This window comes from Amycolatopsis sp. NPDC051061 (assembly GCF_040682935.1).
Taxonomy (GTDB): Bacteria; Actinomycetota; Actinomycetes; order Mycobacteriales; family Pseudonocardiaceae; genus Amycolatopsis.
Genome location: NZ_JBFBBZ010000066.1, coordinates 1 through 46,340, shown reverse-complemented (window position 1 = coordinate 46,340; position 46,340 = coordinate 1). Strand labels below are relative to the sequence as shown.

Genomic DNA, 46,340 nt, shown 5'->3' with positions numbered 1-46,340 from the left:
GCGCCCGGCCCCGGCCGGCCCCGCCCGCCCCGCCCCCCCGCCCGCGCGGGCCGCCCCCCCCCGCCCCCCCGCCCCGGCGCCCGCCCCCCCTGGCCCGGTGCCGCAAGCGACAGCGGCTCGTCGGCCGGCACCTCCCGCCGCCGGCCGCGGGGCTTCACCCCGCAGCCGTCGCGCGGACCGGCGTCGGAGGTCTCGGCATGAGCGACTTCCTCGGCCCACCTCCCCGCGCGGTCCGCGTCACCCTTCGACCCGCGCTGGTCCTCGGCACCGCGACCGTCCTCGGCCTCGCCATGTTCTGCTGGCCGCTCTTCGCGCACCCCGCGCCGAGCGAAGCCGCGCACACCGCCGATGCCCCCTTCGTCTTCATGGCGACCCTGCCCGTGCTGATCCTCGTCGTCCTCGCCGAACTCTCCCGCGGGGGCATCGACGCCAAAGCGCTCGCCCTGCTCGGCGTGCTCTCGGCGGTCAACGCCGGGCTGCGGCCGCTCGGGGCCGGGACCGGGGGCATCGAGCTCGTGTTCTTCCTGCTCGTGCTCGCCGGGCGGGTGTTCGGTCCGGGCTTCGGGTTCGTGCTCGGCTCGACTTCGCTGTTCACGAGCGCGTTGCTCACCGCCGGGGTCGGGCCGTGGCTGCCGTTCCAGATGCTCGCGTCCTCGCTCATCGGACTCGGCGCCGGCCTTCTTCCGCGGAAACCGCGCGGAAAAGCCGAAATCGCCCTGCTCGTGGCGTACGGCGTCTTCGCGGCCTACTTCTTCGGGCTTCTCATGAGCCTGTGGTCGTGGCCGTTCCTCGCCGGCACCAGCACTCAGCTCGGCTTCGTGCCCGGCGCGCCGCTGGTCGACAACCTCCACCGGTTCGCGGTGTTCACCGTCCTGACGTCGACCCTCGGCTGGGACACCGGCCGCGCGCTCACCAACGCCGTCGCGATCGTCCTGCTGGGGCCGGCGGTCCTCGCGGTACTACGGCGCGCCGCCAGGCGGGCGGCCTTCGACGCGCCCGTGCGCTTCGATCAGCCGTACGAGTAGAAGCCTCGGCCGGTCTTCTTGCCCAGGAGGCCCGCGTCCACCATGCGCAGCAGCAGCGGCGGCGACGAGTACAGCGGCTCCTTGAACTCCGCGTACATCGAGTCCGCGATGGCCTTGATCGTGTCCAGCCCGATCAGGTCGGACAGGCGCAGCGGACCCATCGGGTGGGCGGTGCCCAGCTCCATGCCGCGGTCGATGTCCTCCGCCGACGCGAAACCCGACTCGATCATGCGGATCGCCGAGAGCAGGTACGGCACCAGCAGCGAGTTCACGATGAACCCGGCGCGGTCCTGCGACCGGATGACGGTCTTGCCCAGCGCCGTCGTCGCGTGCTCCTCCGCACGGCGGGCCGTGTCCTCGCTGGTCAGCAGCGAGGGCACCAGCTCGACCAGCGGCAGCACCGGCACCGGGTTGAAGAAGTGGATGCCGACCACCTGCTGCGGCCGGCTCGTCGCCATGCCCAGCTTCATGATCGGGATCGACGACGTGTTGGACGCGAACAGCGCGTCCTCCGCCTCGACGATCTTGTCCAGCTGGCGGAAGACGTCGACCTTCGCCTGCTCCTGCTCGAGGATCGCCTCAATGATCAGTTCGCGGTCGGCGAACTCGGCGATGTCCGTCGTGAAGCGGAGACGGCTCCGCGCCGCGTCGGCGTCTTCGGGAGAGAGCTTGCCGTTCTTGACGCCGCGTTGCAGCGACTTCTCGATCCGGGCCTGGCCCGCGTCGAGCGCCGGCTGGTTCACCTCGGTGACCACGACGTCCAATCCGGACCGAGCGTGCACCTCGGCGATGCCGGAGCCCATGAGGCCCGCTCCGACGACTCCAACCCGACTTACCACCGGCACGCTCCTTCAAACAGTGGGCAGCACACAGCGCGCGAGGGCGGTCGCCCGGGGTTACCCGGCTACGCCCTCGCGCGGTTACGCGTGCTCAACGACGGTACTCGCCGTACCCGTCGTCGTACGGGTCGTCTTGATCATCGCTATCGGGCTCCTCGTAGTGACCACTCGAGGAACCAGTCGACAGCTCGCGCTGCAAAGCATCGAAGTCGGTCTCGTGCGAGCTGTACTTGAGCTCGCGCGCCACCTTCGTCTGCTTGGCCTTAGCCCGGCCGCGCCCCATGGCTCGACCCCCTCGCACAGGGGCGGGGCGGCCGGGGGAATCGGCGGCCCCGCATCGTCTCGACAATTATTTCCTGTTCACACCGTACCGTGTCCGGGGGGTTCGATGCGACGTGGCACGGTGTGCCGGTGGTGACAGTGTCCGCCGGACGCCGGTTACCGGCCGGTCGGTGGCGATCGGCGCTGGTAGGCGTGCCACGATCTACTCGTGCTCCGTCCCTTCGTGGCCTACTTGCGGGTGTACGAACCGCTGCTCGCCCTGGCTGATCCGCCGGACGAGCGGCTGCGTGCGGCCGTCGCGGCGGCCAAGCTGCAGCGGGCGGATGCGGGAGCGCGAGAGCAGGCCATGTGGCTCAAGTCACAGGTCGCCGCGCCTCGGCGGCTGCTGCCCGCCGAGCTCGCCGACGGGCGTCCCGCGCCGAGTCTGCTGACCGACCTCCTGGTGCTCGCGTCCGAGGACGTGCCGGAGGGCAAGGCCGAGCACGGGCCGTTCGTGTGCCCGCTGGAGCTGCGGGCCCGCTCGGCCGCCGCGCTGGTCACCTTCCTCGGCGACGCGCACCCGGCGCTGAAGAACGTCGTCCTCGACGAGGGCGGTTTCACCCAGGAGACGATCCGCGCGCGGACGAAGACGGCGATGGCGGACCTGAGCACGTCGGCCGCGCACACGCTGTCGACCACCTGGACCGTCCCGCTGCCGTGGTTCGTGCTGATCGACCCGGACGAGCGGCGGCTGGTGCTCGGCAACGGCCGCGACGACCCGAAGCGCGAGGTCTCCTGGCGGACGACCCTCGCCGACGCGCAGCACCGGGCGCGCGAGGCCGGCGAGCTGCTGGAGCAGACGTTCGGCGACTCCGGGCCGGGGCGCGTGCTGTACGAGACGCGGCGGTGGCTGGACAGCTTCCACGCGGACTCGGTGGTCGAGCTCGACTACGGCGGGCTGGTGCAGCTGTTCGCGGACCCGATCCTGGAGGCCGACAACACCGCGGACGAGGTGCACGACATCCTGGACGCGCTGCGCTCGGGCAACGTCGAGGAGCTGGCCGAGCTGTTCTCGGACCTGCGCGAGTTCTGGGGCGACCTGGCGTCCCGCGAACGCTCGAACTAGCCGCGCAGCTCGGGGACCCGCACTTCGCCCACCGGCTGCCCGCCGCCGAGGACCGAGCCGTGGGCCAGGGCCTCGAGCCCTGACACATCCGCACCCAGGTACCGCAACGCCTCGACCGCCAGCGGCGCGCACGCCCGCTTGTTGCCGTCGTCGATCTTCATCGCCACCGCGAAGCCGTCCGGGAGGGCGAACGCGTGGACGCCCTCCGCACCGCCCTTCGACACCAGACCGTCCACGGCGGACATCAGCTCCGTGTCCTCGCGGCCCGTCCCCGCGACCAGCCACGGGTGCGCCCGCATGGCCGCGCTGACCGCCTCCGACGGCCCGTCCGCCGCCGAAGCCACCCGGCCGAACGCGCGGGCCAGCGCCGTCAACGAAAACGCGAAGAGCGGCGCGCCGCAGCCGTCGACTCCCGTGTGGGCGATCGGCTCGCCCGTCAGCTCCTCGACAACAGATGCGATCGCCTGTTGCAGCGGGTGGTCCGGGGACTCGTAGCCGGACGTCGGCCAGCCGGCGCGGACGCACGTCGTCAGCATCGCCGTGTGCTTGCCCGAACAGTTCATCATCACGCGCCGCGGCTCGGCGGCGTCGCGCATGCTCGGCACGTGGAGCGGGAAGTCGGGCGGGCACGCGAGGTCGTCTTCGTGCAGGCCGGCCGCGTCAAGCAGCTCGAGGACCCGCTTGACGTGCCCCGGCTCGCCCGAGTGTGACGCGCACGCCAGCGCCAGTTCCTCGCCCGCGAAGTCGAGGCCGGAACGCAGCATCCCGGCGGCCTGCAGCGGCTTGTTCGACGAGCGCGGGAAGACCGGGGACACCACGTCACCGAGGGCCAGCCGGGCGTCGCCTTCGGGGCCGGTGATCACGAGCGCGCCGCGGTGGACGCTTTCGACGAAACCGGAACGGACGACTTCGGCGAGGACGGGGTTCGTCACTCGCCGCGCCCGCCTTCGTTCTCCAGCAGCTCGTCCACAGTGGCCGAACCCTGCTGGTAGCGCTTCGCGATCTCCGCGTTGAGCGTGTCCATCACGCCCTGGACCTCGCGCCGGAAGGACGACACCGACAGCTCCTCGCTGGCGTAGGTGTCCAAAGCGGAGGCAAGCTTTTCGTTCGTCAGGGACTCGACGTCGGTGAGATCCGTGTCGCCGATCAGGGCCTCGGCGTGCCGCCGGTGCTCGCCGGCCCGGGACGGCTCGAGCTGCTGGTGGCGCCCGGAACCCGCGGCCGGGCCCAGCGCGTTGTCCGCCAGGATCGTGGCCAGCTGGTCGACGATGCTCGCCTCGCCGCCGGAGCTGCGCCGCGCCTGCTCGGCGCGCACGATGTCGATCCGGGCGTGCAGGAGACGGCGCAGGTAGGACAGGTCCGTCTCTTCCTGCGCGGCTTCGTCGCGCCGCTCGCGCAGCACCTTCAGCGGCAGTTCACCCAGGCCGCTGAGGTACCCCGGGCCGAGCACGCGGTCGATTCGCCGCCTGCCGCCGGGCCGCACTTCGATCACAGCGCAGTTTATCCCGGTTGAGCGTGATCTCGCTGTCAGGGGCTTTCCTTCAGCCACGAAGTTGCGCCGCGGCCGCGCGGCCCGGCGCGGGCTGCTCCGACGGGACGGAGTCGGGGTCGATCGCCGCCTGGACGAGGTTGTCCTCCGAGCCGGTCAGCAGCTCCGCGTCTACCGGAGTAGACCGCTTGACCAGCGCCAACGCGATCGGGCCGAGCTCGTGGTGCTGGATCACGGTGCCGACGCGGCCGACCGTCCGGCCGTCGAGCAGCACGGGGTCGCCGGGCTCCGGCCGGATTTCGGGCGAGCCGTCGAGGTGCAGGAGGAGCAGGTTCCGCGGCGGACGGCCCACGTTGTGGACCTTCGACACCGTCTCTTGGCCGCGGTAGCAGCCCTTCGCGACGTGTGCGGCGGAGCCGACCCAGTTCACTTCGTGCGGGATCGTGCGCTCGTCGGTGTCGATGCCCAGCCGCGGCCGCAGCGACTCGACGCGCAGCGCGTCGAACACCCAGCTGCCGGCCGCGCGGGCCCCCGCGTCGGTGAGCCGCTTCCACCAGCCGAGGAGCGAGTCGCGTGGCACCGCCAGGTCGACGCTCGACCGGCCGGGCCACGGCATCCGCCGCGCGAAACCAGCATGTCCTTCCAGCGCCGCGACCGCGTACGGCTCCGGGCCGACCTCGACGCCGGCCGCGCTCAGCACGCGCTCGGCGTCCGGGCCGAGCACGGTGAGCAGCGCGAACTCCGTGGTCGCGTCCCGGATGTCCACCTTGGACCAGAACTTCATGGCTTCGAGGTACTCGCGCAGCGTCTGGGGCCCGCCCTTGGGCAGCGCGCTGGTCACGCTCGGGCCCGGGTCGGTGTCGAGGTACACGGTGCCGTCGAGGTGCGCGAGCACCATGTGCGTCTCGACGCGGCCCTGGCTGTCGAGCACCAGCGCCTCGGTGCCGGAGCCTTCGGCCAGCTCCGTCACGTGCTGCGAGATCACCAGGTGCAGCCACGAAAGCCGCTCTTCCCCGGTGACGGCGAGGAACTCGCGGTGCGAACGGTCGATCACGACCACGCCGCGCGAAGCCGTGCGCTGCTCCGCGAAGGGGTCTCCCCAGTGCCAGGGCACTCCGGCCTCGGGGTGATCGTCGGGCGGCGGAATGGATCCGGGCACGTCCAGCAGTGGCGAGCGGTACGGCATACCGCCCAGCCTAGGTGAGTACTGATCCGGCCAAAAGCAGGCCGACACCCCGCGGGGTACGTGACCTTTGCCGCAAAGCCGTTCGGCCGTGACTGTGGTCGGATCAGTACCGGGCGGCACAGTACCGTGGCGGCATGCGCGTGCTCGTCTTCCTCGACGGAACCCCGGCCGACCCGGACGCCGCCCAGATCAAGGTCGACGACCTCGGTCTGCTGCGCGGCGACGGCGTCTTCGAGACGATCCTGGTCGTCGGCGGCCGGCCCCGCGAACTGCGTCCGCACCTCGAGCGGCTGGCCCGCTCGGCCGCCATGCTCGACCTGCCCGAGCCCGATCTCGACGCGTGGGACCGCGTCGTTTCGCTGGTGCTCGAAAGGTGGACCGGCAGCCCCGAAATGGTGCTGAAACTGGTGTACACCAGGGGTTCCGAGCGTGACCCCGCCGCCGGGCCGACCGGGTTCGCGGTCGGTTCCGAGGTCTCGCCGTCGATCTTGCGGGCCCGCGCCGAAGGCGTCGCCGCGATCACCCTCGAACGCGGTTTACCGCCGGACCTCGCCGAGCGCGCGCCCTGGCTGCTGCTCGGCGCGAAGCCGTTGTCGTACGCGATGAACATGGCCGCGGTGCGCGAAGCCGGCCGCCGCGGCGCCGAAGATGTGATTTTCACCGCCGCCGACGGTTCGGTGTTCGAAGGGCCGACGTCGACCGTGGTGCTGGCGAAGGGCCGGACGCTCTACACACCGCCGTCGAGCATCGGCATCCTGCCGGGCACGACGCAGGCCGCGTTGTTCCGCGGCGCCGAGAAGGCGGGCTGGGCGGTCAAGGTCGAGCCGTTGACCGTGCGTGACCTGGTCGAGGGCGACGGCGTCTTCATGGCGTCGAGCGTGCGCAAGCTGACCCGGGTGCACACGCTGGACGGCGAGCGGCTGCCCGACGCGTCGGCGGTGTACGGCGAGCTCGTGACGGCCTACGAGGCCGAGTACGCCTGACCCAGGCTGATCCGGACGACGGCGGGCGCGACCTCTTCGGCGCGGTAGGCGGCGATCTTGTGGTGGCCGTCGATGATCAGCTCGCGGTCGTGGTCGGCCAGCACGACCGCGACCGGGCGGTGACCGGTGCGGATGGCGGTCCGGTAGTAACCGACGCGGGCTTCGTCGGACGGCGGCCAGACGTCGGTGGGGGTGAGCAGCTGGTCTTCGGGCAGCCGTTCCGGGCCGCTCACGCGGTAATCGCCGTCGACGAGCAGGTCGAGGACCGGACCGAGCGTGGTGGCGAGCGGGCGGCGCAGCTGACCGGTGGCCAGCGCGATCCGCAACGACTGGGGCAGCTCCGCTCGCACTCGCGTGTTCACGTCGAGGAAACCCGTGCCACCGCTGATCGTCACCTTCTCCACGCCTATGAGGACGGGCGGCGGCGCGACATGGTTCCAGCTCTCACGCGGACGGGTGCACGGCGTGACGCGGGTCTCACCCGCGTGGCGGTACAGGACTTTCAGGACATCCGGAACCGCGCCCGGGTGCCCGGCCGGGCCTGTGCGAGCGCGCTCAGCGCACCCGCCCGCACGACGGCCGCGACGGGGTAGCCGCCGGTGGTCGGGTGGTCGGCGAGGAACACCACCGGTAGCCCGCTCGGCGGCACCTGGATCGCGCCCGTGACGACGCCTTCGCTGGGCAATTCGCCTTCGACGGCCCGGCGCAACGGCGTCCCGTCGAGGCGCAGGCCGACGCGGTTCGACTCGGCCGTGACCGTCCACCACGCCGACAGCCCGACGGCCGGGTCGTGGAGCCAGTCGTCGCGAGGGCCGAGCGTCACCGGCACCACGAGTTCGCCCGGCGCCGGGACGGGGACGACGACGTCCGCGCCCGCCGGGATCCCGGGCTCACCGAGTGGAAGCACATCTCCGCTCTTCAGCGGTGCGGGCCCGATGCCGGAGAGGACGTCGTGCGAGCGGCTGCCCAGCACCGGTTCGACGGTGATCCCGCCGGACACCGCCAGGTAGCAGCGCAGTCCGGTCGAGGGCGTGCCGACCGACAACGTCTGCCCGGCGCGGACCGGCACCGGCGTGTGAGAGCCGAACGAGCGGCCGTCGACCCGGACGTCGACCACCGGGCCGGTCACCGCCGCCGTCACCGTGGTCGTGAACCGCGCCGAGAGACCGCCGAGCAGCGCTTCGATGCCCGCGGCCGCCGGGGCGTTGCCGACGAGGCGGTTCGCGAGCCGCAGCGACGAGCCGTCCAGCGCGCCCGAGGGCGCCACGCCCAGGTGGGCGTAGCCGGGCCGGCCCAGGTCCTCGACCAGCGCGTACCGCCCGGGGTCGAGGACTTCCAGGGACCTCACCGGACGCTCCGGAAGCGGACGCGGTCGCCCGGCGCGAACAGTGCGGGCGGATCGGCGTGCGGGTCGAACAGCGTCGCCGAGGTGTGCCCGAGCAGCCGCCAGCCACCCGGCGATTCGCGCGGGTAGACGCCGGTGAACTCGCCCGCGAGCCCCACCGATCCGGCCGGGACGCGGGTGCGCGGGGATGCCAGCCGCGGCTGCCGCAATTCCGACGGAAGTCCCGTCAGGTAGCCGAATCCGGGCGCGAAGCCGGTGAACGCGACCGTGTAGACGGCTTCGGTGTGGAGCGAGACGACGGCGTCCGCGGAGATCCCGGCGTCCGAAGCGACCAGGGCGAGGTCTTCGCCGTCGTAGCGGACATCGAGCGTGACTTCGCGCGGCTCGCCGGCGGGCGGGTGCGTCAGATCGGCGCCGTCCAGCAGCGCCTTGACGGCGGCCACCCCGCCGACGACGAGCAGGCTGCGCGCGCCGGGAACGAGGTCGGCGACGCCTTCGGGGCGGGCGGCGGACACCGCGGCGTGGGCCGCCCGCATCTGGTCGAGGGAGTCGCAGTCCAGCAGGGCGGCGTCCTCGCCACACCGCCGCCAGCGCACGGCGTCAGCCGACGACGCGGCGCAGCAGGGCCGAGGTGTGCGGCTGCATCTCCTGGCCCATCATCGCGCGTTCCTCGACGTAGCCGAGGGAGCCTTCGATCAGGCCGTACAGCCGCTGAGCCGCGGTGACGTCCTTCGCCGTGGACGTGCGGATCACCGCGTCGGTGCCGAGCTCCCAGGACGTCTGGTTGCGCGGCTTGCCGTAGTACAGCTCGACGATGCCGGTGTTGTGCGTGAGCAGCAGCTCGAGCGTGTCGTCTTCCTGCGGCCGCCAGAACCCGGACTCGCGGGCGGCGGGGCGGATGACGTTGCCGTCGTCGTCGAGCAGCCACGCACGGGACTCGTGGACGAGGAACGGACGGCCGTCGTGCGAGATCGTCAGCTGCTGCGCGAACTTGCGCGGGCCTTCGATGGTCGGGTAGTCGACCTCGCCCTCACCGCGCCAGACACCGACGAGCGGCAGCAGCGCGAGGCAGGCGTCGTTGAGGTTCGGCCCCTCACGCAGGTTCGCGGTGTCATTGGGGATGGGCAGGTCGTCCCACAGCGGAAGATTGCGCTCGCGAGTGTTCTCCGCGCGCATCTCCGCTGCTGCGATGGCGTCGTCGCCGCTGGCGCTCATGGGTCAGCGCTGGTCCGCGTACAGGCGGTAGACGACGTACACGGCGAACCACGTGATCGCGACGCCGGCCAGCACCAGCAAGGTCGTAAACAGAGCTTCCACGCCCAGCAGGATAGTCCGCCGCCGCTCAGCGGGCCCGGCGCAGGGTCCTCGCGGTGAGCACGGTCACCGTCGGCCCGCCCGGCACGGGGACCCCGAAAGCCGTGAAGGCCACCTTGAGGAACTTCAAGTTCCTCAAGGTGGCCTTCACGGCTTTGGACTCAGGCGACCGAGATGGCCAGCTGGTGCAGGCCGGGCCCTTCGGCCGTGACGGACGCTTCACCGTTGCCGGTGCGGTGCAGCGCGCGCACCGTCCAGGCGCCCGGGGCCGCGTAGAAGCGGAAGTCGCCGTCGGCCGAGGAGACGACCTCGCCGGTGAAGTCGCCGCCGCCGTCCAGGAGCCGGACGAACGCGCCGCCGACCGGCCCGTCCGCGCCCGTCACCTTGCCCGCGAGCACGACCTGCCCGCGAGTGTCGTAGTCCGCCGGCGTGGCCTCCTGGACCGGTGCGCCGCAGCTGTCGTCAACCGCCATCACTTGGCTCCCAACTCGACCGGCACGCCGACCAGCGAGCCGTATTCCGTCCACGAACCGTCGTAGTTCTTCACGTCCTCGTGGCCGAGCAGCTCGTGCAGCGCGAACCACGCGATGGACGAACGCTCGCCGATCCGGCAGTAGGCGATGGTGCCCTTGCCGGCGTCGATGCCCTGCTCCTTGTAGAGCTCGTCGATCTCGCTCTCGGTCTTGAAGGTGCCGTCCTCGTTGGCGACCTTCGCCCACGGCACGTTCAGCGCGCCCGGGATGTGGCCGGGAACCTGGGACTGCTCCTGCGGCAGGTGCGCCGGGGCGAGCAGCTTGCCGGAGAACTCGTCCGGCGACCGGACGTCGACGAAGTTCTTCGCCCCGATCGACTGGACGACCTCGTCGCGGAACGCGCGCAGGGACAGGTCCTGGTCCTTGGCCTTGTAGTCGGTGGTGTCGCGCTTGACCTCGTCGGAGTTCAGCTCACGGCCGTCGAGCTCCCACTTCTTGCGCCCGCCGTCGAGCAGCTGGACGTTCTGGTGGCCGTAGAGCTTGAAGTACCAGTACGCGTAGGCGGCGAACCAGTTGTTGTTGCCGCCGTAGAGGATCACGCGGTCGTCGTTCGAGATGCCCTTCTCCGACAGGAGCTTCTCGAAGCCCTCCTTGGAGACGAAGTCGCGGCGCACCCCGTCCTGCAGGTCCTTCCGCCAGTCGAACTTCACCGCGCCCCGGATGTGGCCTCCGTCGTAGGCGGTGGTGTCCTCGTCGACCTCGGCGAACACGACGCCGGGGGTGTCCAGGTTCTCCTCGGCCCACTGGGTGGTGACCAGGACGTCTTCACGGCTCATGGGAAGCGAACTCTCTTTCTGGGTCGGAACTTCAGGACGCGCGGGCGGGGGTGAAGCGTTTGATGAGCAAGAACATTTCGCAGCCGAGGCAGAAGTCGAAGGCCGCGTTGAGGAAGGCCGCGAAGAGCGCGAACGCCGTCGCGACGATGCCGAGCGGGGTGACGTCGAGCGCGAAACCGATCGTGCCCACCAGGGCGAACACGAACCCGACGGCCTGGGCGAACCGCAGCGGGGCCGCGTCCTCCCGCTCGTCGGTCGGGCCGAGGCGCGGGGCCACGAGCGCGCGGTACACGATCGAGTAGGGCGCCGGCTTCAGCCCGATGAACGCGCCGATGGCGAACACGACGGTCTGGATCGCCAGCAACGGCCACCACTGGGTGACCAGGACGACCGCGAGCACGACCGTGGTCAGGATGGCGGCGAACCGCGGGCCCCGCGGGTCGACGGCCGGTCCGGCGGACATGGTTCCTCCAGCTGGAGCAGAGGGGGTGCGTGCGAACGGCACGCGTCAGCGGCATGAGGGCTGGGGTGGGACCGGACGTGCTTCAGCGCCGGTCGGTGCGAGCGCGACACAGGCTGCTGCGGACGCGGCAGAGGTCGACTGCGCGTCGCTGCGTCAAGAAGGTGGTCAGCCCGGTCACGGGTGCGAGGGTACCCAGAGCTCCCTCAGAGTGGGAACCACGTTCATACCTTGGGACGGTTCCCGGTACGTGGAACATGCCCTGGTCAGAGCGTCCGCGTCGTGAGATGGGGCCGCAGAGCGTCCAGCAGCTCGGGGCCCTTGGGGACGCCGCCGACGCGCAGCAGCTCCCGGCCGTCCGGGGTCAACGCGATCGTGGTCGGCGTCCGCAGCACGGACAGCGATTGCGCGACCTCCGGCTGGTTCGTCACGTCGAGCTCGACGTGGTGCAGGCCGTCGGTTCGCTCGGCCAGCGGCTCGAGCACGGCCTTCGCGTGCCGGCACGGCGCGCAGAAGGTGGTGGAGATCTGGACCAGCGTCACGGCGGACGCCGGGTCCAGGACGTCGGCGACGGGGCCGGGCAGCTCACGGGCAGGAGCCGCGTGGCCGCGGGCGGGCGGCGCGGGCTTCGCCACGCGCACCCGGCCGTTGCGGGCCTTCAGCAGCGCACCGGCGGCCAGCCCGGCCACCAGTACCGCCACGAGCACCCACAGCCCCGTCACCGGCCGCCTCCCTACTTGCTCAGCTCCGCGAACGACACGTTCGTCGCCTCGCCCTTGATCGTCACCGATCCGCTCTGCACCCGCACGCCGGTCGGGGTGACCGACAGCGGCAGGTCCTTCGTGTTGATCGACGCGTTGAAGTTCGGCATCAGCGCTTTCTGCACTGCCGACGGAACGACGGTGGTCTCCTGGTCATTCCCGAACTGCAGCCGCTTGGGGATGAAGTTGATCGCCCCGTCCTTCGCGTCGGCCTCGATCATCGCGAAGCAGAAGATTTCCAGATCCTTGCCCGCGAACTGAAGGTGTCCCGAAATGCGGACGCCGGTGCTCGACTCGTCCTGGTCGGCCTGGCCCTCGGTGGTGGCCGTCGTGGTCGGCGTCGGCTCGCTCTGCCCGCTGTCGCCGTTCTCGACGTAGTTCGTGGTCGCCGGCTCGATCCGCAGGTCCTTGATCTTGTCCAGCGGCGCGACGCGCGCCAGGTCGGCGGCCTTGATGGTGACGGCACCGGTCAGCTTGCCGATGGTGATCGCCTTCGTGTTGCCGTTCGTGAGGTCCGACAGCGGCGCGTTGACGTCCTCGAGCTCGGCGTTGAGCGCGACGTCCTGGAGCTTGTCGCCGACGGGAACGCCGGCGGCGGACACGCTGATGTGACTGTAGTCACCGCCCAGGGCCTGCGTGAGGAACGGGAAGCCGTGGATCGTCACCGACGGGTCGTCGGTCAGCTGCAGCTGCGTGCGGGCCTTCTGGGAGATCATGTGCTCCGCGTATGCGGCGGCCCCGAAATCGGCGCCGACCAGCAGCAGAACCAGAACGACGAGGGCGATCACCCAGCGCCGTGCGCGGCGTCCGCGGCGCCGCGCGTCCGGCCTCGGTGCGGGTCGGTCGTCCCGGGTCACGGGCCTGCTCACCATCGCGTCCGTACTCCTGTTCGTCGGGGACACCGGGGATTTCTCCAGGTGTGATCGATCCAGCAAGGGTTAGGTGCCCGGCCGTTCAGCCGCTATTCTCACTTAGCACCGGCAAACGCCACCCGTGAGGCGACGACTTGTGAAGGCGGTGCGGCTCATGAGCCTGGACCTTCTGGTACTGACGGCGGAAGCCGACGCCACTTCGGTGCTTCCCGCGCTGGACCTGCTGCCGCACACCGTACGCGTCCGCCCGCCCGAAGTGACCGCCCTGCTCGACGCGGGCCACCGGGACGTGATCGTCCTCGACGCCCGCAGCGACCTGGCCTCGGCGAAGAGCCTCTGCCGCCTGCTCAAGGGCGCCGGCGAGGACGAGGCGGCGACGCCGATCATCGCCGTCGTCGGCGAGGGCGGCCTGGTGGCGGTCAGCGCCGAGTGGCGCACCGACGACATCCTGCTGCCCACCGCGGGCCCGGCCGAGGTCGACGCGCGGCTGCGGCTGGTCACGACCCGCGACGGCGGTTCCGCCCAGGTCGACGCCGAGCTGCGGGTCGGCGAGCTCGTCATCGACGAGGCGACCTACACCGCCCGCCTGCGCAAGCGCACCCTCGAGCTGACCTACAAGGAGTTCGAGCTGCTCAAGTACCTCGCCCAGCACGCCGGCCGGGTGTTCACCCGCGCCCAGCTGCTGCAGGAGGTCTGGGGCTACGACTTCTTCGGGGGCACCCGCACGGTCGACGTCCACGTGCGGCGGCTGCGCGCCAAGCTCGGCCCGGAGCACGAGCAGATGATCGGCACCGTGCGCAACGTCGGCTACAAGTTCGAGCGGCCCGCCAAGGGCGGTGCCCGGGCGAACGTGCCCGCGCAGGCCGAAGCACCGGCCGAGACCCCCGAACTCGCGCACTGACGAACCCACGTTCACCAGGACGCGTTGACAGCCGTCGCGTTGCCTCCGCCGCGGGTACGGTCACGGGGTGAGCGGAGACGGGGAGTGGCGCCAGGAACTGGACGAGCAGCAGCTCGAGGACGTGCGCGGGCTGCTGGTGGCCGTGCGCGAAGCCGACGGGCGGCCCGAGGTCGAGCCCGAGGGGCCGCTGCCCGGTGAGTTCGACGGCGGTGAGCACCTCGTCGCCTGCGTCGAGGGCGAGGTCGTCGGCTACGCCCACCTCGACACCACCGGCGACTCCTTCGACCACCAGGTCGCCGAGCTGTTCGTGCACCCCGCCCACCGCAACCGCGGCTACGGCGCGAAGCTCCTCCAGGCCGTCGACGAGCGCGCCGCGGTCGGCTTCCGCGTCTGGGCACACGGCGACCACCCGGCGGCGCGGCAGCTGGCCGTGCGGACCGGCCTGGAGCGCAAGCGCGAGCTGCTGATCCTGCACGCCGACGCCGAGGGCGCGGACTGGCCCGAGCCGCGGCTGCGCGACGGCGTCTCGCTGCGGACGTTCGTGCCGGGGCAGGACGAGGACGCCGTCATCCGCGTCAACGCGCTCGCCTTCGACTGGCACCCCGAGCAGGGTGCGCTGACCGCCGGCGACCTCCGCGCCGACGAGGGCCGGCCGTGGTTCGACGCCGACGGCTTCTTCCTCGCCGAGCAGGACCGCGAAGTGATCGGCTTCCACTGGACGAAGATCCACGAGGCGACGCCGGGGCGGTTCGACGGCGAACGCGTCGGCGAGGTCTACGTCGTCGGCGTCGACCCGGCGGCCCAGGGCGGCGGGCTCGGCCGGGCGCTGACGCTCGCCGGGCTGCGGTACCTCGCGAGCCGGGGGCTGCGGCAGGTGATCCTGTACGTCGAAGGCGACAACGCGCCGGCGCTCGCGGTCTACACCAAGCTCGGGTTCACGCGTCACGAAACCGACGTCCAGTACGGTCGGTGACCACGATGGACACCGCGCGAACAGTCCGTCACGGTGTGCGAACGCGCAGGTCACGGCCGGGACACGGCACCCCATCGGGCTAGTAGCACTGCTCACATCCTGGGCCTTGTTCACTTTGCGTTCATGCGATGACGGCCGAGCGTCCACCAGGGCTGCCTAATGTCCGGATCCGGCGCGGTAGTACGCCGCGACGACCCGGTCAAGCTCCTGATGGAGGAAACAGCAGTGAAGATCATGCGGCCCCTGAGCGCGGTGGGCATCGTCGCGAGCGCCGCCCTCGTGCTCGCCGCCTGTGGTTCCGACCCCGCGGCATCCAACAGCAGCAGCTCGAACTCGGCTGCGGCACCCGCTGCCACCGGCACCGCCGACGTGGCGTGCGGTGGCAAGAGCCCGCTGTCCGCGGAAGGTTCGTCGGCCCAGAAGAACGCCATCGACATCTTCACGCAGCAGTACAGCAAGAAGTGCGCCGGCCAGCAGGTGAACTACAACCCGAGCGGTTCGGGCGCGGGCGTCAAGCAGTTCAACGCCAACCAGATCGACTTCGGCGGCTCGGACTCGCCGGTCACCGGCGCGGACCTCGAAGCGGCCACCAAGCGCTGCGCGAGCCCCGCCTGGAACATCCCGATGGTCGTCGGCCCGGTGGCCGTCGCCTACAAGCTTTCCGGCGTCGACAAGCTGACGCTCACCCCGTCGGTCATCGCCAAGATCTTCAGCGGCGCCGTGACCAAGTGGAACGACCCCGCCATCAAGGGCGTCAAGGGCAACGAGAGCCTGACCCTGCCGGACAAGGCCATCCAGGTCGTCTCCCGCGCCGACGAGTCGGGCACCACCGACAACTTCCAGAAGTACCTGGGCGCGGCGGCGAAGGCCGACTGGACCAAGGGTGCCGGCAAGAAGTTCAACGGTGGCGTCGGCAACGGTGCGCAGGGCTCCAACGGCGTCGCGACCGCGGTCAAGGCCGCCGACGGCGCCATCACCTACGTCGAGGGCGCGTTCGCCAAGGACGGCCTGACCCCGGCCCTCATCGACAGCGGCTCCGGCGGCGTCGAGCTCAGCGCGGCGAACGTGGCGAAGTCCCTCGACTCGGCCAAGTTCCTCAAGGACGGCACGAACGACCTCGCGCTCGACCTCAACGGCATCTACGCCAGCAACACCCCGGGTGCCTACCCGCTGCTGCTGACGACCTACGAGATCGTCTGCTCGAAGTACGCGAACGCGGATGTCTCGAAGGCCGTCAAGGCGTTCCTGACGGTGGCCGCCACCGACGGTCAGCAGCCGCTGTCCGCCAAGGGCTACGTGCCGATCCCGCAGTCGCTGCAGACCAAGGTCCTGGCCGCCGTCAAGGCGATCTCCTGACCGGCGTTGCGACTGACATCCGAGTGATAGAGGCTGGTCAGAACTAGCTGATGAGCGAGTCATCCTCGACGCGAACGCCCACCGGCGACCCCGGTGGGCGTTCGTCGTCCGCCACGACGCCCCCGGAGGTCCCGATTTCGGAGCAAGCAGCCCCGCCGGCGGCGCCCGAGCCGCCCGCGAGCGAGAAACCGAAGAAGGTGCGGCCCGGTGACCGCATCTTCCAGAACCTGACCACCGGGGCCGGGATCTTCGTCGTCGCCCTGATCGGCCTGATCGGGCTCTTCCTGCTCATCCAGGCGATCCCGGCGCTGCAGGCCGACAAGGCCAACTTCCTCACCAACCACGGCTGGTCGACCAACGACCCCGCGAACATGTCGTTCGGCATCCTCGACCTCCTCGAGGTCACGGTGGCGACGTCGCTCGTGGCGCTGATCATCGCGATGCCGGTGTCGCTGGGCATCGCGCTGTTCCTGACCCAGTACGCGCCGAAGCGGCTCGCGCGGCCGTTCGCGTACGTCATCGACCTGCTCGCCGCGGTGCCGTCGATCATCTTCGGCCTCTGGGGCATCCTGGTCTTCGCTCCGGCGATCGAGCCGTTCTCGCAGTGGATCAACGACACGTTCTCGTGGTTCCCGCTGCTGGCGCCCGGCAACGTCGCGCCGAGCGTGCGCGGCACGATCTTCACCGTCGGCATCGTGCTGGCCGTGATGATCCTGCCGATCATCACGTCGCTTTCGCGCGAGGTCTTCGAGCGGACGCCGACCCCGCACATGGAGGCCGCGCTGGCCCTCGGCGCGACGCGCTGGGAAGTCATCCGCACCACGGTGCTGCCGTTCGGCAAGGCCGGCTACATCGGCGCGTCGATGCTCGGCCTCGGCCGCGCGCTCGGCGAGACGATCGCGCTGGCCGTCATCCTGCTGATCCCGCAGGGCCGGAACTTCGACTGGAGCCTCTTCGACGGCGGGTCCACCTTCGCGTCGAAGATCGCCGCCAACTACAGCGAGTTCAACAACGAGATCTCGGCCGGCGCGTACATCGCGGCCGGTCTCGTGCTGTTCGTGCTCACGTTCCTCGTCAACTTCGCCGCGCGTTCGGTCATCGGGAAGAAGGTCGACTGACCATGACCGCCTTCATGCTCGAAGCGCCCGCGTCCACGCCGGCGTTCCAGCAGGTCAGCTTGGCCCGGAAGGTCAAGAACGGCGTCGCGACCACGCTGGTCTGGCTGTCGTTCCTGATCGCCGTCGTCCCGCTGGTGTGGGTGCTGTACACGGTCGTCGCGAACGGCATCAAGCGCATCCCGTACTCCAACTGGTGGTCGCAGGACCTGGGCAACTACCTGTCCGACGAGGTCGGCGGCGGTGTCCTGCACGCGATCATCGGCAGCCTGCTGCAGGGGCTCGTCTGCGCGATCATCGCGGTGCCGATCGGCATGCTCGTCGCGATCTACCTCGTCGAATACGGCCGCGGCAAGCTGGCCAAGGCCACGACGTTCATGGTGGACATCCTCTCCGGTGTCCCGTCGATCGTCGCCGCGCTGTTCATCTACGCGCTCTGGATCACCACGTTCGGCCTGCCGCGCAGCGGTTTCGCCGTGTCGCTGGCCTTGGTGCTGTTGATGATCCCGGTGGTCGTCCGCTCGTCGGAGGAGATGCTGCGGATCGTCCCGGACGACCTGCGCGAGGCGTCGTACGCGCTGGGCGTGCCGAAGTGGAAGACGATCATGAAGATCGTCCTGCCGACGGCCATGTCCGGCATCGTCGGCGGCATCATGATGGCCCTGGCCCGCGTCATGGGCGAGACGGCGCCGCTGCTGGTCCTGGTCGGCTACTCGGCCTACACGAACTGGGACATCTTCAGCGGCGAGCAAGCGGCCCTGCCGCTGCTGATGAACAACGAGCGCGTCACCAACTCGATGGATCCCGGCTCGGTCGGCTACGACCGGATCTGGGGCGCGGCTCTGACCCTGGTGCTCATCATCGCGCTGATCAACCTCCTCGCCACCGTGTTCGCGCGCCTTGTCGCCCCGAAGAAGAAGTGAGCTGTCAGCCATGGCAAAGCGAATCGACGTCAAGGACGTGGACATCTACTACGGCAAGTTCCACGCCGTGGACGGTGTCACCCTCTCGGTGCCGCCGCGCAACGTCACCGCGTTCATCGGCCCGTCGGGCTGCGGCAAGTCGACGGTGCTGCGGACGCTGAACCGCATGCACGAGGTCATCCCCGGCGCGCGCGTCGAGGGCGACGTCCTGCTGGACGGCGAGAACATCTACGCGTCGGCGGTCGACCCGGTGCAGGTGCGCCGCACGATCGGCATGGTGTTCCAGCGCCCCAACCCGTTCCCGACGATGTCCATCAAGGACAACGTCGTCGCGGGGCTGAAGCTGGGCGGCACCAAGGGCAAGAAGACCCTCGACGACATCGCCGAGCGCGCCCTGCGCGGCGCGAACCTGTGGAACGAGGTCAAGGACCGCCTGAACAAGCCGGGCGGCGGGCTGTCCGGTGGTCAGCAGCAGCGCCTGTGCATCGCCCGCGCGATCGCGGTCCAGCCGGACGTCCTGCTGATGGACGAGCCGTGCTCGGCCCTCGACCCGATCTCGACGCTGGCGATCGAGGACCTGATCGGGGAGCTGAAGAAGGACTACACGATCGTCATCGTCACGCACAACATGCAGCAGGCGGCACGGGTTTCCGACCAGACGGCGTTCTTCAACCTGGCCGGGGTGGGCCAGCCGGGGCGGCTGGTGGAGCTCAACGACACGGAGAAGATCTTCTCCAACCCGGACGAGAAGGCCACGGAAGACTACATTTCGGGGCGTTTCGGCTGAGTAGTCGTTGGGGGGAAGGCCTTCTCGCCGGCGCTCGGGGCCGGCGAGAAAGGCCTTTCTTTTGTCCTTTGTGGATAATGAAGCTGGAAAACAGTCCCCACGAAAGAAGCCCCTGACCAGGCGGCCAGGGGCTTCTTCCGGGAAACTCAGATGCCGTCGTCGGAGCCGTAGCCCGGCATCTTGCCGGTGACCACGAAGATCATCCGCTTCGCGACCGACACCGCGTGGTCGGCGTAGCGCTCGTAGAAGCGGCCCAGCAGCGTCACGTCGACCGCCGCGGCCACGCCGTGCGGCCACTCGCGGTCCATCAGGACCGTGAAGAGGTGGCGGTGGATGTCGTCCACCTGGTCGTCGTCGGACTCGAGCGACTTCGCCGCTTCGACGTCCTTCGTCTTGATGACCTGCTCGGCCGACCGGGCCAGCTTGACGGCGACCTCGCCCATCTCGGCGAAGTACGGCTTCACGGCCTCGGGCAGCACCGGATCGGGGTGACGGCGCCGGGCGGCCTTCGCCACGTGCAGGGCCAGGTCACCCATCCGCTCCAGGCTTTCCGCGGCGTGGATCGCCGCCAGGACGGTACGCAGATCGGTCGCCACGGGTGCCTGCAGGGCCAGTAAGGCGTAGGCCTGCTCTTCGCACAGCGCGCGGGCGTCATCGACCTTCACGTCGTCGCTGATGACCTGCTCGGCGAGACCGAGGTCGACCTCCAGCAGCGCGCGAGTGGCGCGCTCCATGGCGTCGGCGACCTGGACCGACATCCCGGCCAGGTTGACGGCGAGCTGTTCGAGTTCGACATGGTAAGCCTCACGCATGGTCCAACCCTACGGCCAACCGTGACCAAACACCTCATCGGCGAGTGAACCGCACGTGAACCCGGACTAACGATCCCTCGCGGATCAGCCCGTGGTGCCGGTCTTCTTGCTCGTCGAAGTCTTCGAAGTGGTCTTGGACGGCGACTTCGCCGTGCTCGTCGGCGTCTGCTCGCTCGGCGGGACCGGCGCGTTCGGGTTCGGCAGCGGAGTGTTGTTGCGCAGCGCGTCGAAGAGCGCCTTCGTCTTGCTGCGGACGAGGACCTCGTTGCCGCGGGTGTTGGGCAGCCCGACCGTCGGCACGGTCAGGAAGGTGATCTTCGACGAGTCGAGGCCCTTCATCGACTGCGCCAGCGTCATCATCTGCTTGACGCCGAGGTTGTCGCCGAAGGTGGCCTTGGCGAACGCCGTGATGAAGTCGCTGAGCTTGCCGGGGTCGAGCACGACGTCCGACGACATGACCTTCCTCAGCAGCGCGCCGATGAAATCCTGCTGCCGCTTGATTCGGCCGTAGTCGGACGTCTTGTCGCCCTTGACGTGCCGGGCGCGCACGAAGTTCAGCGCCTGGTCGCCGGAGATCGTCACGTCGCCGGTCTCGAGCAGCACCTTGCCGAGGACGGTGTCGTCGATCGGGATCTCGTTGTGGACGGTGACGCCGTGCACCGCGTCGACCATCTCTTTGAAGCCGTTGAAGTCGATGCCGACGAAGTGGTTGATCCGCAGACCCGTGATCTGCTGGATCACCTTGGTGATGCAGGGCGGCCCGCCGACCGCGTAGGCGGTGTTGAGTTTCGCGATCTTCTGCGCGGCGACCTTTTCGTCGGTCGTCTTGCTCTGCGCCGGGTCCCAGCGCTGGCACTCGGGCCGGTCGATCTCGAGGTCGCGCGGGAACGACGTGACGACGACCCGCTTCCGGTCGGCCGGGATGTGCGCCACCATCACGGTGTCGCTCCGCGCGCCGGGAGTGCTGTCGGCGGTGCCGACACCTTCCTCGTCGGACGCGCCGTCGCGGGTGTCGGAGCCGACCATCAGGAAGTTCTCGTCGTTGGCCTGCGCCTCGGCGTCCTGGATGTCGGACGAGTTTTCGTCGAGCGCGGAGATCTGGGTGAACTTGGCGTCGAAGTAGGTCTGCGCGCCCCATGCGCCGCCGATGCCGAGGAAAACGAGACCGGCGACGACGGCCGCGGCGATCCGGCCGAACCGGACCGAACGCTCGATCTTCCGCGCCTTCTTCTCCTGCAGCCGGGTCTGCGCGGCCATCTCGGCGGCGTCGGCCTGTTCATCGGGCGACGGGGTCGGCGCGACGACGCGCTGAAGCGCCGTGCGAGTGCTCTCGATCAGCGACGCCGGCGAGAGCCGCTCACGGCGTTCGCGGCGCTTCGCCTCTTCGGCGTTCATCTCGTCGTGGGCGGCCGAGAACCGGGCGAGAGTGTGGTCGATCTTGCGGCGGTACTGCGTCGCCTCGTCGATCGCTTCCATCTCGTCGGTCATGGTCAGCGGGTCGAGTTCGGCGCGCGACGGCACCGCGCCCGGACGGCGTATCGGGGCGTCGCCCGCGGACCGGCTCGACGCGGCCGCTTCGGGCGCGGGTCGTGGCGGCGCGGGGGCCGCGGCGTCCGGGCGCTTCGGCGTCGGCGAGTCCGGGGTGGGCCGCACGCGCGCGGCTGCTTCGGGTGCCGCGGGGCCGTCGACCGCCGGACGTCGAGGTACTGCGCCGTCGGCGGGGGCCGCGGGGCGGCGGGGTGCGTCGGCGGCGGAGCGCTGTGGTGCGGGTCCGTCGGCCGGGGGACGCTGCCGGGCGGGGCGGCGGGGGCCGTCTTCGGCGGGGGGCTGCTGCGGCGCGGCGCCCTCCACGGCCGGGCGCCGGCGGGCGGGACGGGAAGCGACCCCGCCATCGGCTGGGCGTTGGGCGGCGTCAGGCGCACCGGCGGCGCGCTGACGGGCGCTGTCGGGGCGGCGAGGCCCGTCGTCGGCCGCGGGACGCTGAGGTGCGGCGGCCGCGGGGCGCTGGCGAGCGGCGCTCTCCGGGTGGCGGGGCGCGCCACCCTCGTCGGCGGGGCGCTGGGGAGCGGCGCCGTCCGGAGCGGCCGCAGGGCGGCGGAGACGTCGGGGCGGCTGAGGCGCGGCGGCCGTCTGCTGCGGGCCCGGGTTCGCCGCCGGCGGGCGGCGCTGGAGCGGAGCCTCGGGTGCCGGGGCGGCCGTCGTGCGGCGCGGCTGACGCGGCCGCGGCGGGCGCGGTTGACGAGTGGCGTCCGTGGGTACTGGGTCCTCGTCGGGTTCCGCCGGTCGCGCCGCACGCGAGCGCGGCGGAGCGGGTGGTTCGGCGGCGTGAGCGCGGTGTCCGGGCTGCTCGGGACGGTCCTCGCGGGCCGGGAGCGGGCGAACGCCCGTGGACTTGGCGACTACGTCCGAGACGCTGATCCCGCCTTGGTCCTCCATCGACCGGCGTCTACCGGTGCGGGGCCGTGCGGGACCGTCCGAACGGCGACCGGTTCCCGGGCTGTCGTGCTCGTCCGGCACTCGGTCTCCTTTCGCGCGATCGAAGGCGGGTTCGTGACTTGGCCGTCTTCCCCCGCGAGAGATGATCGTTCCCCCGGAGGTTTTCGTTATCGTACGGATACCCCCCGTTCGTGACGACACCCTCCCGGAATTTTCTTCACCTTGAGTCGACGAACGGCCGCTGGCCGTCGACAAACGGGTGACGGGTGCCCGCAGCTTTCCGGGGTAATGGGAGGTTTACGTTACTCAGAGTGGGTTATTAACTGCGTGCTTTGCGCGTCGTGATAAGCCACTTTGTTCCGCCCGGCCCGTTTCGCCGCGTAAAGCAGGTCGTCCGCGCTGCGCAGCTGGCGCTCGGGCGGCGTCGGGGCGTCCGGCCCCTCGTGGGCGAGCCCGGCGCTGATGGTCACGTGCAGCCCCGGCTGGAGTTCTGACCAGGGGTGACGAGCGACGCGCAAGCGGGCGTCGTCGACGACGCGCACCGCGTGCCCGGCGTCGACGCCGGGCAGCCACAGCACGAACTCCTCGCCGCCGTAACGGGCGCAGAAGGCCTCCGGCGGCAGCCCCTCCTGGAGTAGATCGGCCACCCGTCGGAGGACGCGATCGCCGACGAGGTGACCGTACGTGTCGTTCACGCGCTTGAAGCGGTCGAGATCGACGAGCGCGATCCCCAGCGCCGGCCGCGGCCGGGCGGCCAGCCGATCGGCGAACGGTCCGTACAAGCGCTCGTCGAGGTAGCGGCGGTTGTAGCTCGAGGTCAGCGCGTCGCGCAGGCTGCCGTCACGCGCGATGTCCAGCGCGGAGCGGAGGTGCTGGTAGGCGCGCCGCCAGTCGCCCTGGGTCGCGAAGAGTGTCGCGACGGCCTCGTGGAGACGCAGCAGGTCCGGTTGCTGCGGGTTCCGGCGCAGCACGCCTTCCTCCCCGGCGACCATGCCCACCTCCACCACGCATTGGTTGTCGTCGTAGTGGAGGCCGCCCTTGAGACGCGAGTGCGGACGAAGGTGAATTTAGCTCAAACGGGGACTACGACAGTGACTCTCCGGAGTTTTGCCATCAGAGTCCGGAGAACGGCTCGATCCCCTTGAGCTGGGAGAACTGATCCTTGGCCCAGTAACTCACATTAGCCGTCTCGTCGTTCAGTAGCTCTTGGTAGTCGGTCCAGGCGACCCAGCGCCACTCGCCGACCTCGGCCGGGTTCGGCTCGGGCTCGGCCTCGGTCCACGCGGCGAAGACCGGGCAGAACTCGTTCTCGACGATCCCCTGGAACGGCGGCGTCCGGTAGCGGTAGCCCGGCAGCACGCAGTGCAGCCCGGACAGCGACGGCAGCCCGATCTCGTAGGCCGCGCGCCGGCGGACGGCGTCCTCGAGGGACTCGCCCGGCGCGGGGTGACCGCAGACGCTGTTCGTCCAAACCCCGGGCCAGACCTTCTTGTGCAGCGCGCGCTGGGTGATCAACAGCGCGTTGTCGCGGCGTCGCAGGACGTAGCACGAGAAGGCCAGGTGCAACCGGGTGTGCTCGTGGTGACTGGCCAGCTTCGGGCCGGTCTCGCCGGTGGGCACGCCGTCCTCGGTGACGAAGACGACCTGCTCGGTCTCGGGTTCGGTCACGGTATCCACCGCCTCAGTGAACACGACGGGCCGCCGTGCCTCGTACCGCGAGGCGGGTGGGTTACCGGTGGTCCGCCCGGCCGGGTGACGGGCCGCTACCGCGCGTCGAGGTGCTCGACGATGAGCGAGGTGACGGCCTCTGGTGCCTCTTCCGGCGCCCAGTGCGTGACGTCTTCGAGCATCTCGAACCGGAAGGGCCCGGTGACCCAGTTCGCCGTGTCGAGCGCGGCGGTCGAGCCGAAGGAGACGTCCTCGGTGCTCCAGATGTACAGCGTCGGCACGGAGATCTTGCCGATCTTCCCGCCCGGCCGGCCCGCGCGGTACCAGTTGAGGGCCGCGGTGAGCGCGCCCGGCTCGGTGAGCCGTCCGACGTAGTCGTCGATCTTGGACAGCGGGATCCGGCGCTCGAACATGTCCCGCAGCGCGCGGGCGTCGTTCTCCAGCATCCGGCGCTCGGTGACGCGGGTCTGCCGCCACTCGGTCATGTAGCGCGTCCGCAGGTGCTGGTCTTCGTCGGTCTTCATGGCCTCGGCGAGCGCGGCCGGGTGCGGCGTCGAGACGACGGTGAGGCTGCGCAGGCGTCCGGGGTGCGCGTCGGCGGTCCACCAGGCGACGGCCCCGCCCCAGTCGTGCCCGACGAGGTCGAACTCCGTCCAGCCCAGCCGGTCGGCGATCGTGACGACGTCTCCGACGAGGTGGTCGATCGAGTAGTCGGTCGCCGGCTCGGGCCGGACACCGGGCGAATAGCCCCGCTGGTCCGGCGCGACGGCCCGGTACCCGAGCACCCCGAGGGTGGCGACCTGGTGCTCCCACTCGACGGCGGCCTCGGGGAAGCCGTGCAGCAGCAGCACGGGCCGCCCGTCTTCGGGCCCGGCGGCGATGGCGTCGAAGGAACCGGCTTCCGTGGGGATGCTGATGTGGTCGATCACGGGCCCGAATCTACTTCGCCCGGTTGAACGGGAGGTCAATGGTCGTCGGCAGTCCGCACCAGGCGGCTGCCGGGACCCAGCAGGTCGGCGCCGACCGGCTCGACGAGCTCGCTGAACTGGATACGAAGTCCGGACCGCCCGGCGAGCGGCCGCAGGTCGAGCCGTCCCATCCCGGTCACCGTGAGCGTTTCGAGCTGGTCGAGCCCGGTCAGCGGAGCGAGGTCCGGGATGCGGTGCAGATCCCGCAGCCGCAGATCTTGCAGCTGTCGGAGCCCGGACAGCAACGACAGGTCGGCAAGGTCGGTGGCGGTCAGGTCAAGCAGCTTCAGTCCGGTGAGGCCCGCGATCGGCGTCGGATCCGCCGGTGGGCACGCGATGAGGCGCAACCGCCGCAGGTCGGCGGCCCACCGGCTGAGCAGCGATACGTCTTCGAGGGCTTTGCAACCCAGAAAAGCGAGAGAGGCCGGTGCGGTCAAGAACGCGAGTGGTGTCAGGTCGCTGAGCCGGAAGACATGACTCAGCGACAACGACCGCAGGCCGGTCAGCGGCACCAGGTCGGCCAGCTCGGCCGGATCGTGGATCCAGCTCAGCTGAAGGTGCTTCAAGCTGGGTAACTCGGCCAGCGCCGACCAACCGTGGGTGGCGACCCGGACTTCGATCGAGCGCAGCCCGCGGACCTCGGCGAGTGGGCTGAGGTCCGTCGACTCCCGCAACGGGGGCCCGGTCAGGGTCAACTGGGTCAGCCCGGCGCCCGAGAGTGAGGGCAGATCGTAGCCGGCGATGTCCTCGACCACGAGCGAATCGAGCCGGGGCAGCTCGCGCATGAAGTCGAGTTGCCCGTAGCCGTCCGCGAACCGGCACCGCAGCCGGGTGAGATGACGGAGGCGAGGCAACATCACCAGCTTCGCCGGGTCGTACAAGCTGAGGTAGCCATCGAACAGAGGCGAATCGGCCAGTACCCGTTCTGCATACTCCATGGGCTCGAACTGTGCTTCGGCCGCGAGGAGTTCACTAACGGCTTGGGGGTCGCTGCTTTCGCGGTGCCGCGCGATCAGGTCGAGCGCCCCCGGGCCGCCGATGAGGGCGGCCGCGCGGACGAGAAACGGAACCTGTGGTGGCTCCGGATCACAGTCGGCCAGTAGGTCCAGCACGAATTCGCCTGCCGCAGCCAGCGCCTCCGCCACCTCGGAGCTCTTCGGCGGGATCAGGGTGCTGGCCCGATCCTCGATCTCGTTCCGCAGCCGCTCGCTCAGCTCGGGCGAAGTCTCCAAACAAGCCAGTGCCACCAGATCCAGCTTCAGCCGCTGCGGCTCTTCCGCGTCCCAATTCAGGATCCCGTCCAGCAGGTGTTCCCGCTGCGCGGGATGGGCGTGGCCCGCGGCCAGCACCACCACTTCGCGCCACTCGTCGAGGTGTGCGTTGGCCGTCAGGACACCGATGTCGTCCTCCTCGACCGCTGCCTGCGCGGCCAGGTACTCCTGGAACGTCCGGTGCACGAAGTCGATGCGGCCCGGGAGCGGTTCACGCAGCACGCCACCGCGATCCAGCAGGTGGCGGAACACTGTTCGCGGGCTGACGTCGATCTGGCCCATCGAACGCAACTTCGCCGCGACGCGGGCTTCGGCGTCGGCCGCCGGGACGTCCGTGTGGCCGTTGCGGACCAGCCAGTACGCCAAGTTGCGCAGCAGCACCAGCTTTTCGGTCAACGAAAGCCGGATGGTGGCATCGATCCGCCGTTCGGCGTCGCGGCTGTCGAGGAGCATGCGCAGCGCGACGTCGTACAGCTCCATGCGGTTGTCCGGCAAGCGCCCGCTGCCTTCGTGGTGCAGGGCGCAGAGCAACGCGCACAGCAGCGGGTTCTCCGCCAGCCGCCGCAACGCGCTCCGGGCGCCGATGACCGCGATCAGGGCGTCACCGCGGTCTTCGAGGGCGGGCATCGCCGCGTGCCAGCGCGTGACGAACGTCCGGACGTCGCGGGGGGTCATCGGCTGGAGGCGGACCTCGGTGAACCCCTCGCCGCGCAGCCAGTCGGGGGCCACCGCGGCCGGGCGGGTGGTGACGACGAACCGGGCGCGGGGGAACGCGCCGATGAGTTCGCGGAGTCATTCGCGCACTTCGCGGCGGCGCTCGTCCGGAAGCTCGTCGAGGCCGTCGACGAGCAGGACGCCGCGGCCGCGGCGCAAGCGCTGCTGCACCCAGCCGGCCGGCATCTCGTCGGCGATGTGCCGGCCGACCTCGTCGAGGAAGTGCTCCGGCGCCGGCAGCGGCGACCGGCCGAACCGCCGCAGCCGCACCAGGAACGGCTCCAGCTCGGCCCAGCCGTCGACCCCGTGAAGCTGCCGGCTCGCACACTGGACGGCCAGCCACTGCAAGAGCGTCGTCTTGCCGGACCCCGCCTCGCCGCGCAGCAGGATCCGTGCGGATCGCGGCAGGACGTGCTCGATCCGGTCGCCGGCCGCGACGTCCTCAGCCGAGGTGACGTTCAGGCTCAGGTACGCCACCGACAGCGGGTACAGCCGGGTCGCGTCGGTCAGGCCCGCGCCGAACAGGGCCATCCGGTCGAGCGCCGTGACCACCTGGCGCCGGAAGTCCGCCGCGAAGTCGTCCGGGTGGCGGCGTTCCGGCAGCGCCGCCAGGACGTTCCGGACCGTCTCCAGGATCTCCGTCTCCCGGCGGAGCACCTCGACGAGCGCGCCGGGCTGGAACCGGGGCAGGGTGCTCGTCACCTGCACCAAGTACGCACAGCACTCCCGGAGCACCCGCCGGTACAGCTCGGTCGCGTCGGCCGACAGCAGGGACGGGACGCCCGGGACCGTCCGGAGCAGGTAGCGGAAGAGGAACGCGGCGTCGAGGTCGGTGGCGAACAGGTCGTCGTCCGTCAGGGCGGCGCGGTCGAACGTCTCGCGCGCCGCGTCCACCGCCGCCGCCCGCTCGTTCTCCGGCAGCGCGCGGAACTCGACGTCGATGAAGGGCAGCAGCCGGTCGGCGACGCGGGACTCGAGGTTCGTGAACAGCAGGCGGAGCTTGCGGCGGTCGTTGAGGCCGCCGACCTGCTTCTCCAGCAGGTCGAACACCTTGGCCGTGGCGTCGGCGGCCACCGGGCGGTCGCCGAGCCAGAGCTTCGCGGCGGCCTTGACCACCGCGGTCGTCAACGCGATGGCCGAGGCTTCGAGGCTCACCGAAGCGAGCCTAGCCGAGCACCTCGTCGGTCGTGGCCACCTTCACCAGCGGCCCGTACAGCCGCATGATGTCCAGCGCCTTCGCGTGGCTCACGTCGTCGACGCCCGCGCACGCGTCGGACACCACGGTCACCGACACGCCCGCGTCCGCCGCCGCCAGCGCCGTCGACAGCACGCAGCAGTCCGTCGACACGCCCGCCAGCACCAGCCGGGCGCCGCCGACGCGCGTCGCCAGGCGCGGGGTCCACTTGCCGAACGTAGTCGCGTCCACTGTGGACTTCGGTTCGAACTCGGAGATCACCTGGTACAGCGGTGCGTCCGGCGGCCGCAGCGCGAACGGCCACTGCTCGTAGTACTGCTTCCACGCCCCTTCCGGGCGCGAAGGCGCGATGAACCGCGTGAACACGACGTCGTCGCCGAACGCCGTCACCAAGCGGTGAATCGGCGGCAGCACCTCGGCGATGCGCGGGGTGAACCACTCGCTCGCCGGAGTGGCGAACACGTTCTGCAGGTCGATGACCGCCAGTACGGACCTCACGCCGCCTCCTGCGAGCGGACGCGTTGGCGCGTAAGCAAAGTGACGACGAAACCGAGCGCCAGCGCCAGCAGCACGCCGAGGTTCGCGTACGCCCACGAGCCGTCGCGCCCGCCGAGCCCGAACGGTTCGAGGAGGTAACCCTGCCACCGCAGCCAGCCCGCGGCCGTGTTCGTGACCAGGCCCCAGCCGAGCGCCGTCGCCACCAGCACCAGCGCGATCGGCCCCCACCGGACGTCGCCGTAGCGGCCGGCCGGGTCGAACAGGTCCGGCTCGGCGTAGTCGCGCCGGCGCAGCAGGACGTCCGCGAGCATCACGCCGCACCACGCCGCCACCGGCACGCCCAGCGTGACCAGGAAACCCTGGAACTGGTACAGGAATTCGCCGCCGAAGAACACGATGTAGACCGTGCCGAGGATCATGAGCACGCCGTCGACGAGCGCCGCCACCGGCCGCCGCACGCGCAGCCCGGCCGACAGCAGCGCCAGCCCGGACGAGTAGATGTCCAGCACCGCGCCGCCGACCAGCCCGAGCACCGCGACGAGCGCGAACGGCACCAGGAACCACAGGGGCAGCACCGTCGTGAGCGCGCCGATCGGGTCCTTCGCGATGGCGCCGTTCAGCTCGGTGGAGGAGCCCGCCAGCAGCAGCCCGAACACCAGCAGCACCAGTGGCGCCACCGAGGCACCGAACGTCGTCCAGCCGACCACGCCGCGGCTCGACGACGACCGCGGCAGGTAGCGCGAGTAGTCCGCGGCCGCGTTGACCCAGCCGAGGCCGAAGCCGGTCATCAGGAACACCAGCGCGCCGACCCACTGCTGCGCCGAGCCGGCCGGCAGCGCGCTGACGGCGTCCCAGTGCACGTCGCCGACGACCAGGACGACGTAGACGACCGTGAGCACGCCGGTGATCCAGGTGATCCACGTCTGCAGCTTCATGATCGCGTCGAAGCCGAGGACGCCGGCGGCGACGGTCAGCGCGGCGACGACGACCAGCGCGATCACCTTCGTCGGGGTCCCGCCACCCCAGCCGAGGCGTTCGAAGACCGTCGACGTCGCGAGCGTCGCCAGCGCGGTGAGCACGGTTTCCCAGCCGACGGTGAGCAGCCACGAGATCGCCGACGGCAGCCGGTTGCCCCGGACGCCGAAGGCCGCGCGCGAGAGCAGCATCGTCGGCGCCGACCCGCGTTTGCCCGCGATCGCGATGAACCCGCACAGCAGGAACGAGAACAGGATGCCGACGACCCCGGCGACCAGCGCCTGCCAGAACGAGATGCCGAAGCCGAGGGTGAACGAGCCGTAGCTCAGCCCCAGCACCGACACGTTCGCGCCGAACCACGGCCAGAACAGCTGCCGCGGCCGGCCGCGGCGCTCGGCGTCGTCGATCACGTCGAGGCCGTTGGTCTCCACCTTGAGCTTCCGGGTGCCCGCTTCGGTCATCGCCCGTCCCCTGTGGTCAGTAGGTGGTCCGACTCTGCCCGGTCCGGCGTCGCAAGGCGAGCAACTCGTCGACGAGCGGCCCGAATTCCAGGCGATTCACCGACAGCACGGTCTCGACGACGTCGGGGCGGAAGGCACCCACGCCGTGCGCGGCGCCGAGCATCGCCCCGCAGATCGCGGCGACGGTGTCGGTGTCGCCGCCGAGCCCGGCGGCCAGGCGCAGCGCGGCCGGCGGGTCGTCGCCCATGGCCTCGGCCAGCGCGAACGCCGCCACGACGGACTCCTGCGACGCGACCGACGTGCCGATCACCCGGGCGACCGCGTCGGCGACGGCGGCCGGTGCCATGCCCCGCACCCAGCCGCGGGCCCAGCGGATCCGGGCGGCGATCTCCCCGCCGGGCGCCCAGTGCCCGCGTTCCCCGCCGACGACGGCCGCGCGCTCGCCGGCGTCGAGCGCTTCGGACAGGCTCGCGCCTTCGACGCCCGCGGACACGGTGGCCGCGACCGCGGCGGCCGACGCGATGCCGAGGCTGGTGTTGTGCGTGACGCGCGCGGTCGCGGCGACGGCGTCAACCAGCGTGTGGAGGTCGTCGGAGGGGGTCGCGATGCCGACCGGCGTGACGCGCATGGCGGCGCCGTTGGTCGTCCCGGTGCGGCCGGCCTCTTCGGCGGGGACGCCGTCCTGGAGGCGCGAGAGCGCGCGTTTCGTCGACGGGCCGAGGAGGTCCGCGGAGCCGCGGCGGATCATGTCCGCCTCCCAGATGAGCAGGGCGTCGGCGAAGACTCGCGGCTCGACGGTGCCGCGGCCGTCGATGAGCAGGCGGGCCAGCAGGACGGCCTGCTCGGTGTCGTCGGTGACCGACCCGGCGGGCATCGACGGCGCGACCGGCTGCTCGGCGACGGCGGTGAGCAGCCCGGTGACCGGCCCGTAGGCGGCGGCGATGGCGGCGCGGGACATGGACTGCGTCGGCATGCCGAGCGCGTCGCCGACGGCGAGCCCGGTGAACGCGCCGAGCGCCCGGTCCCGCGCGTTCACCGGTGTCCGAAGGTGAGGTGGAACTGGAACCGGTCCGGGTCCAGGAGGCTCACGACCCGCTCGACGAGCCGGCCCTCGACGTCGATCGAAGTGCGTTCGGCGCGGAGGAAGAGCTCGCCGACGCCGCGGCCGAGGAGCCCGGCATCGGCGGCGTCGAGGCGTTCGGTGCTGATCCACTGGTCGCCGCCGACGGAGATCCGCCCGGCGGCTTCGAGGGTCTTGGTGAGGGAGCCGTCCCGCAGGCCGGTCTCGGGGAGGTCGGCGAGCACACCGGCGGCGGAGACGGTGGCGGTCTCGAGTGAGACGCCGCGGTCGTGCTCCCGCCGGAGCCGCCGCACGGCGACGTAGGTCTTCTCGCCGAACTCCTCTTCGAGGGCCCGGTCTTCGACGGTCTCGATGCCGAGGAGCTGGGTGGTGACGGGCGCCCCGGCGTCGGCGAGGGCGCGCGCCCAGCCGATCCGCTGGTCGAGCTGGACGCCGTCGAAGGTGACGAACGACCCGACGCCGGCCTGGGTGGAGATCAGTTCGAGCTGCTGGAGCTCGGAGAGGGCGCTGCGGACGGTGCCGCGGCTGACCTGGTACTGCTCGGCCAGCTGGTTCTCGCCCGGGAGCCGCTCACCGTGGGCGAGCCGGCCCGAGCGGATCAGGTCGGAGAGGTCGCCGACGAGCTGCTGCCGCTTGCTGTACATGTACACACCTGTACACGCTGCGTTCGTGCTGGTCAAGCGGCGACGAGCTGCTTCACGTCGGCTTCGGCCGCGCGGGCCACCATCTCGCCGGCTTCCTTCGCGGCCGCGCCGGCGATGACCATGATCAGCGCGATGAAGCTGCTGCGACGCAGGACGGTGACGAACCTTCCGTTGTCCCGCAGGCGATCCCACGCCGCTTCGTGATCGGCCTTGCCGTGGGTGAGGAAGGGGCGCAGGCCCTTCGTCATGATCGGCTGCGCGGTGAACGCGGAGAGCAGGATGACGAGCCCGGTGATCCCGCTGCCGATCGAGTCCTTGGCGATCATCATGCGGGCGTCCCCGGAGACGAAGGTCAGCAGCATCCCGACGACATTGGTCACGAGCACGACCAGCGCGAGCCCGTTGATGGTGCGGTTCTTGGCGAACTGGTGGAGGGTCCGGGCCAGCGGAAAGACACCGGAGAGGGCGAGTGCGGTGAAGTCGCTCGCGCCGAGCGAGTGGAGTCCGTAGTAGACGCCGAGGGGGACGCCGATTTCCACGCCGAGGGTCTTGAGCAGAGCGGCGGGTGCGTTGTCGTTCGTCATGCGGAAAGCTTGTCGCGACGCGGGGTTTCGCGGAGATGCGATCCGCCACGATCGAGGGATGACAGATGTCACGACCTCACGTTCGGCCCGGCCGGGTCGTCGTATGGGTATGGCGACCTTCCTGCGTTTCACGATCGGCCTGCAGACCTTGGCCGTACTTCTCTCGTCGATTACCGCCGGCCTGCTGCTGACCACACCGAACGGACATTCGCTGCATAGCGCGGCGGCGTACACGGTGTTCGTGGTGGCGATGGTCCACGTGCTGGCCGCCGTCCTGGCGTGGCGACCGGGCGGCGGCTCACCCCGGCCGATCGTCTCGGCGACCGTGTTCCTCGGGCTCGTGCTGGCGCAGGTGGCGCTGGGGATCGCGCACGTGACGGTCGTGCACGTCCCACTCGGTGTGCTGCTGTTCGGGGCGAGCCTGCTGCAGCTCAGCCGCCGGAGTGCATGTCTTCCGCCTCCGGAACGCAGTCGTCGTCCGGATCGTCCAGCCAGCCGTGTGGCAGCGTGACCTTGCCCGGCGACCCCTGCCGCCCACGGGGGCCGTCGGCGTTGTCCGGGAACGGGGCGTCGTGGTCGAGGCGGCCGATGAGGTCGTCGAGCTCGGTCACGCTGGAGACCATCGCGAAGCCGCGGCGCAGTTCGGAGCCGACCGGGAAGTTCATGAAGTACCAGGCCATGTGCTTGCGCAGGTCGCGCAGGGCCTTGGTCTCGCCGTCGTGCTGGATGAGCAGCTCGGCGTGGCGGCGCAGGACCCGTGCGACCTCGCCGAGGTTCGGCGGCGTCGGCAGCGGGCGCCCGGCGAACGCGGCCTCCAGCTCGCCGAACAGCCAGGGCCGGCCGAGGCAGCCGCGGCCGACGACCACGCCGTCGCAGCCGGTTTCGTCGACCATGCGCAGCGCATCGGCGGCGCTGAAGATGTCGCCGTTGCCGAGCACCGGGATGCTGGTCACGGCTTCCTTGAGGGCGGTGATCTTGGACCAGTCGGCCTGGCCGGAGTAGCGCTGCGCGGCGGTGCGCGCGTGCAGGCTGACGGCGGCCGCGCCCTCGGCTTCGGCGATGCGGCCGGCGTCGAGGTACGTGCGGTGGTCGTCGTCGATGCCGATGCGGAACTTGACCGTGAACGGCACGTCCCCCGCCGCGCGAGCGGACTCCCGGACGATCGCTTCGAACAGCTTCCGCTTGAACGGCAGCGCCGCCCCGCCGCCCTTGCGCGTCACCTTCGCGACGGGGCAGCCGAAGTTGGAGTCGACGTGGTCGGCGAGGCCCTCCCCGACGATGATCCGGACGGCTTCGGCCATGGTCTTCGGGTCGACGCCGTAGAGCTGCATGGACCTGGGCTTTTCGTTCGCCCCGAAGGTCATCATGTGCATGGTCCCGGGGTGCCGTTCGACGACGGCGCGGGCGGTGATCATCTCGCACACGTAGATGCCGGCGCCGTACTCGGCGCACAGCTGCCGGAAGGCGACGTTGGTGATGCCGGCCATCGGGGCGAGCACGACCGGCGGATCGACCTGGTAGGGGCCGATCTTCAGGGCGGGCTTGCTCAGGGTGGCGGTCACGTCCTCCATTGTCGCCTGTGGTGTCGATCACGTCGACCAGGGGCGGTCAAGCGACGAGGTCGTCCCAGCGGACCAGGATCGCCGTGGCCAGGAGGCCGGCAACGATGATCTTGATCAGGACCGTGCCGGTGGTCAACCCGGTGAGCGCCGTGAAGTCCAGCAGCACGCTCGCCACGAACGCCGCCGCGAGCACCTTCGCGCCCCAGCGTCGCCGGAACGCGAGCGCGACGACGCCGACCAGCTGGATCGCCGTCGCGAACACGCCGAGGACGAACCACGGCGACGGGTCCCCGCCGTGGTCGAGGTCGTCCGCCAGCACGCTGATCGCGGCGATCAGGAGCACCACCGTGCCCAAGCCGAAGACGGCCAGCATCACCGGCAGGAAGATCCGGCCGGCGCCGACGGGCGTGGCGCGTTCGGGAAGGCGGCGACGGGGCACAGCGAGCCTCCGCTCGGGTGGGGAACCCTCACTCTGCCCGACCGGCGGAGCGGATATCCACCGTGGTTTTGCCGCCACCGGTTGGCCGTAGGGTTCTGACATGACCGACAAGCCCCTGCGCTGGGGAATCATGGGGACCGGCGGCATCGCCGGCGCCTTCGCGGAAGACCTGAAGCTGACCGACTCCGGTGTCGTCGCCGCGGTGGGGTCGCGCACGGCCGAAAGTGCCGGCGCCTTCGCCGAGCAACGAGGCATCCCCACCCGGCACGGCAGCTACGAAGCCCTCGCGAACGACCCCGACGTCGACATCGTCTACGTCGCCACCCCGCACCCCCTGCACCACGGCAACGCGCGGCTCGCGCTCGAAGCCGGCAAGCCCGTGCTGGTCGAGAAGCCGTTCACGATGAACGCCGAAGAGGCGCGTGACCTGGTCGCTCTCGCCCGCGAACGCGATCTGTTCCTCATGGAAGCCATGTGGACGCGCTTCCTGCCGCACATCCGGCACGTCCGCGAGCTGCTGCCGAGCCTCGGCGACGTCGTCACCGTCACCGCCGACCACGGGCAGTGGTTCGCCGAGGACCCCGCCTTCCGGCTGTTCGCGCCCGGACTCGGCGGTGGTGCCCTGCTCGACCTGGGGATCTACCCCGTTTCGTTCGCGTCGATGGTGCTCGGCGCGCCGGACCGCGTCGCCGCCATGGTGACCCCCGCGTTCACCGGCGTCGACGCGCAGACGTCGATGCTGTTCGGCTACGCGAGCGGAGCGCAGGCCGTACTGAGCTGCACGTTGAGCGCGGTTTCGCCGACCACGGCGTCGATCGTCGGCACCGACGCGCGCATCGAGATCGACGGGCCGTTCTACGCGCCCGCGTCCTTCACGCTCATCCCGCGCGAAGGCGAGCGAAGCCGCTTCGAGTACCTCGACGAGGGCCGCGGCCTGCGGCATCAGGCCGACGAGGTGGCGAGGCTGCTGGCCGCCGGCGAGACCGAGAGCGCGCTCATGTCGCTCGACGAGACCGTCGCGATCATGACGACCATGGACCGGGTACTCACCGCGGTTGAGTAGTGCTACGGATCCGCCGGAGACCCCTTGTGGGTGACTCTGTCCGGTATGACCACCGAAGCAGACGTTCTCCTCCGGCTCGCCGGCGAGATCGACGACCTGGGGCGTCGTCTCGCTGTGGTGGGCTCCGAACTGCGGTCCGTACGAGCGGACGAGCCGATACCGGCTGAACCGCCGCAGCCGCAGCCGCAGCCGCAGCAGCAGCAGCAGCAGCAGCAGCAGCAGCCGCAGCCGCAGCCGCAGCCGCAGCCGCAGCCTGAGCGGCCGCAGCAGCAAGCGCCGCATCAGCAGATGCCGCCGCAGCAGCAAGCGCAGCAGCAGCCTTGGCCCCCGCCACCGCAGATGCCGCCGCCGTGGCCGCAGAACCCGTGGCCCCAGAACCCGTGGGCGCCACCCCAGCAGCACTACGTCCCGCCGTCGCTCCACCAGCCCGTCCCGCGTCAGACGCTGGGCGAAAAGCTCGGCAAGGAGGGCGCGGGCAGCCGCGTCCTGGCCTGGGTCGGCGGGGCCGTGACGCTGCTCGGTGTCGTCCTGCTGCTGGTACTGGCCGTCCAGCGGGGCTGGCTCGGGCCGCTGCCGCGGGTGCTCGTCGGCGCCGCCTTCGGGCTCGCGTTGACCGGGGCCGGCGTCTGGCTGCACCGCAAGCCCGCCGGGCGCACGGGGGCGTTCGCCCTCGCCTGGACCGGCATCGCGACGCTCTACCTGGACGCCGTCGCCGCGACGTCGCTCTACGACTTCCTGCCGGTGCTCGCCGGGCTCGCCGTGGGTCTCGCGGTCGCCGTCGGCGGGCTGCTCGTGGCCCTGCGCTGGGAGTCGGCGCTGCTGGCTTCCGTCGTCGTCGCGGGCTGTGTGGTGTGCGCACCGATGATCACCCGCGGGTTCACCCCCGAACTCGTCGCCTTCCTGCTGATGGTCCAGCTCGCGACGGCGCCGGTGCAGCTGCGCCGCGACTGGTCGTCGTTGACGCTCGCCGCCGGCGTGCCGCCGCTGGTCGCCTCGGTCGTCAGCACCGCGGTGGCGCACGACGGTTGGCAGAACACCGCCGCGGCGCTCGGGGCTGGCGTCATCGGCATCGCGCTCGCGCTGATCGTCCTGCGCCGCCGCGAAAACGACCCCGCCGCGCTGTCCGTGCTGGCGACGGCGGTCGTCCCGACGCTGGTCGCGGCGCTGCTCCTGCCCAAGGTCCAGGCCGTGCCCGTCGCGGCCGGCGCCGGGGTCGTCCTCCTGGCCGTGTGGGTGGCGCGCCGTTGGTGGCCGGGGCTCGCCGGGCACCTGGCCGGGCTCGCCGGGCTGCTGGCGATCCTGCAGGCCACCGTCACGCAGTTCGACGGCCCGGCCCGCGCCGCGGTGCTGCTCGGCGAGGCACTCCTGCTCGTCGTGGCGGCGGTGGGTGGCCGCAACAAGTTCGCGCTGGGCGCCGCGCTCGGTTTCGCGACGATCGGTGGCCTGGTCGGCGTGTTCTTCGACGTCACACCCGTGTTGCTGATGGTGTACCGGATCCGGTCGGCCGGTGACGTCGCCGGTGCGCTCGCGGTCGCCCTGCTGCTGCTCGCGGTCTCGGTCGCGCTGCCGTGGGCGGCGCTGCGGCTGGAGGTCTTCCGCGGGCCGGCCGACGACCTGCCGATCTGGCTCGTCGCCGGGGTTTCCGCGCTGTACGGCGCCGCCGGGGTCGTGCTGTGCGGATCGCTGCTGGCCGTCCCCGGCCGCGCCGGGTTCCTCGTCGGCCACGCGCTGATCACGGTCTCCTGGACGGTTGCGGCGCTCGTGCTGCTGCTGCGCGGGATCGGCGTCGTCGGGCTGCGTGTCAGCGGGCTGGTCCTGGTCGGCGCGGCGGTGCTCAAGCTGGTGCTGTTCGACCTGTCGGCCTTGGACGGCTTGGCACGGGTCGGCGCGTTCCTCGGCGCGGGGCTGGTACTGCTCGCGGCCGGGGCGCGGTATGCGCGTCGCGTCGCTTCGCACTGACCGGGGAAGAATTGTCGGTGCTTCGTGGTTAGCTGGGTCACAGTCCGACGACCAGGGGGTAGTACCGATGGCAGAACCGAAGCTCGCCGACCGTTCCGCGGAGAGGATCGGCTGGCTGACCACCGTCACGCCGAAGGGGCGGCCAGCGCCACGACCGGTGTGGTTCGTGCTCGAGGGCGACGACGTCGTGGTGTTCAGCAAGCCGGACACCGCGAAGCTCCGGCACCTCGAGGCCAACCCCGAGGTGAGCTTTCACCTCAACAGCAACGAAAACGGCGGCGCGATCCTCGTCGTCAACGGGAAGGCGCACGTCGAGGAGGGCAAGGCGTCGGAAGCGTCCGGCTACCTCGACAAGTACGGCTCGTCCTACGACACCATCGGGTTCGAGACGCCCGAAGCGTTCGACGCCGCGTACTCCGTCCGCATCCGCGTGGTGCCCGACCGCTCCTGGGGGTGGTGAGGGTCAGTCCACTGTAGACAATTCGATACGCATGACCACGCGCCGGGGAGTCGGGTGGCTGACTTCCTCGAAGCCGGCGTCGGCGAACACCTGGCGGGCGCCGACGTGCAGCTCACCCCACGTGATCTCCTTGCCCGGCTGGGTGATCATCGGGTACGCCTCGAGCGCGCGGGCCCCGCGTTCGCGGGCGAAGCCGATCGTGGCGCGGGCGAGCGGGTAGGTGAGGCCGCGGCCGCGATAGCCCTTGCGGACGGCGAAGCACGTCACCGCCCAGACGCCGTCGTCGTCCTTGTCCTCGCTGCGGCCGGTCCACGGGACGCGCGTGCCGCGCAGCTTGGGGTAGGCGGTCCGCGGCTCCACGGCCACCCAGCCGGCCGGCTCGCCGCCGACGTAGGCCACGAGCCCGCTCGTGGCGGCCCCCGGCTCGCCGCAGGCGGTCTGGGCCCGCAGCATGGCGGTGCGCTGCTCCTGCGTCGAGTCGCGCCAGATCCAGCCGGCGACCTTGAACCGCTGGCACTGGCAGCGCCCGGGGTAGTCGGCGGTCCCGAAGACCGCGGCGACGTCGTCCCACGACGCCTCGTTGGCGGGGACGACGGTGACGTCTCCGGCCGCCGTCACGCCGGCGCGTCCTCGCCGACCAGGCCGTCCACGGCTTCGCGGAGCAGGTCGGCGTGGCGCGCGCACTCCTCGATCATGTCCACGATGATCCGCCGTGGGTTCGGGGTTCGCGCGTCGGGCCAGGTGAAGCTGTCCGCCTGGCCGGCGTCACTCCGGCGAGCCGCGCGCGTCCTCGGGCAGCGCCTGCCGGCCGCCACCGAAAGTCCGCGGTCCTGAGCGGAAAGCAACCTTCGTATCCCAACGAGTGAACCAGCGGGAGTCCACGTATCGTCTTTCCGTGGCCGAACACACCGGCGAAACCCGCAACGAGCAGCTGACCCGCAACGTCGGCGAGCTGCTCCAGGAGCTGCGCGTCGCCCAGGCCGGCGTGCAGATCCTCTTCGGCTTCCTGCTTTCGGTCGTGTTCACCGACCGCTTCCACGACGCCAGCGGGTTCGAGAAGTCGCTGCACCTGTCCGCGGTGGTGCTCGCGATGGCGTCGACAGCGCTGCTGACCGCGCCCGCGGCGTGGCACCGGCTGCTGTTCCGCACGGGCAGCCGGGAGCGGATCCTGACCGTCGGCAACAAGCTCGTGCTGGTCGGCCTGGTCTGCCTGGCCCTGGCGATCACGTGCACGGTCGCGCTGATCGCGAAGGTGGTCTACGGCGAAATCTCCATGATCATCATGGCGGTGCTGTCCGTGCTGATCTTCGGGACGCTCTGGTTCGTGATGCCGATCCGGCTGAACCCGGCCGACGGCGATCAGCCGACGGGCCCGCCCAAGTAGAGCGTGTCCTCCTGGACGAAACAGAGCGGGTTGCCGAACGGGTCGTCCGCGTAGAAGGACCGTTCGCCCCAGAACTGCGTCTCGATGGCGTCGTCGACCCAGCGCGGCCCGGCGGCGCGCACCCGCCGGAACGTCTCGTCGACGTCGTCAACCGCGAGGTAGACGATCCGCGGGTCCCGCTGCGGCCGCGGTTCGCGGTGTTCGAGCGGCGCCTCGACGCAGGCGAGCACCACGTCGCCGCAGGGGAAGTAGTGCCGGTTGACCGCGATCCGCTCGCCGGGGTGGCCGAGGACCGGTTCGTAGAACGCGACCGCCGTCTCGATGTCGTCGACGGGCTGGATCAACCGGAACACCCGCGGGCCGCTCATGCGCGCACAGTACCGCTGTTCATCCCGAGTTCGGCAGCAGTTGCCGGGACGGTCGGGCGGCGCCCGTAGCTTCCGCGTCGTGACTGACACCTCTCGCCGGACCTTCCTCCTCGGCGCGGGCGCCGCCGCCGCGGCGACCCTGCCGGCCGTCGCCCTCGGCACGCCCGCCGGCGCCGCCGAAGCGCCGGGCCACCACCGGCCCGACGCCGAAGATCCGCGCTTCACGCTCGTGGTCATGCCGGACACGCAGTACCTGTTCGACGAGGACCGCGGCGACGCGGCCCCGCTGGACGCCTCGCTGCGCTACGTCCTCGACGAGTCGCCTGACAACGTTGTCTTCCTGGCTCACCTCGGAGATCTCACGCAGAACGGCCGCGTGGACGAGTTCTCGCGCATCAGCAAGTCGTTCCAGGCGCTCGACCGCCGCCGGTTCCCGTACAGCACCCTCGCGGGCAACCACGACATCGACGGCTCGAAGGACGACCAGCGCGGCCCGTCGCTGTACCTCGACGCGTTCGGCCCGCAGCGTCAGCGCAACTCGCCGACGTTCAAGGGCGCGTCCAAGGACGGCTACCACACCTACCACGTCTTTCGCGGCGGTGGCCGCGATTGGCTGCTGCTCGCCCTGGACTGGCGGCCCTCGGCCGGCGGCCTCGAGTGGGCCAGGCAGGTCCTCGCACAGCACCCGGCGCTGCCCGCGATCCTCACCATCCACGAACTGGTCTGGGCCGACGACGACCACCAGGCCCAGTTCTCGACGTTCGGCGAGCTCGTCTGGAAGGAGCTCGTCGACGGCAACGACCAGATCTTCCTGACGCTGAACGGCCACTACTGGCCGACCGGGCGCACGGTCCGCAAGAACGCCGCGGGGCACGACGTCCACGTCCACCTCGCCAACTACCAGGACCGCTACTACGGCGGCAGCGCGATGGTGCGGCTCTACCAGTTCGACCTCGCGCGCGGCGTGGTCGACGTCCGGACGTTCTCGCCGTGGCTCGCCGCGCAGGACCACCTGTCCGAGATGCAGCAGGTCGAGGTCGAGCGCAGCGGCGCGGCCGACTACTTCAGCCTCGAGATCGACTTCGCCGAGCGCTTCAAGGGGTTCGCGCCGGTGCCGGTCCCGCCGGATCGGCCCGCGAAGCAGCTGCTGGTGCCGGGAACGGTCGCCTACTGGCGCTTCGAGGGCGGCCAGGACGGCGAACCGGTGCCGGACGACGTCGTCGTGCGCGACCGGACCGGCCGCGGCAACGACCTCACCCGCGTCACCGCGCCCGGCAGCGGCCCGGACGCGCTGAAGTTCTCCAGCGAGTTCTCGCCGCGGCAGCCGTCGCGGGCGAGCCTGCGGTTCGACGGCGGCCGCGACCCGAGCCGCGGCGCGTACCTGCGCACGGTCGACGCGGCGCCGATGAACGAGCTGAAGTTTGAGCGCGGCTACACCGTCGAAGCGTTCTTCCGGCTGCCGGCGGACTTCAAGGACGGTCACCACGGCTGGTGCGGGCTGTTCGCCCGGCAGGGCAGCGGCGCGGCCGCCGGCAAGACCGGCGACGACCCGAAGGAGTCCGCCGCCACACTGTCCCTTTCGGACGGTGGGGAGCTGCAGTGGGCGGTGTTCCCGCTGAACCAGAACCGGATCTCGACGAACTGGGGCCATGAGCTGCCGGTCGAGAAGTGGTGGCACGTCGCGGTGGTCAACGACGGCCGGCGCACGACGGTGTACGTCGACGGCTGCCCGGTGGTGCGGAACCCGGCCACGCCGTCGGTCGGGCTCGCCGACCCGGGCGGCTCGTGGCTGGTCGGTGCCTCGTCCTACGACGGGAAGGTCGACCGGAGCTTCGCCGGGCTGCTGGGTGACGTGCGGGTGGTCGACCGGCCGCTGAGCACACGCGAATTCATGCTCGGATAGGGGTCTTGACAGCGGGTGGACAATAAAAATTCGACGTGCCTTCCGAAATAAACAGGAAGACCCGCCGAATGTAGCTCAGTCTAACCGCTGTGAGGGGAATTTGTCAAACCAGGGGTACGACGAGGAATTGCGGGCCGAGCGCGCGTACATCCGCGGGCTGTACGCGCGTCTCGACCGCGAACGTGACGAGGCGCGCGCCCGCTACCGCCGCGCACTCGGGGAACCGGGGACCACGCTGGTGGAGCGGGACGCGGACGTGCGCGTCCGGGCCCGGGAGACGGTCCGGTTGAACGTCGCCGACAACGGGCTCTGCTTCGGCCGGTTGGACGCCCTTTCGGGCGAAACGGAGTACATCGGCCGGATCGGTCTCTTCGACGGCGGAAACGACTACGAACCCCTTCTGCTGGATTGGCGGGCGCCGGCGGCGCGGCCGTTCTACGTCGCCACCGCGGCGACGCCGGAAAACATGCGCCGCCGTCGCCAGTTCCACGCGCTGGGGCGAAAGGTCGTCGATTTCACGGACGAAATCCTCGGCCGTCCCGGCGGCGGCGAGCGCGGGGACGCGGCGTTGCTCGCGGCCGTCAACGCGCCGCGCGGGGCGGGCATGCGGGACATCGTCGCGACGATCCAGGCCGAGCAGGACGAGATCATCCGGCTCGGCCACGCGGGGGTGCTGGTCGTCGAGGGCGGGCCGGGCACCGGCAAGACCGCCGTCGCGTTGCACCGCGTCGCCTACCTGCTCTACACGCGGCGCGAGCGCATGTCGCGCAGCGGTGTGCTGGTGGTCGGGCCGAGCCCGCTGTTCCTCGACCACATCGGCCGCGTGCTGCCGTCGCTCGGCGAGTCGGACGTCGTCTTCCGGACCACGGGCGACCTCGTGCCCGGGCTGCGCGTCACCGCCGAGGACCCGCCGGAGGTGGCGAAGCTCAAGGGGTCGCTGAAGATCCTCGACGTGCTGGCCGCGGCGGTCGCCGACCGGCAGAAGGTGCCCGACGAACCGGTGCCGGTCGAGCTGGCCGACGTCACCGTGGCGCTCGACGCCGGCATCGCGGGCGAGGCCCGGCTCGAAGCGCGCCGGTCCGGGCTGCCGCACAACGAGGCCGGCGCGGTCTTCCGCGAGCACGTCGTGGCCGTCCTCGCCGAACGGGCCGTGGCCGAGATCGGCGAGGGCTGGCTGACCCGGGACGACCGCGGCGCGTGGGCCGACCTGCGCGCCGACGTCCTCGAAGAGCTGACCGGGCACGAGGACCTCGCCGCCGCGCTCGACGGGCTGTGGCCGGAACTGACGCCGGAGACGCTGCTGGCGCCGCTGTACATGTCGCCGCGCCGGCTCGAGGCCGCCGGTGCGGATCCGGCGTTGTTCCGCGCGGACGGCGCGGCCTGGACCGTGTCCGACGTGCCGTTGCTCGACGAGCTGGTCGACCTGCTCGGCCGGGACGACTCCGCCGAGCGCGCCGCCGCGCGTCGCCGGGTGGAGGAGGACGCGGAGTACGCCGAAGGCGTCATGGACCTCATCAAGCTGGACCGCGAGGAACAGGACGAGGATCTCGGCTTGGTCGCCACCGACCTGCTCCACGCCGAGGACCTGGCCGAGCGGTTCGCCGAGCGCGACACCCGCGACCTCGCCGAGCGCGCGGCCGAGGACCGCGACTGGACCTACGGGCACGTCGTCGTCGACGAGGCGCAGGAACTGTCCGAAATGGACTGGCGAGCGCTGATGCGGCGGTGCCCGAGCCGCTCGTTCACGATCGTCGGCGACCTGGCGCAACGCCGAAGCGCGGCCGGGGCGACGGCGTGGGGGCCGGTGCTGGCGCCCTACGTCGCCGACCGGTGGGTGTACCGGGAGCTGACCGTGAACTACCGGACCCCGGCGGAGATCATGACCGTCGCCGGCGCGCTGCTCGCGCGGTTCGCGCCGGACGCGCGGCCGCCGGAATCCGTGCGCGCGTCCGGGACCTGGCCGTGGTCCAGACGAGTCGCGGACGGCGAACTCCCGGACGCCATCGGCGATTTCGTCCGCGACGAGGCCGGTCGCGAAGGCACCAGCGTCGTCATCGGGCCGCCCGGCGTACCGGGCACGGTTCCGGCGTCGGCGACCAAGGGCCTGGAGTTCGACGCCGTCCTCGTCGTCGAGCCGGAACGGATCCTGGCCGAGGGCGCGCGGGGCGCGGCCGAGCTGTACGTCGCGCTCACCCGCGCCACGCAGCGCCTCGGGGTCCTGCACCGGGATCCGCTCCCGGCGGCGCTGGCCGGGCTCGCCGAAGCGGGCGTGCCCGCGCGGGCCGGCCACCGCCGGTTCCAGTAGCGGCTCGTGAGTGAGAAACAGTGTCAGAACACTGTTTCTCACTCACGACCGCTACGCCGTGAGCCGGCCCCAGGCGTAGTTCTGCTTGGCCAGCTTGAGGTAGACGAACAGCTCGGTCCCGGACACGCCGTCGATCTTGCGGATCTCTTCGCCCAGCACTTCGAGCATGTGGTCGTCGTCCCGGCAGACGAGTTCGGCCAGCAGGTCGTAGCGCCCGGCGCACAACACGACGTAGTGCACGTTCGGCAGCTCGGACAGTTTGTCGGCGACCGCCCGCGGATCAGCGCCGTCGACGCTGATGCCGACCATCGCCTGCCGCGTCAGATCGACGTTGGCGGGGTCGGTCACCGCGACGATCTGCATGAGGTCGTCGCGCAGGAGCCGTTGTACCCGCTGGCGGACGGCTCCCTCCGAAAGCCCGACCGCCTTCGCGAGCGCGGTGAACGATGCCCGGCCGTCCTGCTGCAGCAGTCCGATGAGCGATCTGTCCGTGTTGTCCAGCCCGCGCGCACGTGAATCTTCACCCATGCCGTCCCTCCCTGTGTTTCGGCATGTGATTTGTCAAGTGCGCAGCGTATCGAGACCTGACCAGAAAGCGAGACCCCGGCGCCAGCTTCACGTGATCCGGCGCCAGGATCGTGATTTGCCGAGGAATCGGTGGCTGTGGCGAAAACTCACGAGTCATTCCGAGGCGGCTCGGACGCCCGCTCGCCGCCGACCTAGAACCAGGTGCCGAGGGCGGCGTCGAGTGGACCTTCGCCCGCCCAAGCGATGACGCCGTCGGGCCGGAGCAGCAGCGGCTCGGTGTTCGTCGCCGGGACGACGTCGACACGGGGATCGGCCGGGTGCTCGGCCGTCAGCAGGAGGCCGCGGCCGCTGCGCGTGTGTTCGTGCAGCCTGGTCGCGTGACCGCCGCCGTCGACGATTTCGAGGTCGGGGCAGTGCTCGCCGACCGGGGCCGGGGCGGGGTAAGGGAAGTCGTAGCGCGTCTTCGTCCCGGCCAGGAGGTCGGCGAAGTACTTGTTCGCCTCGGGCAGGTCCAGCACTTCGCCGACGATCTCCCGCAGTGCGTCGACGTGCGGGCCGGGCGTCAGCAACGCCGACTGCGCGCGCGTGTTGCGTAGCACCGCTTCGCCGGCTGGGTGCCTTTCGCGCGTGTACGTGTCGAGGAACGCTTCGGGCTTGTCGCCGCGGAGGACGGCGCCGAGTTTCCAGCCGAGGTTGGCCGCGTCGGGAAGGCCGAGGTTGAGGCCCTGGCCGCCGCTCGGCGAGTGCACGTGCGCGGCGTCGCCGGCGAGGAAGACGCGGCCGCGGCGGTAGTCGTCGGCCTGGCGGGCCTGGTCACCGAACCGCCGTTCCTCCTGGAACTCTTCGACGACGACGTCCGCACCGGTGATCCGCCCGATGCTCGCGGCGAAGTCGTCCGCGGTGACCGGCTCCGGGCCCGTCGCGGGCTCGGTGATCCCGACCATGCTGCCGCCGTGGAGGAAGGTGCCGCCGGCGTACCGCCCGGCCGGCGGGACGTCGCCGGCGAACCGCACCTGTCCGGCGATCGTGCGCAACAGTGCCGGGGTGCCGGGGAAGGCGAAGCCGGCCAGCTTCCGGAGGGTGCTGCGGCCGCCGTCGCAGCCGACGACGTACTGCGCCCGCCAGGTCCGGCCGGCGGTCACGGTGACACCGTCCACATCGGACTCCAGCGCGGTGACCTCGTGCCCGCGCAGCACCCGGATGCCTTCGGCGTGTTCCGCGAGGACGCGTTCCAGCTCCGGCTGCCAGATGTTGGTCCGGGGCCTCCCGGCGTCCGGGGTGATCTTGAAGATGTTCGCGAAGTGGCCTCGGGTGCTGCCGTGGTCGCGAGCGAGGTCCTTCGCGCCTTCGACGTCGGCCTTGGCGAGCCGGTCGCCGAGACCGCGTCGCCAGAGCGCTTCGGTCGCAAGTGCGCCCAGGCCGCGTGACTTCGGTTCTTTCGAAGGGCTTTCCAGGCGCTCCAGGACCAGGGGTTCGGCGCCCGCCAGCTTGAGCTCGGCCGCGAGGAACAGGCCTACCGGGCCCGCGCCCACGACGATCACGTCGGCGTCCATGCTTTCTCCTTAACTTGTTAAGGGCTAGGATGGCCTTAACAAGTTAAGGCGTTAAGGAGGAGCATGCCGCTGGAAGTCGGCGACGCGGTGCGCGTCGCGCTGAAACTGCTGGAAGACGAGGGTCTCGACAAGCTGACCGTGCGGCGGCTGGCCACCGGGCTGGGCGTCAAGGCGCCCGCGTTGTACTGGCACTTCCGGAGCAAGCGCGCGCTGCTCGACCACATGACGGACGCGATCGTGGCGCCGGTCGTCGCCGGGCTGCCGTCCGGCGGGCCGTGGCTCGGCTGGCTCGAAGACGCGGGCTTCGCGCTGCACGCGGCGTTGCTCGCGCACCGCGACGGCGCCCGCGTCGCGCTGGGGGCCGACCTCACCGTGGCCCGCGCGCTCGGCGAGCGCGCCCGCCGCCCCGGGGGGGGGGGGGCCCCCCCCGGGGTGCCCCGCCGGGCGGGGCCCCCCCCCCCCCGCGGGCGGGGGGGCAATGTTG

General features: G+C 71.0%; 50 protein-coding genes. 17 read left to right on the top strand and 33 right to left on the bottom strand.

Going from position 1 to position 46,340, the window contains the following annotated elements; genetic code table 11:
* Positions 1 to 197 precede the first annotated feature (197 nt).
* Positions 198 to 1,025 (top strand): ECF transporter S component, encoded by an 828-nt coding sequence (locus AB0N03_RS46785; RefSeq protein ID WP_364386993.1) that lies wholly within the window; start codon positions 198 to 200, stop codon positions 1,023 to 1,025.
* Here AB0N03_RS46785 and AB0N03_RS46780 read toward each other — a convergent pair.
* Together AB0N03_RS46780 and AB0N03_RS46775 are read right to left on the bottom strand one after the other, a co-directional pair.
* Positions 1,010 to 1,870, bottom strand: a complete 861-nt coding sequence (locus AB0N03_RS46780; protein ID WP_364386991.1) for a 3-hydroxybutyryl-CoA dehydrogenase — start codon at positions 1,868 to 1,870, stop codon at positions 1,010 to 1,012. The two genes, AB0N03_RS46785 and AB0N03_RS46780, sit on opposite strands and share 16 nt — an antisense overlap.
* Before the next feature lie 85 nt (positions 1,871 to 1,955).
* Positions 1,956 to 2,147 carry a DUF3073 domain-containing protein gene (locus AB0N03_RS46775; protein ID WP_364386989.1) on the bottom strand — a complete coding sequence of 64 codons (192 nt, stop codon included), beginning with the start codon at positions 2,145 to 2,147 and terminating at the stop codon, positions 1,956 to 1,958.
* A gap of 207 nt (positions 2,148 to 2,354) precedes the next feature.
* Between AB0N03_RS46775 and AB0N03_RS46770 the strand changes: the two genes are divergently transcribed.
* Positions 2,355 to 3,251, top strand: coding sequence for a hypothetical protein (locus tag AB0N03_RS46770; RefSeq protein ID WP_364386987.1), 897 nt, complete (start codon positions 2,355 to 2,357; stop codon positions 3,249 to 3,251).
* Here the strand turns inward: AB0N03_RS46770 and AB0N03_RS46765 are convergent.
* Genes AB0N03_RS46765 through AB0N03_RS46755 form a run of 3 tightly spaced genes read right to left on the bottom strand, consistent with a single transcriptional unit; the run spans position 3,248 to position 5,926 of the window.
* Positions 3,248 to 4,183: an asparaginase gene (locus tag AB0N03_RS46765; protein ID WP_364386985.1), complete on the bottom strand. Its 936-nt coding sequence runs from the start codon at positions 4,181 to 4,183 to the stop codon at positions 3,248 to 3,250. The two genes, AB0N03_RS46770 and AB0N03_RS46765, sit on opposite strands and share 4 nt — an antisense overlap.
* Positions 4,180 to 4,743 (bottom strand): aerial mycelium formation protein, encoded by a 564-nt coding sequence (locus tag AB0N03_RS46760; RefSeq protein ID WP_364386983.1) that lies wholly within the window; start codon positions 4,741 to 4,743, stop codon positions 4,180 to 4,182. Before AB0N03_RS46760 ends, AB0N03_RS46765 begins: the two co-directional genes overlap by 4 nt.
* A 49-nt stretch (positions 4,744 to 4,792) precedes the next feature.
* On the bottom strand, positions 4,793 to 5,926 hold the full coding sequence (locus tag AB0N03_RS46755; protein WP_364386981.1) for a folate-binding protein: 1,134 nt from the start codon (positions 5,924 to 5,926) through the stop codon (positions 4,793 to 4,795).
* 134 nt (positions 5,927 to 6,060) lie between these two features.
* On the opposite strand from AB0N03_RS46755, the gene AB0N03_RS46750 reads away from it, so the two are divergent.
* Positions 6,061 to 6,909, top strand: a complete 849-nt coding sequence (locus AB0N03_RS46750) for an aminodeoxychorismate lyase (RefSeq protein ID WP_364386979.1) — start codon at positions 6,061 to 6,063, stop codon at positions 6,907 to 6,909.
* Here AB0N03_RS46750 and AB0N03_RS46745 read toward each other — a convergent pair.
* The 9 genes from AB0N03_RS46745 to AB0N03_RS46705 form a co-directional block, all read right to left on the bottom strand.
* On the bottom strand, positions 6,888 to 7,313 hold the full coding sequence (locus AB0N03_RS46745; protein WP_364386977.1) for a hypothetical protein: 426 nt from the start codon (positions 7,311 to 7,313) through the stop codon (positions 6,888 to 6,890). The genes AB0N03_RS46750 and AB0N03_RS46745 overlap by 22 nt on opposite strands.
* A gap of 98 nt (positions 7,314 to 7,411) precedes the next feature.
* Complete coding sequence (locus tag AB0N03_RS46740) at positions 7,412 to 8,257, bottom strand: biotin-dependent carboxyltransferase family protein (RefSeq protein WP_364386975.1); 846 nt, start codon at positions 8,255 to 8,257, stop codon at positions 7,412 to 7,414.
* On the bottom strand, positions 8,254 to 8,850 hold the full coding sequence (locus AB0N03_RS46735) for an allophanate hydrolase subunit 1 (protein ID WP_364386973.1): 597 nt from the start codon (positions 8,848 to 8,850) through the stop codon (positions 8,254 to 8,256). Before AB0N03_RS46735 ends, AB0N03_RS46740 begins: the two co-directional genes overlap by 4 nt.
* Before the next feature lie 4 nt (positions 8,851 to 8,854).
* Positions 8,855 to 9,469 carry an FABP family protein gene (locus AB0N03_RS46730; protein WP_364386971.1) on the bottom strand — a complete coding sequence of 205 codons (615 nt, stop codon included), beginning with the start codon at positions 9,467 to 9,469 and terminating at the stop codon, positions 8,855 to 8,857.
* A gap of 260 nt (positions 9,470 to 9,729) precedes the next feature.
* Positions 9,730 to 10,041: a DUF1416 domain-containing protein gene (locus AB0N03_RS46725; RefSeq protein ID WP_364386969.1), complete on the bottom strand. Its 312-nt coding sequence runs from the start codon at positions 10,039 to 10,041 to the stop codon at positions 9,730 to 9,732.
* Entirely contained in the window at positions 10,041 to 10,877 is an 837-nt protein-coding gene (locus AB0N03_RS46720) for a sulfurtransferase (protein ID WP_364386967.1), read from the bottom strand. The genes AB0N03_RS46725 and AB0N03_RS46720 overlap by 1 nt, the downstream gene beginning before the upstream one ends.
* A gap of 31 nt (positions 10,878 to 10,908) precedes the next feature.
* Positions 10,909 to 11,340: a DUF4395 domain-containing protein gene (locus tag AB0N03_RS46715; protein WP_364386965.1), complete on the bottom strand. Its 432-nt coding sequence runs from the start codon at positions 11,338 to 11,340 to the stop codon at positions 10,909 to 10,911.
* Between the two features lie 263 nt (positions 11,341 to 11,603).
* On the bottom strand, positions 11,604 to 12,059 hold the full coding sequence (locus AB0N03_RS46710) for a thioredoxin family protein (RefSeq protein WP_364386963.1): 456 nt from the start codon (positions 12,057 to 12,059) through the stop codon (positions 11,604 to 11,606).
* Positions 12,060 to 12,070: 11 nt separating this feature from the next.
* On the bottom strand, positions 12,071 to 12,970 hold the full coding sequence (locus AB0N03_RS46705) for a DUF2993 domain-containing protein (protein WP_364386961.1): 900 nt from the start codon (positions 12,968 to 12,970) through the stop codon (positions 12,071 to 12,073).
* A gap of 154 nt (positions 12,971 to 13,124) precedes the next feature.
* On the opposite strand from AB0N03_RS46705, the gene AB0N03_RS46700 reads away from it, so the two are divergent.
* From AB0N03_RS46700 to pstB, 6 genes are all read left to right on the top strand, one after another.
* A complete protein-coding gene (locus tag AB0N03_RS46700) occupies positions 13,125 to 13,871 on the top strand; it encodes a response regulator transcription factor (RefSeq protein WP_364386959.1) in 747 nt (248 codons plus the stop codon).
* A gap of 67 nt (positions 13,872 to 13,938) precedes the next feature.
* Positions 13,939 to 14,844 carry a mycothiol synthase gene (gene mshD, locus AB0N03_RS46695; protein ID WP_364386957.1) on the top strand — a complete coding sequence of 302 codons (906 nt, stop codon included), beginning with the start codon at positions 13,939 to 13,941 and terminating at the stop codon, positions 14,842 to 14,844.
* Between the two features lie 225 nt (positions 14,845 to 15,069).
* Positions 15,070 to 16,200, top strand: coding sequence for a phosphate ABC transporter substrate-binding protein PstS (gene pstS / locus AB0N03_RS46690; protein WP_364386955.1), 1,131 nt, complete (start codon positions 15,070 to 15,072; stop codon positions 16,198 to 16,200).
* Between the two features lie 197 nt (positions 16,201 to 16,397).
* Positions 16,398 to 17,318, top strand: a complete 921-nt coding sequence (pstC, locus tag AB0N03_RS46685; protein ID WP_364386997.1) for a phosphate ABC transporter permease subunit PstC — start codon at positions 16,398 to 16,400, stop codon at positions 17,316 to 17,318.
* Between the two features lie 2 nt (positions 17,319 to 17,320).
* Entirely contained in the window at positions 17,321 to 18,238 is a 918-nt protein-coding gene (gene pstA, locus AB0N03_RS46680; protein ID WP_364386953.1) for a phosphate ABC transporter permease PstA, read from the top strand.
* A 10-nt stretch (positions 18,239 to 18,248) separates the two neighbouring features.
* Complete coding sequence (pstB, locus tag AB0N03_RS46675) at positions 18,249 to 19,025, top strand: phosphate ABC transporter ATP-binding protein PstB (RefSeq protein WP_103337881.1); 777 nt, start codon at positions 18,249 to 18,251, stop codon at positions 19,023 to 19,025.
* 146 nt (positions 19,026 to 19,171) lie between these two features.
* Here the strand turns inward: pstB and phoU are convergent, their stop codons facing one another.
* The 12 genes from phoU to AB0N03_RS46615 form a co-directional block, all read right to left on the bottom strand.
* Positions 19,172 to 19,837 carry a phosphate signaling complex protein PhoU gene (phoU, locus tag AB0N03_RS46670; protein WP_364386951.1) on the bottom strand — a complete coding sequence of 222 codons (666 nt, stop codon included), beginning with the start codon at positions 19,835 to 19,837 and terminating at the stop codon, positions 19,172 to 19,174.
* A gap of 84 nt (positions 19,838 to 19,921) precedes the next feature.
* The gene (locus tag AB0N03_RS46665) at positions 19,922 to 21,358 is read right to left on the bottom strand and encodes an LCP family protein (protein WP_364386995.1); all 1,437 of its coding nucleotides are present in this window, start codon (positions 21,356 to 21,358) and stop codon (positions 19,922 to 19,924) included.
* A 1,217-nt stretch (positions 21,359 to 22,575) separates the two neighbouring features.
* A complete protein-coding gene (locus AB0N03_RS46660) occupies positions 22,576 to 23,265 on the bottom strand; it encodes a GGDEF domain-containing protein (protein WP_364386949.1) in 690 nt (229 codons plus the stop codon).
* Positions 23,266 to 23,386: 121 nt separating this feature from the next.
* Positions 23,387 to 23,950: an isopentenyl-diphosphate Delta-isomerase gene (gene idi / locus AB0N03_RS46655; protein WP_364386947.1), complete on the bottom strand. Its 564-nt coding sequence runs from the start codon at positions 23,948 to 23,950 to the stop codon at positions 23,387 to 23,389.
* A gap of 86 nt (positions 23,951 to 24,036) precedes the next feature.
* Complete coding sequence (locus AB0N03_RS46650; protein ID WP_364386945.1) at positions 24,037 to 24,870, bottom strand: alpha/beta hydrolase; 834 nt, start codon at positions 24,868 to 24,870, stop codon at positions 24,037 to 24,039.
* 35 nt (positions 24,871 to 24,905) lie between these two features.
* On the bottom strand, positions 24,906 to 26,909 hold the full coding sequence (locus AB0N03_RS46645; protein ID WP_364386943.1) for a hypothetical protein: 2,004 nt from the start codon (positions 26,907 to 26,909) through the stop codon (positions 24,906 to 24,908).
* Positions 26,910 to 26,972: 63 nt separating this feature from the next.
* Positions 26,973 to 28,049 (bottom strand): NACHT domain-containing protein, encoded by a 1,077-nt coding sequence (locus AB0N03_RS46640; RefSeq protein WP_364386941.1) that lies wholly within the window; start codon positions 28,047 to 28,049, stop codon positions 26,973 to 26,975.
* 10 nt (positions 28,050 to 28,059) lie between these two features.
* Positions 28,060 to 28,587, bottom strand: coding sequence for a cysteine hydrolase (locus AB0N03_RS46635; protein ID WP_364386939.1), 528 nt, complete (start codon positions 28,585 to 28,587; stop codon positions 28,060 to 28,062).
* Positions 28,584 to 30,023 carry a cytosine permease gene (locus AB0N03_RS46630; RefSeq protein WP_364386937.1) on the bottom strand — a complete coding sequence of 480 codons (1,440 nt, stop codon included), beginning with the start codon at positions 30,021 to 30,023 and terminating at the stop codon, positions 28,584 to 28,586. Before AB0N03_RS46630 ends, AB0N03_RS46635 begins: the two co-directional genes overlap by 4 nt.
* A 16-nt stretch (positions 30,024 to 30,039) precedes the next feature.
* The gene (locus tag AB0N03_RS46625) at positions 30,040 to 31,059 is read right to left on the bottom strand and encodes an ADP-ribosylglycohydrolase family protein (protein WP_364386935.1); all 1,020 of its coding nucleotides are present in this window, start codon (positions 31,057 to 31,059) and stop codon (positions 30,040 to 30,042) included.
* Positions 31,056 to 31,748, bottom strand: a complete 693-nt coding sequence (locus tag AB0N03_RS46620; protein WP_364386933.1) for a GntR family transcriptional regulator — start codon at positions 31,746 to 31,748, stop codon at positions 31,056 to 31,058. Before AB0N03_RS46620 ends, AB0N03_RS46625 begins: the two co-directional genes overlap by 4 nt.
* Before the next feature lie 32 nt (positions 31,749 to 31,780).
* On the bottom strand, positions 31,781 to 32,332 hold the full coding sequence (locus AB0N03_RS46615; RefSeq protein WP_364386931.1) for a VC0807 family protein: 552 nt from the start codon (positions 32,330 to 32,332) through the stop codon (positions 31,781 to 31,783).
* A 109-nt stretch (positions 32,333 to 32,441) separates the two neighbouring features.
* Here AB0N03_RS46615 and AB0N03_RS46610 point away from each other — a divergent pair, with 109 nt between their 5' ends.
* Positions 32,442 to 32,843 carry a hypothetical protein gene (locus AB0N03_RS46610; protein ID WP_364386929.1) on the top strand — a complete coding sequence of 134 codons (402 nt, stop codon included), beginning with the start codon at positions 32,442 to 32,444 and terminating at the stop codon, positions 32,841 to 32,843.
* Here the strand turns inward: AB0N03_RS46610 and dusB are convergent.
* Both dusB and AB0N03_RS46600 read right to left on the bottom strand, forming a co-directional pair.
* Positions 32,764 to 33,903 carry a tRNA dihydrouridine synthase DusB gene (dusB, locus tag AB0N03_RS46605; RefSeq protein ID WP_364386927.1) on the bottom strand — a complete coding sequence of 380 codons (1,140 nt, stop codon included), beginning with the start codon at positions 33,901 to 33,903 and terminating at the stop codon, positions 32,764 to 32,766. The two genes, AB0N03_RS46610 and dusB, sit on opposite strands and share 80 nt — an antisense overlap.
* A gap of 37 nt (positions 33,904 to 33,940) precedes the next feature.
* A complete protein-coding gene (locus AB0N03_RS46600; RefSeq protein WP_364386925.1) occupies positions 33,941 to 34,333 on the bottom strand; it encodes a hypothetical protein in 393 nt (130 codons plus the stop codon).
* A gap of 100 nt (positions 34,334 to 34,433) precedes the next feature.
* Here AB0N03_RS46600 and AB0N03_RS46595 point away from each other — a divergent pair, with 100 nt between their 5' ends.
* The 3 genes from AB0N03_RS46595 (at position 34,434) to AB0N03_RS46585 (ending at position 37,815) form a co-directional block, all read left to right on the top strand.
* Complete coding sequence (locus AB0N03_RS46595; protein ID WP_364386923.1) at positions 34,434 to 35,396, top strand: Gfo/Idh/MocA family oxidoreductase; 963 nt, start codon at positions 34,434 to 34,436, stop codon at positions 35,394 to 35,396.
* Positions 35,397 to 35,441: 45 nt separating this feature from the next.
* Positions 35,442 to 37,355, top strand: coding sequence for a DUF2339 domain-containing protein (locus tag AB0N03_RS46590; RefSeq protein ID WP_364386921.1), 1,914 nt, complete (start codon positions 35,442 to 35,444; stop codon positions 37,353 to 37,355).
* Positions 37,356 to 37,422: 67 nt separating this feature from the next.
* Positions 37,423 to 37,815 carry a TIGR03667 family PPOX class F420-dependent oxidoreductase gene (locus AB0N03_RS46585; protein ID WP_364386919.1) on the top strand — a complete coding sequence of 131 codons (393 nt, stop codon included), beginning with the start codon at positions 37,423 to 37,425 and terminating at the stop codon, positions 37,813 to 37,815.
* Positions 37,816 to 37,818: 3 nt separating this feature from the next.
* On the opposite strand, the gene AB0N03_RS46580 is transcribed toward AB0N03_RS46585, so the two are convergent.
* Together AB0N03_RS46580 and AB0N03_RS46575 are read right to left on the bottom strand one after the other, a co-directional pair.
* Positions 37,819 to 38,433: a GNAT family N-acetyltransferase gene (locus AB0N03_RS46580; RefSeq protein ID WP_364386917.1), complete on the bottom strand. Its 615-nt coding sequence runs from the start codon at positions 38,431 to 38,433 to the stop codon at positions 37,819 to 37,821.
* On the bottom strand, positions 38,430 to 38,630 hold the full coding sequence (locus tag AB0N03_RS46575; RefSeq protein ID WP_364386915.1) for a DUF664 domain-containing protein: 201 nt from the start codon (positions 38,628 to 38,630) through the stop codon (positions 38,430 to 38,432). Before AB0N03_RS46575 ends, AB0N03_RS46580 begins: the two co-directional genes overlap by 4 nt.
* An 80-nt stretch (positions 38,631 to 38,710) precedes the next feature.
* Here AB0N03_RS46575 and AB0N03_RS46570 point away from each other — a divergent pair, with 80 nt between their 5' ends.
* Complete coding sequence (locus AB0N03_RS46570; RefSeq protein ID WP_364386913.1) at positions 38,711 to 39,199, top strand: DUF6328 family protein; 489 nt, start codon at positions 38,711 to 38,713, stop codon at positions 39,197 to 39,199.
* On the opposite strand, the gene AB0N03_RS46565 is transcribed toward AB0N03_RS46570, so the two are convergent.
* On the bottom strand, positions 39,175 to 39,567 hold the full coding sequence (locus AB0N03_RS46565; RefSeq protein WP_364386911.1) for a VOC family protein: 393 nt from the start codon (positions 39,565 to 39,567) through the stop codon (positions 39,175 to 39,177). The two genes, AB0N03_RS46570 and AB0N03_RS46565, sit on opposite strands and share 25 nt — an antisense overlap.
* A 79-nt stretch (positions 39,568 to 39,646) precedes the next feature.
* Here AB0N03_RS46565 and AB0N03_RS46560 point away from each other — a divergent pair, with 79 nt between their 5' ends.
* Together AB0N03_RS46560 and helR are read left to right on the top strand one after the other, a co-directional pair.
* A complete protein-coding gene (locus AB0N03_RS46560; RefSeq protein ID WP_364386909.1) occupies positions 39,647 to 41,470 on the top strand; it encodes a LamG-like jellyroll fold domain-containing protein in 1,824 nt (607 codons plus the stop codon).
* Between the two features lie 100 nt (positions 41,471 to 41,570).
* A complete protein-coding gene (gene helR, locus AB0N03_RS46555; RefSeq protein ID WP_364386907.1) occupies positions 41,571 to 43,775 on the top strand; it encodes an RNA polymerase recycling motor ATPase HelR in 2,205 nt (734 codons plus the stop codon).
* Between the two features lie 51 nt (positions 43,776 to 43,826).
* Here the strand turns inward: helR and AB0N03_RS46550 are convergent, their stop codons facing one another.
* Together AB0N03_RS46550 and AB0N03_RS46545 are read right to left on the bottom strand one after the other, a co-directional pair.
* Positions 43,827 to 44,303, bottom strand: coding sequence for an Lrp/AsnC family transcriptional regulator (locus AB0N03_RS46550; protein WP_364386905.1), 477 nt, complete (start codon positions 44,301 to 44,303; stop codon positions 43,827 to 43,829).
* 191 nt (positions 44,304 to 44,494) lie between these two features.
* Entirely contained in the window at positions 44,495 to 45,856 is a 1,362-nt protein-coding gene (locus AB0N03_RS46545; RefSeq protein ID WP_364386903.1) for an FAD-dependent monooxygenase, read from the bottom strand.
* Positions 45,857 to 45,919: 63 nt separating this feature from the next.
* Between AB0N03_RS46545 and AB0N03_RS46540 the strand changes: the two genes are divergently transcribed.
* Positions 45,920 to 46,340: TetR family transcriptional regulator (locus AB0N03_RS46540; RefSeq protein ID WP_364386901.1), on the top strand; the 421-nt coding region annotated here is incomplete at its 3' end.

Excerpts from the sequence above, each read along its gene's own strand:
- AB0N03_RS46660 (WP_364386949.1), bottom strand. The coding sequence starts at position 23,265 with ATGGTCGCCGGGGAGGAAGGCGTGCTGCGCCGGAACCCGCAGCAACCG.
- AB0N03_RS46615 (WP_364386931.1), bottom strand. The coding sequence starts at position 32,332 with ATGACGAACGACAACGCACCCGCCGCTCTGCTCAAGACCCTCGGCGTG.
- AB0N03_RS46610 (WP_364386929.1), top strand. The coding sequence starts at position 32,442 with ATGGCGACCTTCCTGCGTTTCACGATCGGCCTGCAGACCTTGGCCGTA.
- pstB (WP_103337881.1), top strand. The coding sequence starts at position 18,249 with ATGGCAAAGCGAATCGACGTCAAGGACGTGGACATCTACTACGGCAAG.
- AB0N03_RS46775 (WP_364386989.1), bottom strand. The coding sequence starts at position 2,147 with ATGGGGCGCGGCCGGGCTAAGGCCAAGCAGACGAAGGTGGCGCGCGAG.
- AB0N03_RS46785 (WP_364386993.1), top strand. The coding sequence starts at position 198 with ATGAGCGACTTCCTCGGCCCACCTCCCCGCGCGGTCCGCGTCACCCTT.
- AB0N03_RS46705 (WP_364386961.1), bottom strand. The coding sequence starts at position 12,970 with ATGGTGAGCAGGCCCGTGACCCGGGACGACCGACCCGCACCGAGGCCG.
- AB0N03_RS46700 (WP_364386959.1), top strand. The coding sequence starts at position 13,125 with ATGAGCCTGGACCTTCTGGTACTGACGGCGGAAGCCGACGCCACTTCG.
- AB0N03_RS46620 (WP_364386933.1), bottom strand. The coding sequence starts at position 31,748 with ATGTACAGCAAGCGGCAGCAGCTCGTCGGCGACCTCTCCGACCTGATC.
- AB0N03_RS46715 (WP_364386965.1), bottom strand. The coding sequence starts at position 11,340 with ATGTCCGCCGGACCGGCCGTCGACCCGCGGGGCCCGCGGTTCGCCGCC.
- AB0N03_RS46725 (WP_364386969.1), bottom strand. The coding sequence starts at position 10,041 with ATGGCGGTTGACGACAGCTGCGGCGCACCGGTCCAGGAGGCCACGCCG.
- AB0N03_RS46585 (WP_364386919.1), top strand. The coding sequence starts at position 37,423 with ATGGCAGAACCGAAGCTCGCCGACCGTTCCGCGGAGAGGATCGGCTGG.
- AB0N03_RS46595 (WP_364386923.1), top strand. The coding sequence starts at position 34,434 with ATGACCGACAAGCCCCTGCGCTGGGGAATCATGGGGACCGGCGGCATC.
- AB0N03_RS46630 (WP_364386937.1), bottom strand. The coding sequence starts at position 30,023 with ATGACCGAAGCGGGCACCCGGAAGCTCAAGGTGGAGACCAACGGCCTC.
- AB0N03_RS46550 (WP_364386905.1), bottom strand. The coding sequence starts at position 44,303 with ATGGGTGAAGATTCACGTGCGCGCGGGCTGGACAACACGGACAGATCG.
- AB0N03_RS46565 (WP_364386911.1), bottom strand. The coding sequence starts at position 39,567 with ATGAGCGGCCCGCGGGTGTTCCGGTTGATCCAGCCCGTCGACGACATC.
- AB0N03_RS46720 (WP_364386967.1), bottom strand. The coding sequence starts at position 10,877 with ATGAGCCGTGAAGACGTCCTGGTCACCACCCAGTGGGCCGAGGAGAAC.
- phoU (WP_364386951.1), bottom strand. The coding sequence starts at position 19,837 with ATGCGTGAGGCTTACCATGTCGAACTCGAACAGCTCGCCGTCAACCTG.
- AB0N03_RS46730 (WP_364386971.1), bottom strand. The coding sequence starts at position 9,469 with ATGAGCGCCAGCGGCGACGACGCCATCGCAGCAGCGGAGATGCGCGCG.
- pstA (WP_364386953.1), top strand. The coding sequence starts at position 17,321 with ATGACCGCCTTCATGCTCGAAGCGCCCGCGTCCACGCCGGCGTTCCAG.
- AB0N03_RS46755 (WP_364386981.1), bottom strand. The coding sequence starts at position 5,926 with ATGCCGTACCGCTCGCCACTGCTGGACGTGCCCGGATCCATTCCGCCG.
- AB0N03_RS46750 (WP_364386979.1), top strand. The coding sequence starts at position 6,061 with ATGCGCGTGCTCGTCTTCCTCGACGGAACCCCGGCCGACCCGGACGCC.
- dusB (WP_364386927.1), bottom strand. The coding sequence starts at position 33,903 with ATGGAGGACGTGACCGCCACCCTGAGCAAGCCCGCCCTGAAGATCGGC.
- AB0N03_RS46545 (WP_364386903.1), bottom strand. The coding sequence starts at position 45,856 with ATGGACGCCGACGTGATCGTCGTGGGCGCGGGCCCGGTAGGCCTGTTC.
- AB0N03_RS46590 (WP_364386921.1), top strand. The coding sequence starts at position 35,442 with ATGACCACCGAAGCAGACGTTCTCCTCCGGCTCGCCGGCGAGATCGAC.